Annotated in this window: 33 protein-coding genes; 10 read left to right on the top strand and 23 right to left on the bottom strand. The window is 37.6% G+C overall.

Going from position 1 to position 41,328, the window contains the following annotated elements; all coding sequences use genetic code 11:
- Positions 1-100: 100 nt before the first annotated feature.
- The 3 genes from ACVRWY_RS05505 to ACVRWY_RS05495 form a co-directional block, all read right to left on the bottom strand.
- Positions 101-2,803: a YSIRK-type signal peptide-containing protein gene (locus ACVRWY_RS05505; RefSeq protein ID WP_354368815.1), complete on the bottom strand. Its 2,703-nt coding sequence runs from the start codon at positions 2,801-2,803 to the stop codon at positions 101-103.
- Positions 2,804-3,311: 508 nt separating this feature from the next.
- The gene (locus ACVRWY_RS05500; RefSeq protein WP_435533036.1) at positions 3,312-5,648 is read right to left on the bottom strand and encodes a glycoside hydrolase family 68 protein; all 2,337 of its coding nucleotides are present in this window, start codon (positions 5,646-5,648) and stop codon (positions 3,312-3,314) included.
- Positions 5,649-5,727: 79 nt separating this feature from the next.
- Positions 5,728-7,392 carry a glycoside hydrolase family protein gene (locus tag ACVRWY_RS05495; RefSeq protein ID WP_354368811.1) on the bottom strand — a complete coding sequence of 555 codons (1,665 nt, stop codon included), beginning with the start codon at positions 7,390-7,392 and terminating at the stop codon, positions 5,728-5,730.
- 128 nt (positions 7,393-7,520) lie between these two features.
- Between ACVRWY_RS05495 and ACVRWY_RS05490 the strand changes: the two genes are divergently transcribed.
- Complete coding sequence (locus tag ACVRWY_RS05490) at positions 7,521-8,144, top strand: DUF3862 domain-containing protein (RefSeq protein ID WP_354368809.1); 624 nt, start codon at positions 7,521-7,523, stop codon at positions 8,142-8,144.
- 246 nt (positions 8,145-8,390) lie between these two features.
- Here the strand turns inward: ACVRWY_RS05490 and lepA are convergent, their stop codons facing one another.
- The 9 genes from lepA to ACVRWY_RS05445 form a co-directional block, all read right to left on the bottom strand.
- Positions 8,391-10,220 (bottom strand): translation elongation factor 4, encoded by a 1,830-nt coding sequence (gene lepA, locus ACVRWY_RS05485; RefSeq protein WP_354368807.1) that lies wholly within the window; start codon positions 10,218-10,220, stop codon positions 8,391-8,393.
- Positions 10,221-10,304: 84 nt separating this feature from the next.
- Positions 10,305-10,718: a nucleoside-diphosphate kinase gene (ndk, locus tag ACVRWY_RS05480; protein ID WP_354368805.1), complete on the bottom strand. Its 414-nt coding sequence runs from the start codon at positions 10,716-10,718 to the stop codon at positions 10,305-10,307.
- Between the two features lie 263 nt (positions 10,719-10,981).
- Positions 10,982-11,146, bottom strand: coding sequence for a hypothetical protein (locus tag ACVRWY_RS05475; protein WP_354368803.1), 165 nt, complete (start codon positions 11,144-11,146; stop codon positions 10,982-10,984).
- 85 nt (positions 11,147-11,231) lie between these two features.
- Entirely contained in the window at positions 11,232-11,867 is a 636-nt protein-coding gene (locus ACVRWY_RS05470) for a TIGR01906 family membrane protein (protein WP_354368801.1), read from the bottom strand.
- Entirely contained in the window at positions 11,857-12,630 is a 774-nt protein-coding gene (locus tag ACVRWY_RS05465) for a TIGR01457 family HAD-type hydrolase (RefSeq protein WP_354368799.1), read from the bottom strand. The genes ACVRWY_RS05470 and ACVRWY_RS05465 overlap by 11 nt, the downstream gene beginning before the upstream one ends.
- A 155-nt stretch (positions 12,631-12,785) precedes the next feature.
- The gene (locus tag ACVRWY_RS05460; protein WP_354368797.1) at positions 12,786-13,517 is read right to left on the bottom strand and encodes an acyl-ACP thioesterase domain-containing protein; all 732 of its coding nucleotides are present in this window, start codon (positions 13,515-13,517) and stop codon (positions 12,786-12,788) included.
- 4 nt (positions 13,518-13,521) lie between these two features.
- Complete coding sequence (gene hemW / locus ACVRWY_RS05455; RefSeq protein ID WP_354368795.1) at positions 13,522-14,652, bottom strand: radical SAM family heme chaperone HemW; 1,131 nt, start codon at positions 14,650-14,652, stop codon at positions 13,522-13,524.
- A 93-nt stretch (positions 14,653-14,745) separates the two neighbouring features.
- On the bottom strand, positions 14,746-15,549 hold the full coding sequence (locus ACVRWY_RS05450) for a transporter substrate-binding domain-containing protein (RefSeq protein ID WP_354368793.1): 804 nt from the start codon (positions 15,547-15,549) through the stop codon (positions 14,746-14,748).
- 163 nt (positions 15,550-15,712) lie between these two features.
- Entirely contained in the window at positions 15,713-16,522 is an 810-nt protein-coding gene (locus tag ACVRWY_RS05445) for a transporter substrate-binding domain-containing protein (RefSeq protein WP_354368791.1), read from the bottom strand.
- A gap of 212 nt (positions 16,523-16,734) precedes the next feature.
- Between ACVRWY_RS05445 and ACVRWY_RS05440 the strand changes: the two genes are divergently transcribed.
- Both ACVRWY_RS05440 and ACVRWY_RS05435 read left to right on the top strand, forming a co-directional pair.
- Entirely contained in the window at positions 16,735-17,568 is an 834-nt protein-coding gene (locus tag ACVRWY_RS05440; protein WP_354368789.1) for a hypothetical protein, read from the top strand.
- The gene (locus ACVRWY_RS05435) at positions 17,568-18,833 is read left to right on the top strand and encodes a toxic anion resistance protein (protein ID WP_354368787.1); all 1,266 of its coding nucleotides are present in this window, start codon (positions 17,568-17,570) and stop codon (positions 18,831-18,833) included. The genes ACVRWY_RS05440 and ACVRWY_RS05435 overlap by 1 nt, the downstream gene beginning before the upstream one ends.
- A gap of 50 nt (positions 18,834-18,883) precedes the next feature.
- Here ACVRWY_RS05435 and uvrB read toward each other — a convergent pair whose 3' ends face one another.
- Complete coding sequence (uvrB, locus tag ACVRWY_RS05430) at positions 18,884-20,872, bottom strand: excinuclease ABC subunit UvrB (protein ID WP_354368785.1); 1,989 nt, start codon at positions 20,870-20,872, stop codon at positions 18,884-18,886.
- 508 nt (positions 20,873-21,380) lie between these two features.
- Here uvrB and ACVRWY_RS05425 point away from each other — a divergent pair.
- The 4 genes from ACVRWY_RS05425 to ACVRWY_RS05410 all read left to right on the top strand — a co-directional run bounded on the left by ACVRWY_RS05425 (position 21,381) and on the right by ACVRWY_RS05410 (position 25,787).
- Positions 21,381-22,229 carry a helix-turn-helix domain-containing protein gene (locus tag ACVRWY_RS05425; protein ID WP_354368783.1) on the top strand — a complete coding sequence of 283 codons (849 nt, stop codon included), beginning with the start codon at positions 21,381-21,383 and terminating at the stop codon, positions 22,227-22,229.
- A 112-nt stretch (positions 22,230-22,341) separates the two neighbouring features.
- Positions 22,342-22,752, top strand: a complete 411-nt coding sequence (locus ACVRWY_RS05420; RefSeq protein ID WP_354368781.1) for a hypothetical protein — start codon at positions 22,342-22,344, stop codon at positions 22,750-22,752.
- A gap of 120 nt (positions 22,753-22,872) precedes the next feature.
- The gene (locus tag ACVRWY_RS05415) at positions 22,873-25,047 is read left to right on the top strand and encodes an ABC transporter substrate-binding protein/permease (RefSeq protein ID WP_354368779.1); all 2,175 of its coding nucleotides are present in this window, start codon (positions 22,873-22,875) and stop codon (positions 25,045-25,047) included.
- Positions 25,047-25,787 carry an amino acid ABC transporter ATP-binding protein gene (locus ACVRWY_RS05410; protein ID WP_354368777.1) on the top strand — a complete coding sequence of 247 codons (741 nt, stop codon included), beginning with the start codon at positions 25,047-25,049 and terminating at the stop codon, positions 25,785-25,787. Before ACVRWY_RS05415 ends, ACVRWY_RS05410 begins: the two co-directional genes overlap by 1 nt.
- A gap of 74 nt (positions 25,788-25,861) precedes the next feature.
- On the opposite strand, the gene ACVRWY_RS05405 is transcribed toward ACVRWY_RS05410, so the two are convergent.
- The 6 genes from ACVRWY_RS05405 to cdaA form a co-directional block, all read right to left on the bottom strand.
- Positions 25,862-26,020, bottom strand: a complete 159-nt coding sequence (locus ACVRWY_RS05405) for a hypothetical protein (protein ID WP_354368775.1) — start codon at positions 26,018-26,020, stop codon at positions 25,862-25,864.
- A gap of 20 nt (positions 26,021-26,040) precedes the next feature.
- The gene (gene obgE / locus ACVRWY_RS05400; protein ID WP_354368773.1) at positions 26,041-27,351 is read right to left on the bottom strand and encodes a GTPase ObgE; all 1,311 of its coding nucleotides are present in this window, start codon (positions 27,349-27,351) and stop codon (positions 26,041-26,043) included.
- A 56-nt stretch (positions 27,352-27,407) separates the two neighbouring features.
- The gene (locus ACVRWY_RS05395) at positions 27,408-27,533 is read right to left on the bottom strand and encodes a DUF4044 domain-containing protein (RefSeq protein WP_354368771.1); all 126 of its coding nucleotides are present in this window, start codon (positions 27,531-27,533) and stop codon (positions 27,408-27,410) included.
- Positions 27,534-27,644: 111 nt separating this feature from the next.
- Positions 27,645-28,994 (bottom strand): phosphoglucosamine mutase, encoded by a 1,350-nt coding sequence (gene glmM / locus ACVRWY_RS05390; protein WP_354368769.1) that lies wholly within the window; start codon positions 28,992-28,994, stop codon positions 27,645-27,647.
- 46 nt (positions 28,995-29,040) lie between these two features.
- Positions 29,041-30,000, bottom strand: coding sequence for a CdaR family protein (locus ACVRWY_RS05385; RefSeq protein WP_354368767.1), 960 nt, complete (start codon positions 29,998-30,000; stop codon positions 29,041-29,043).
- Positions 29,990-30,787, bottom strand: coding sequence for a diadenylate cyclase CdaA (gene cdaA / locus ACVRWY_RS05380; protein ID WP_354368818.1), 798 nt, complete (start codon positions 30,785-30,787; stop codon positions 29,990-29,992). Before cdaA ends, ACVRWY_RS05385 begins: the two co-directional genes overlap by 11 nt.
- 167 nt (positions 30,788-30,954) lie before the next feature.
- Here cdaA and murT point away from each other — a divergent pair, with 167 nt between their 5' ends.
- Entirely contained in the window at positions 30,955-32,298 is a 1,344-nt protein-coding gene (murT, locus tag ACVRWY_RS05375) for a lipid II isoglutaminyl synthase subunit MurT (protein WP_354368765.1), read from the top strand.
- The gene (gene gatD / locus ACVRWY_RS05370; protein ID WP_354368763.1) at positions 32,298-33,086 is read left to right on the top strand and encodes a lipid II isoglutaminyl synthase subunit GatD; all 789 of its coding nucleotides are present in this window, start codon (positions 32,298-32,300) and stop codon (positions 33,084-33,086) included. The genes murT and gatD overlap by 1 nt, the downstream gene beginning before the upstream one ends.
- A gap of 400 nt (positions 33,087-33,486) precedes the next feature.
- Here the strand turns inward: gatD and ACVRWY_RS05365 are convergent, their stop codons facing one another.
- From ACVRWY_RS05365 to malQ, 4 genes are read right to left on the bottom strand one after another with little or no spacing between them, the layout of a single operon-like run.
- Positions 33,487-35,655, bottom strand: coding sequence for a PTS transporter subunit IIBC (locus ACVRWY_RS05365; RefSeq protein ID WP_354368761.1), 2,169 nt, complete (start codon positions 35,653-35,655; stop codon positions 33,487-33,489).
- 60 nt (positions 35,656-35,715) lie between these two features.
- Positions 35,716-36,507, bottom strand: a complete 792-nt coding sequence (locus tag ACVRWY_RS05360; RefSeq protein ID WP_354368759.1) for an endonuclease/exonuclease/phosphatase family protein — start codon at positions 36,505-36,507, stop codon at positions 35,716-35,718.
- 26 nt (positions 36,508-36,533) lie between these two features.
- Positions 36,534-38,798 (bottom strand): glycogen/starch/alpha-glucan family phosphorylase, encoded by a 2,265-nt coding sequence (gene glgP, locus ACVRWY_RS05355; RefSeq protein ID WP_354368757.1) that lies wholly within the window; start codon positions 38,796-38,798, stop codon positions 36,534-36,536.
- Position 38,799: 1 nt separating this feature from the next.
- Positions 38,800-40,299 carry a 4-alpha-glucanotransferase gene (gene malQ, locus ACVRWY_RS05350; protein ID WP_354368755.1) on the bottom strand — a complete coding sequence of 500 codons (1,500 nt, stop codon included), beginning with the start codon at positions 40,297-40,299 and terminating at the stop codon, positions 38,800-38,802.
- Between the two features lie 190 nt (positions 40,300-40,489).
- Here malQ and ACVRWY_RS05345 point away from each other — a divergent pair, with 190 nt between their 5' ends.
- Complete coding sequence (locus ACVRWY_RS05345; protein WP_354368816.1) at positions 40,490-41,200, top strand: UTRA domain-containing protein; 711 nt, start codon at positions 40,490-40,492, stop codon at positions 41,198-41,200.
- Positions 41,201-41,328 lie beyond the last annotated feature (128 nt).

Below are 41,328 nucleotides of genomic sequence, written 5' to 3'. Positions count from 1 at the left end.
GTTTCAGGAACTTTGAAAACTTTAAAAAACGGATTTTGATTGCCTTGAACATAAAGAAAGAGAGAACGAATTTCGTCCTCTCTAGGTGTTAGCTTTTCATCTACCCACTACAGTTGACAAAGAGCCTAACTTCCAAGGCTGATTGAAGGGCTACATACACATAAGCATTTTCGTTCACAGGGATATCTGATTTCATCCCTGTTTCTTGTAACATACGTCCATAAAAGGTTGCCTTATCTGCAACATAAAGACTATTTCTATCTTTACCATAATAGTACAGTCTAGGTTTTAAGGAGATGACCTCTTGAACATAGCCTGCATAAGACGATTTCCATGTGATTTTAGCATCTTCAGTTGCAGTCTCTCTACCAATCAAGTGAGCAAGATAGCGATAGTCATTAGGTTGAGCTGAGTCAATCTTCTTATCCGTAATATCATGAGTGGTCACAAAATCTTGAGGATTATAGGCTGTGTTATCCGAAAGCTGGACAATAATGATTTCTACATTTTGATAGAAAGAACCTGATGTCGTTAAAAAATCAATTCCAACGGTCTCTACTTGGTCTTCAATCAATATTGGATTTACCGTAGCACCACTCTTTGAACCGAGCAAGCCTAAAGTTCCTAAATCTTTTCGAACACCATCTTTAGTAACATAATAAATCACAGCCTCTTGATTATCTGCATAGGTCATGGCATCGATGTCTTGAACCGTTACTTTGTATTTTGTAAAGTAATCCGCCTGATCTTCATCTACTTGTTTAGCAACATCTACCGTCAACTGATCAACAATATTAATGATTCCCAAATCTTTTGATGGACGATTGAAATTGGTGTCCTGATAGGTAGCGAGGGCTTTTTCAGGTATATTAGGCATGGATTCAGCTAGGTAGCCATTCCCCCAATTTGTTGAGTTTAATCTTGTATTATAATAAATTTCAGAGGTATTGATACCAGTAAATGTTCCTGTTGTATAGTCTGTAGTGTAGCCTGTATCAATCCCTGTCTGAACACTTAGCACACCTGTTGGTATCAAACTCTTATCATAACTCCAAGAATTGGTATGAGTAGAAGTTGTTGTAGAGTAAACTTGTCCAGTGCGAGTGTTTAGCACCTTAGTCTCTAAGACAGTATCTGGAACAACGTCATCCTTACCAGTATAAAATAGATAGAAACCTTTTGTCCCAGCCTCAATTTCATGAAGAACACCTGCATTAGAGATGGGGTATTCAATATAACCTTCTTCCATGTTGATGATACGACCAGACTGATTTGTCCCTTCGGTTAATCGACTATTACCATAGGTTGAGGCTTCGAAATTATCCTTATCAAAGTAAACTCTGACTACAGTTCCTGTTGGAAGCGAACCTGATGAACTGATACTACTACTTGTCTGACTAGTAATGGCTGAGATCGCATCTTTTGTCGTTTGATCAAGCCCCATAACATAAGAACGTGCTGAACGTATTAAAACCTGACCAGTATCGACATCTTTAACCCCTACGATAGCTGAATTATCTGTCGCTATTCCTAATGTGTTTTGGGCTAAGGTCGATTCTACGGTTGCTGTACTTAGGGCATTCCAGACAACCGTTTTTTCTCCTGAACCTAGAACCTGACCGTCGCTGCCTAGAACTGTCATTTTTACAGTAGCTGTTGTTTGGTCTGTCGTTCCATTAGTTGCATTAAACGAAATCGGTAAGACAACTTTTGATCCTGAGATTAATTGACCAATTGGAAGCGAGTACGTTTTTGTCGTTGTATTATAAGTTGGTTGCGTATTATTGTAACCAGACAGCTTAATCAACTTGGCTTGACCCTGAACGCCATTTTCATAAACTTCAAACTGAACCGTTAAGTTTGAATAAGTCGCATCAATCCCCAATACAGATAGTCTTAACTCATCTTCGCTAACTTGTCCAGTATAAAGAGTCTCATCACCCTTGACAAAGACACCACTAATAGCATCTGATGCACCAGCGTTACGAAGGGCAGTGACTTGGTTTTGCGCTCTGACCTCCGTCTGCTTTTTATTATCTTTTACAATACTAAAGGATAGAATGTTTTTTTGATTTTCCACGATGGTAGCTGTTAGGGTACTACTTTGTCCATCAGCTAAGCGATAGCCTGTTCGGATACGATCTGCTACCACTGTGATCTCTTTTTGAGCAACTACTGAATCCGTTTGGACAGTTTCATAAGCCACTTGCGTTGGTCGAAAGACTTGCCCTGTCTCAACATCAGTATACACAACACGATAAGGAATGTTTGCTGTTCGCTCTGATGTCTTAGCTACTGTTGTAGTCGCCTCAGTTACGGTTACTTCCTTCGTCGCTGCCTCTGATGTTGATGCGCTTGTTTGCTCTGTTTGAGAAGCAGCTTCTGATGCTGTAAAGTTTGAAAGCGATGTATTAGAGCTACTCTCTGTCTCAGACGTAAAATTAGCTCCCTCTGATTTGTAACTTGAGGATTCATTCTCGCTTATTTGAGAAATAGCGTCACTCTCAGATGTTGCTAATGTTGTACTAAGACTACTTATTTCACTTGCTGCTACTGTACTTTGACTCTCTATCTCCGATATTTCAGAACTATTTTCTGGTGACTGTATAATATCTGAACTATTAGTAGTCTCTAAGATAAGGTCAATTTGTTGACTTGTATCAGTCTTAACTTCCTCCGCCTTTGCCTGATGACCACCAATAATCAAGCTAGCTCCTAGTAGAACACTAGCTGCTCCAAAATGATATTTACGAATTGAAAAATGTTGTCTTAAACCATACCAATCAAATTTTTTTGATTTCAAAATGATAACCTCGCTTAATATCTATTGAAAATTATCAAATATTATATCATTTTTTAACTTTTATTTCAATAATGCTAACCCATAAGATATTTATATGTAAATCATATTGATTTACATTCAGTTTAACAACATTTTATCTATACCTATCACACTATTAAAAAATACAAACTTTTATTGTCTCAATATAATTTTTTATAATAAACAAAGCACTCGACTAGCCTAATCATTGTTTTAGACAAAGCAATTCATCCAACAATCATCAGAACTATTTTCGCCTCAAAATATCAATAGAATTATCTCCTTCCTTTCAAAATAGAGAACGAATAAGAGATCATACACCTTTCTTAACACTTATTATGGAATCAACTGAATTTCAATCTTTAATCCCACATTATTCACAATATACACATAAATTAGGTAGCTCAAAAGAGTAAACAATCCTAAAAAAAGATTTAGTTCTATGCTGAACTAAATCTTTTTCTATTTTTTTAGTTGATTGTCCCTAAAATTAGTGTTTTTTACGGTAAGTTGATACACCAAAAGCCCCAACGATAGACATCATCACTAAACCTAAAGCTTGAAGTGGGTTAGTTGCTTCACCTGTATTTGGTAAAACTGATGCTGATTGTGTACGAGTTGCACGCGGTGGGAAACCATCGTTGTGACCCGATCCTTTAGGACTAGATGGTTGAGATGGTACGCTAGGTGTCACTGGTTGTTCTGGAGTAACAGGCTGCTCTGGTGTCACTGGCTGTTCTGGGGTAACAGGTTGTTCTGGTGTTGTTGGATAGTAAGGTGTGTGTGATTTTAGACCATAACCACCGATCAAATCCCAATTAATATAACCGTCATCTTCACCTGGAAGGAAGGATGTTTCTAATGTTCCTACAGTATTTTGTGTTTCACTTGATTCATCCCAAATCCAGTCACCTTGTTCTGTCATCTTAGCTAGAACACGTGTTGTATTATCAGGTAACACTTGAATAAGGAAGCTTGGTGCCCAAGTTGAGTTGTTTCCTTTACCTGCGACCTCATTACGGTTAGTCATGTAGGCAGTAACTAGCAACGTATCTGATGACCCTTCTACTGGCACAGCATAATAAGAATAAGTTGCTGTACGCCAGTCAGCAGGTACTGAAGCTGTCAAAACAATACCAGAATTGTTAAGTGGTGTATAACCTGAAGTTAGTGAATCTGAAACATAACCCAGCATCACAACATTATCACCAACAACTGAGTTAGCAAGATTCCAAGCAATGTTGTTGCTTCCGTGGTTTAATCTTGAAGCTGCAAATAAATAATATTTGTCTCCTAGCTTCACAACATTTGGACGTTCAATTTCATCACTAACCATCGGTGAGCTAACAAGTGGAGTATAATATTCTTGAATGGTTGGATTTTTTTCAGTTCCTGATAACTTCAAAATACCAATTGCTGCATTAGAAAACTTCGCACGTTCGTACATATCAGAATCTTCTAAAATAGTAAACAGACTCTTAACGTTATAAGCTGCATCTCCACCATAGTTAGCCCAATTATAAATTTGGTCCTCACCCTGATAATTTTGAGTTCCTGTACTTGCTTCAAAAATAAGGTAACGGTTTCCGTCCTCATCTTCAATCACATGTGGATCACGCATAGCGATGTTATCTGCACCAGTGAATGTCTCGCGCCATTGCTTGTAACTTTGATAATAGTAACCATCTCCACCTTCTGGAGTAAGTACGGTATCATTTTCAACTGAAACCAAATAAACATCCGTATCATCGTATGATAGATTCAATGTAGCCGTTGCAAGTTGCTGATTGTTACTATTATTATCACTTGTGTCAACATGTGTGTAGTAAAGTTGGATACTTCCATCACTATTTACCACAGCTGAACCTGACCATTGTTGAAGTAATGCAGTAGAGTTGTAGCCAAAAATAGCCCCTGCATTTTTCCAGTTATCAAAGTTATTATCTCCATATTTATTATAAAGAAGATAAAGGTGATTATCATTTGTATTTGGAATCCCCATCATTGCTACAACAAGTTGGTAGCCATTCCAATTGACCACTTCACCTGTTTTAATATCTTGAACTGGCCAAGAATCCCAAACATCTAAGTCAGCAACTTCACCTGTTTGAGCATCTTTGGTTGTCGCTGCTACCATATTTTTAATAGCCGCAGCATTAAAGTAAGGGATTGCATAACGTTCGTCTTGCGCAATTAAAGTATTAGCGATATCTTCAAACTGCTTGTACGTCATCTGAGAACCTGTTTCCGCTGTCAGATTACGTTTAATTTTATTCAAAGCAACTTTTTGAGCATCTGTTAGAGTGTTTAAATCCAAACCTGCTTCTTTTGCAATGGCATAAGCTTCATCTGTTAAGCCGTATGATGCCGCTACTGACTCTGAAGTTGTAGCAGTTGTTGAGCTTGCTTCGCTTGTTGCTGTTGTTGAAGTTGCCGCTTCACTAGTAGCTGTTTCTGATGTCGCTGCAGTGCTTGTTGTTACTGCTGTTTCACTAGCGGTACTTGTTGCTTCACTAACAGCACTGGCTACTTCGCTAGTAGCTGCTTCTGATGTCGCTGTTGTTGAAGTTGCTGATTCTGCAACAACTGTTGATTCTGCAACAGCTGTCGCTCCTGCTTCAGAAGTAGCTACCTCTGAAACTGTTGTTGAGCTAGTATCAGTGGTAGTTGATTCTGTTGTGGTTGCATCTGTGGTAGCCGTTGTAGCTGGAGCTGTTGATTCTACTGTATCAGCTGCTGCTGTTGCCGTTCCCGCTACAAATAAACTTGCAGCTGCCGCACTGACAACAATCCAGTTTTTCTTTGACTTACGCATTTTTTTACGCATATTCATCTCCAATACTTTCTTAAAAATTTTTCTAATTTCTATTATATATATATATATATATATATATATTTGTCAAGTATTAGTTTAACACCAATAATGACAGTATAAGACTCTCATTTGTTGTATAAAGTTTGACATCTTGATGATTTCGATTAGAAAAACGTGATAAAGTATAGGACTGACCATCTGGAAAGAAAAATTCTACAACGCGATCATCTGTAAAGATATCTACTTTAAAGGTCTTCCACTGAGCTTTATCAAATGATACTTGATAACCCTCTCCATCACCTAAAAGACCATCATAATAATAGCTCGACGACACTTGTCCTTCTAAGCCATTATCCAACTCACCAGCTCGTGTACTAACTTGTAGGATTTCTTTGTCCATATCGATCTGCATCCTCATATAATCTCCTCCTTGCCAAATATCAAGATAAACTTTACCTGATGGCAGAGTTTCAGCGATCAACTGGTACCTTTGACGAGAGAGCTGATGAGCTAAGTCCACTAAACCATATGCCCTTGTACCATCTTTTCGAGTATTTTCAAAAGCTTTGCGATCTTGGGAGATTGGATTTTTTACTGTAATATTTTTATACACTTTTTGAAGGGTAGTCTTATTGGTAATCACAGTCTGTGTTAGGGTAAGATCAGGATTTAATGTTAGCTGTCTTGCTAAACTATAAGTACCCAAATGGTCAATATAATCGCTCTTAGCTTCTTGATCGCTGTGAATCCCTTTGGCAGAGTAATTCCAGTTGCCTATCCATCCCATTGTAACCAGCTCGTCACTGACTTCATCTAACGTTTCACTACCAGAAAAATTAGCCCCATAATAATCTGAGCCTAAGTCTAAGCGTTTAGTATTGGTTTCTGCCACAAAAAGTCCATTCTCATCAAGACGCCCTACCGTATAGTAGGTCCCTGTAGTTTCACCTTTTGAGGCATCTTTGGCACCAAAAAAGAGGATCTGCTTTTCTTTTCCATCAGAGGTTTGCATGGTTTTGATAACTGGACACTCAACAGGTGCATTTCCATCCCATGTTCTTCCTTTAAAAAAAGTAGAAGCTAAAATCTTGCTTTGGCCTTTTGGATCAGCTTTTGACCAGTTAAGACCATCTTTTGAGCGATAGACCCCGATAACATCACCTTCTGCCACATACATCAATAACTCATCTTTATAATAGATGACATAGGGGTCTCGAAAATCTGAATGATTAGCTGACAGTGAGGTGGTTAAAATAGGCTTACCACCATTTAAGACATGCGAGTAGCGTTTGCCATCTTCCGACCAAAGTCCCCATATATTCTGACTACCATCGTCCTTCTTCAAGCCTGAGATATAAGCTATTTTCCCGCTAGGTGCAATATCTTTAAATAGACCTTTACTGTTAGTGATGACAGATCCTGTCCAAGCCGATCGAAATCCTTGAGTCTTGTGACCGCCTTGTGACGAAATCGCACTTGTTTGAGGGGAATAGGTGATAAAGTCACTTGTTGTTGTATGATACCAGTCCTGCCCATTTTCACCAAAAGGATTTGAGGCACCATCTTTTGAATGTAGGAAATAAATATCATAATATTTTTTCTCGTCATTCCAAGAAATTGTCTGCAAATCGTTTGACCAGTTATCTTTTACAGTCAAATGATAGGGTTGTTTTGGTTCTGATAATTGTTTTTGACAAGCCGATAAAATTGCTAGCATAAAAAACAATAACACTGAGATAAGAAATTCTTTTTTCATAGGCAACATTATATCTTGTATAAATATGATTTGCAACTTGCCCACCTTTAAAATTGTTACTCTTATGACACAATATTGACATAAATCCATGCTATAATAATCTAGTATTGAACGAAAAAGGAGTTATCATGAAAAAAATTTATAGTCTATTAGCACTAGGTTTATTAGCCACTTACCCTGCAGTTGAAGCTGTTTTATTGCCACAGGCAAACGTGGTCTATGCTGACGATGCGAAAACTGTTGAAGAAAACAATAAAAGTACCAAAGCAGAAACTAAGTGGCGTGCACTATTTGATCAAATCGCTGTTGGCGATATGATGGCAGAAAACCCTGAGGGTAGCTCTCTTGAAGATGTTAAAAAATTACTTGGAGAACCAAAAGAGTCTGAAAAAGATGATTCTTATGGGATCGAAACTGAAATTATGACATGGGAAAAGAAATCCACTACGATTACCCTTACTTTTTCTAAAAACAAAGTCGTTCACAAAGAAATTCAAGGCTATCTTTACAATCGTACCTCAAAAATCGGTTTAAAAGAATTTAATGCTTTAGCTGATAATCTGTCTTATGCAGATGCTGTTAAAACTCTTGGCAATCCAGATGGCTATAGCGAAATGATCATAGATGGTGAGAACACAAAGACAGCTTACTGGCAAACTGGTATTAAGCGTAAAAATGGTGATGCCACAATCGTCCTTACTTTTGATAAAGATATCCTAACAAGCAAAACACAACAAGAACTAAAAGATTAAGATAAATAAAGAGGTTGGACTTTGAGTCCAACCTCTTTATTTAGAATTCGTGTCAACATCTCAGCCTAGTGGTTGATGGGGGAACCATCCAGTGGGTTGTTAAAACTCGGAGATAGAATTTTGCGAAGCAACTCTCTTCGGGTCGTGTTCTACAGTCCAACCCTCAAAGGTTACCCGAACCTATAGATTTGGAAGTAAGAGGAACTCCTTTTCAATTTGTCAGGTTCTTTTCCACTTCCTTTTTGACTATTTTTGCTCTTCATCCATTGAAAGAACAGATAAGAAGGCTTCTTGTGGCACCTCAACGGAACCAATCGCTTTCATGCGTTTTTTACCAGCTTTTTGTTTTTCAAGGAGTTTACGTTTACGTGAAACGTCACCCCCATAACATTTGGCAAGGACATTTTTACGAAGCGCTTTGATATCTGTACGCGCCACAATTTTTTGACCAATTGCAGCTTGAATTGGCACTTCAAACTGCTGACGTGGAATGATTTTTTTGAGCTTATCAACGATGAGTTTTCCACGTTCGTAAGCAAACTCTTTATGGACGATAAAGCTAAGAGCATCGACCTTGTCTCCATTAAGAAGGATATCCATTTTAACTAATTGTGAGCGACGATACTCTGAAATCTCATAGTCAAAGCTTGCGTAACCACGTGTTGATGATTTCAATTTGTCAAAGAAATCAAAGACAATCTCAGCCAGTGGAATTTGATAAATGACATTAACACGGTTATCATCAATGTATTCCATGGTTTCAAAATCGCCACGTTTACGTTGAGCAAGCTCCATCACCGCACCAACATATTCTTGCGGTACCATGATTTGTGCTTTAACATATGGCTCTTCAATGAAATTGATACGTGTTGGGTCAGGAAACTCAGACGGGTTTGAAACTTCTAGCATCTCACCATCAGTAGTATTGACATGGTAAACTACAGATGGTGCGGTCATGATCAAATCAATATTAAACTCACGTTCCAAGCGCTCTTGAATAACATCCATGTGCAATAATCCCAAGAAACCACACCTAAAACCAAATCCTAAAGCTTGAGAAGTTTCTGGCTCAAATTGAAGACTGGCATCGTTCAGTTGGAGTTTTTCTAAAGCCTCCCTTAGATCATTATACTTGTTAGACTCAATTGGATAAAGCCCTGCAAAAACCATAGGATTCATTTGCTTATAGCCTGATAGAGCCTCTGTCGCAGGGTTATCTGCTAAAGTGACGGTATCTCCGACACGGGTATCTGCAACTGTCTTGATAGATGCTGCGATGTAGCCAACATCCCCCGTTGCCAAATACTCACGCCCCACTGCTTTAGGGGTAAAAATACCAACTTCTGTCACATCAAATGTTTTGCCATTTGACATCATCTGAATCTTGTCTCCTGGCTTAACCATACCATTGACGACACGTACTTGTAAAATAACGCCACGATAAGCATCATAAACCGAGTCAAAGATAAGCGCTTGAAGAGGTGCTTCGACATCTCCTTGAGGAGCTGGTACCTTCTCCACAATCTGCTCAAGAATCTCCTCAATCCCAATACCTGCTTTGGCTGATGCAAGAACAGCTTCAGATGCATCGAGTCCGATGACATCTTCCACCTCTGTACGCACGCGCTCAGGATCTGCAGCTGGAAGGTCAATTTTATTGATAACAGGTAGAATTTCTAAATCATTATCAAGTGCTAAATAAACATTAGCAAGAGTCTGTGCTTCAATTCCTTGAGCAGCATCGACTACTAAAATCGCTCCCTCACAAGCCGCTAGAGAACGAGAGACTTCATAGGTAAAATCCACGTGACCAGGGGTGTCAATCAAGTGAAAAATATAGGTTTCTCCATCTTTAGCAGTGTAATTTAACTCAATAGCATTTAGTTTGATCGTGATGCCACGCTCACGTTCCAAATCCATACTATCCAAGAGTTGAGCTTGCATTTCACGACTTGAAACAGTCTCTGTCTTCTCAAGAATACGGTCTGCTAAGGTTGATTTTCCGTGGTCAATATGGGCAATAATAGAGAAGTTACGAATCTTCTCTTGACGTTGTTTAAGTTCTTTGATGTCCATTTTTCTTCCTTGTCACATTTTTATCAATAGTATTATTATAACATAAAAAGGGCAGGAAAAAAGCTCCCCCCTCATCATGCTACTTTATTTTTCAAACCAAATCGCTATTTCACGCTCTGCAGATGCTAGAGAATCTGACCCATGTGCGATATTTTGAATGGAACCTCCATTTGGTGCAGTCGCAAAATCACCACGAATAGTTCCAGGATGTGCCTCTAGAGGATTGGTTGCCCCTAGCATCTCACGCCAAGACTTCACAACTTCTGGACCAGAGATAATTCCCGCAACCACTGGACCACTCATCATAAACTCGGCAATACTAGGGAAAAAAGGCTTATCCACCAATTCTGAGTAGTGTTCTTCCAACAAGTCTTGTGTGATCATCCGCATATCTAATTCTTCAATGACAAATCCTCTACGTTCAATACGATGCAATACCTCTCCGATCAAGCCACGTTTGACACCATCTGGTTTGATCATAAAAAATGTTTTTTCCATCTTGTCACCTCTTTGTTTCTTTTTTCTATTTTATCATAATTTTCTAAAAGAAACATCTATTTTCTGAAAACAAAGGGAGTGAAAAAACTTGACTAGTCAAAAAGAGTTTCCCTCACTTCCGCACCTTCAGCTTAAACTATCCAGAAGACAGTTTAATGGTAGAAACGAAGCAAACTCTATTCACATCAGTTGTAATAATCAGATTTTGGGTGTAAAAATACGGACCCTAAAAAGTGAGGCTGGACTTAATTCCCAGCCTCTTCTTAATGAAGATGACCAAATCCCAGCCAATCCACTAGCTGATGAGAAATAGGTTCACCTGTCACATCTTTGAAGCGCTTCATAGTGTCGAAAACTCCCCTAAAATAAGTCAACCCAAGCCCTTCAAGAATTAGTAAAATAGCAACTGCTATCATAATTTTTAGCATGGTAGGCCTCCTTTCTGGTTAAGAAGCATCCCTACTTTTATCTATCATTATTATAGCACGTTTCACCTTTCTTGAGCAAGCGTTTTCAATTTTTTATTCTTTTTTCAAAAGATTTAGATTTTAGATAAAGTATGAGAAAAATCCCTTCGTAAATGAAGAAAAAAAGAAGAAAAGCATGTAAAAAAAGAGCTTGTGGTAAAATCCAAATCACAGGATCTTGGCTAGGTTGAAATAACCAAGTATCATCATTAGGAAACAGGAGTAAGTGAAAGAGGGTAAAAAATTGATCAAAACCAACAATAACCCCCAATAGGCCAAAGACAATAGGAAGACATAGCATGATGAAAAAGATTTTCTGATATTGCCATAAATCTTGTTCGTTTCGACGATGTTTGAAAAAAAGCAAAGCTGGGAGCACTAAAAGAAGCACTAAAGCTTGTACCAGATGAAATAAACTCTTCACATCTGCAAAATGGCTTAAACCGGCTGATGAACTTCTAAAATCAGGCATGGCAAGTGTTTGATGAAAGGGACTAGTCAGGTAAGTCATTAGGTGATTAAAATTATACAAGATTGTTTTCTTACTTAAGTACACCACGTCAACTAACTGAAGCCAATCTACCTCTAAAGGATAGATGAGCCAAATACCATATATTGTTAAAAAAATCGAGCAAGCTAAGAGCCAAAGCAAGCTGGAAATAAGCTGCAGTTTAGTCTTCATCAAACTGCCACTCCGCTAAACTTGATAACACATGATTCGGTTGAATCGGTAAGTCTGCCACTTCCTCTGCCTTAGTAAATCCAGTTGTTACCAAAAGTGTTGCAATGTCATTTTTAATCCCTGCAGTAATATCTGTCAAATAGTTATCGCCAACTACAATAGCCTCTTCTCGTTTCACACCTAAACGGTCTAAAGATTTATTCATGATAATGGCTTCAGGCTTTCCAATGATAACAGGAGTTACTCTGGTAGCTTTTTCAATTAAATGAATAATAGTTCCTGCACCCGGTAATAACCCACGCTCGGTTGGGATATTCAGATCAGGATTTGTTCCAATAAAAACTGCTCCTTTTTGAATAGCTAAAGTCGCGGTTACCAACTTTTCATAGGTCAAATCAGTATCTAGCCCAACCACCACATAAGCAGGATTCTCGGTATCTTCTTGATATCCTGCCTCCTGTACTGCTGTCTTAAGTCCAGTCTCCCCAATAACATAGGCAGTTTTTCCACGATTCATATCGTTCATATAATCAATGGTCGCAAGTGTTGCGGTGTAGATGGTTTCAATTGGGGTATCAATATTAAATTGCTCAGATAAAAGCGTTTGTACCATCTGAGGTGTTCTTGTGGTATTATTGGTCACAAAAACATAAGGAATCTGACGCTTTTGCAATTCATGAACAAAAGCCTCTCCCTCTGGAATTCTGTCTTTTCCTTTATAAATTGTTCCATCTAGATCAATTAAATACCCTTTATATGTCATTATTTCTCCTTCATCAAATTGCGTTTTCAAATGTTCAAATCAAAAAGCTTCTAAACAAAGATTGAGTGCTCTGATGTGTGCGTTCAATCAGTTGTAACAGCAAGTTTTCTCCAGTCTCTGTTTGAACTCTTCGCTTAATAGCCCAGTCTAACTTCTTAGTCAGGTTCTTTCCATTCGATCTGTGCTTGTGCATGAACTTGTCCATCAACTCTAATCTCATGTTGACTCAAGTTATTGTCCAAAACTAAGCAACTTTCAACAGTCTGACCATAATAGACTTCCTTATTAAAATGTAAATGGAGCTTTTTAGGATAGTGCTGTCTCAGAAAGTCTAAATCAAAGTTAGCATATAGCCACTCAAGATACCTACTATTATTCACATGTCCATTCAAATCCAAGTCAAAATAAGATACCTGATAAGGTTGACACATAGGTGTTTCTATAGGGTGGTACTTAGGGCCTCGTAATAATTTTTTACTTTTTGTCGCCTCATAAACCTTAATCAAATCTTCTGGTACTGTTTGTAACTTGCGCTCATCAAAATCAATCAAGGCAAAAGTTGCTATCAATTGAACAATTTCTTGATGATCCTCATCAAAAATACTGAAACGACGGTAACAAAACAACCTATTATAGGATAAAGCTTCTGTTTCCAGTCGAAGATGCTCTGATAGAGCTGGCAAACGTGTTATGGTCATGTCATAATCGGTCACAATCCAAATCAAATTATACCGTTTAAAAAGCTCCTCATCACCTAGACCTAGATTTTTAGACTGCTGAGCTGAGACTTCCAACAAAAGCGAAACTAACTGTGGCAACTTAAACTGCCCTGTCACATCACAATCATTAAAGGTCACTTGATAATCTTGACAAAATCGTTTTCCCATCTCACTACTCCACTATAAATTTTTCTGCTACAGTATCCCCTAGAAAAAGCCCTTTTTTCGTCATGCGTACCCTGTCTCCTTCAATTTGCAAGAGACCATTTTGACAAAGTTCCTCTACAACAACACCGTAACGCTGACTAAAATTGTGTCCAAATTTTTCTTCAAAACTTTGAATAGAGAACCCTGACTTTTTACGCAAACCAAGAAAAATTTCTTCTTCCATCTGCTCTACTTGGCTCAGATGTTCTTCTGTCACACGCGCATCACCCGCCTCAACCGCATTTAGATAATGGCGAATAGGACCATGATTTTTATAACGAACACCTTCAAGATAACCAGAAGCGCCTGCCCCACAACCAAAATATTCTGCATTATTCCAATACATTAAGTTGTGACGGCTCTCAAATCCTGGCTTTGTAAAATTAGAAATTTCATAATGTTCAAAACCATTTTTTTCTAGTTCGGATATGATATATTCAAACATCTCCGCCTCACTATCTTCACTTGGTAAATTTAACCTGCCACGTCGCATTTTATTCATAAAAATGGTATGGTTTTCTAAAATCAAGCTATACAAGCTTAAATGTGGAATATCAAGAGCTAAAGCTTTTTGAACATTTTCTTTGACATCATCCATTGTTTGTCCTGGGAGAGCATAGATTAAATCAATCGAAATATTATGAAACCCTGCTTCTTTTAAACTTGAAATGGTGGTATAGATCTGTTCTTCATTATGGCTGCGTCCAATACGCTTGAGGTGTTTGTTATTAAACGTCTGAACCCCAAGTGAAATCCGATTAACAGCTGATTTTTTCAAAACAGCAATTTTATCGTCTGTCAAATCTCCTGGATTTGCCTCAATCGTAAACTCTTCCAAATGAGACAAATCCAAATGCTTTGTTAAGCCCTTCAAAAGATAGTCTAATTGCTGAGCAGATATGGCTGTTGGTGTTCCTCCACCTATATAGAGAGTTTTTAAATGCTTAATATCATAAGAAGCAAACTCCTTTAACAAGGCATCCAAATAGGCATCAACAGGTTGATTTTTGATAAATACTTTTGAAAAATCACAATAAAAACAAATTTGCGTACAAAAAGGAATATGTACATAAACAGATGTTGGTTTTTTAAACATGTGTCTATTATATCACTTTTCAAAACTCTTGCATAAAATCGTATGACATCAAAATAAATAAAAACAGTTGAACATCGTCCAACTGTTTCATCACTACTCAGCTTCAGTTAGCTTAGCAGCTTCTTCAATATAAGTTTTATACTTGTCTTCTGATTTGACCTTTTCAATAACCTTATTGATGGTTTTTTTCAACTCATCGCTACCTTTTGGCATAGCAATAGCTTTAGCATCTCCATCTTCAACTTTAAGGGCTACTTTTGCAAGAGCAATATCATCATTTTTAGCAATGTAACCTGCAGCAACTGGTGCTTCAAGGGTAACAGCATCAACATGACCTGATTTCAACTCATTGATAGCTTCTCCCATCGCTGTCAAACCAACAATATTAGAGTCTGTCAATTGCTCTTTAGCTAAAGTTTCTTCGATCGCTCCCTTAAGAGCAGCAACTTTTTTACCAGCCAAATCATCTAAAGACGTGTACTTATCCAGTTCTGATTTTCTAACCAAAATGGCATTTTCTGTTTCATAATACACATCAGAAAAATCATAAACTTTTGCACGTTCTTTGGTATAAGAAAGCCCTGAAATAGCAATATCAGCCTTACCAGAAGTCAAACTTGTCAAGACGTTATTAAAACTCATTGATGACAACTCTAGTTCAACACCAAGTTCGTCTGCGATATCTTGTGCCAATTCAACGTCGGCACCAACAATCTTGTTTTTTCCATTAACTAAAGACTGAAACTCAAAGGGAGCATAGTCTGGACTAATCGCTACAACGAGCTTTCCTTTTTCTTTAATAGCAGCTTGACTATCCTTAGATGAAGAGCCACAAGCTACTAGAGTAAGCGTTGTAAGGGCAGCTAAACCTAATAAAGCAATTTTTTTCAATTTCATGGTTATCTCTTTTCTTCTTTATTAATCTTTATTCATTTTACTTATATTTATTCAAAAAGTCAAGTATATTGCCATCTTTTTGACTATTTTTTTCAAAATACAAAACTCCTGTATTTTGGAAATTTAAAAGGCTTGGAGAGTGAGGACTCCAAACCCTTTCATCTTATTTTGTTGATAAATCATAGGCTTCTTGGACAAGTTGATCCATTTTCCCAGAATCTACAAGCTCTGTTATGACCTCATCAATCTTAGCTTTTAGGGCTGTACTTCCTTTTGGCATAGCTACGGCATAAGCATCTGACTTCTCTGATGTTAAATCAATATCAGCAATAACTAAATCATCATTCTTAGCAACATAAGCTTTGGCAATCGGTTCTTCAAAAACAACAGCTTCAACCTGGGCAGATTTCAATTCATTGATCATTTCGCCATTTTGAACCAGAGAAACTACCTTAGCACCCTCTAGTTGCTCTTTAGCTATCGTCTCTTGAATAGTTCCTTTCTGAGTCGCTACAGACTGGTCTTTTAAAGAGCTTGCATCTGTATATTTTTCCAAATCAGATTTTTTTATGATTACTTTGTTAACGGAGTCATAGTAAGTTTTTGAAAAGTCATAAACTTTAGCACGTTCCGGTGTTGCCGAAATCCCTGAAATGGCAATATCTGCTTTTCCAGACTGAAGGCTAGCCAAAACATTATTAAAACTCATTGATGAAAACTTGACTTTAACACCTAATTTCTCTCCAATAGCATTAGCTAACTCTACATCTGCTCCCACAATAGTATCTTTTCCATTGACCAATGTTTTAAACTCAAAGGGAGCAAACTCTGGGTTCATAGCAACTGTAATCGTTCCTTTTTCCTCGATGTTTTTTAAAGAAAGATCTTCCGTTGAACTTTTACTACAAGCTGCCAAACTCGTCACCGCTAAAATTCCCAATCCTACTAAAAATGTCTTTATTTTCCACTTCATTTTGTTATCTCCTTTTTTTAATATATATTCATTATATTTTATATTTATTCATAAGTCAAGTGTTTTTTGAATAAATATAAACAATAAACTTTTATATTCAACAAATAGAGATAGGAAATGTAAAAACTCACCACCCCTTCTACTTTTTAATCCCTTAGTTCTTCCTTTATGATATAATATTTCCATACAAATGAGAACATAAGGGAGAAGTTATGGGAAAGAAGTATAAAAACTATAAGAAAAGTCGTCTCGATGGTTGGGGATGCTTACTGCTCTTTTTTGCGATTGGTATCTTGGTCACTTATTGGTACATCGTTATTCCTATCGGATTTGCCATTGCCTACTTCTTTTACCGTGACAAGATTCATGCTTTCTTATTACGAGATGAAATCAAACGCTTGCGTGAACTCATTTATACGATTCATTCAGGATATGAAAAACGGCAACACCTCTTAGAAGGAAAAGGGGATTCAAAGGCTAGCCGTAACCTTACCGCTAAACTGACTAATGATCTTCGTGAGTTAGAAGGATTAACAAATAAAACGAAGAAATACCTTGACGATTATACCTATCAAGAAGCAGTAGATACCCTACACTTGAAATACCAACTCCAAGATCAAGCTACTAGCTTTGAGCAAAATAGCGACTCCTCCCCCAACAATCCCGTGACAGATCCATACGAGAGTCAAATTTTTTCTCTAGCTCCTGAAATTTTTGCGACCTATCAAAATGTTCAAAGTGATCATGTAGCAATCCAAAATAAAATTTCCAAAATGGATCTTCACAATCAAGAAGAATTAACAGCCATTCACGAAGCCAATATGAATCGTTTTAATGATATTTTGGAAGGTTATTTAAAAATTAAGCAATCTCCAAAAGACTATTTTAATGCAGAAGAGCGTTTGAACTTAGCCAAGCAAGCTTTAGAAAACTTTGATCAAGAGCTTGACGACACACTCAAACAATTTAATGAAGCTGATATGCAAGATTTTGAAGTGAGTCTTCGTATGATGATGAAAAAACAAGAGAAAGGATATGATGCCTAATGACTGATTTTAACTTTGACATTGACCAAATTGCCAACAATAGCCTTAATACAAGTGATAAGACAACTGAAATTATTCAACATACCTCTGCAACAGAAAGTGACAAGGTTTCATTTTTAGCACAACTCTCCAACGAGCAACAAACAGCTATCCAGTCTAAGACCCCTCAACTCGTTGATCATTTTGTAACTAATCAAAATGCACTGCTGGACTTCGGTAAGGAAGCTGTTGAGGAAGTCAATGCGACAGTCAACCACATCTTATCAGAACAAAAAAAGATCCAAATCCCTCAAGTCGATGAGCTCTTGGCAAATACTAACCGAGAATTAAATGGATTCGTTGCAAAATATAAAGATATTTCCACAACAGCTGAATTAGAGAAAAAACCAAATTTCTTCCAAAAACTTTTTAAACAAAGCAAAAACAGTCTGCAAGAATTTTATTTTGATTCACAAAATATTGAACAAAAAATGGACTCTATGGCGGCAAGCGTCGTCAAACAAGAGGAAACTCTGTCTCGTAACATCGTCTCAGCTGAACTCTTAATCGAAAACAATACTAAGTCTATCGAAAACTTAGTTGGTGTTATTGCTTTTATCGAATCTTCCAGTCAAGAAACAGCAAAACGTGCCAAAGACTTACAAAGCCACCTTCAAACTCTACCAACCACTTCTGTTGACTACCAAGTCCAAACAGAAAAGCTAGCACGTCTCACCGAAGTGGCCAATACACTTGAACAACAGCATACTGAGTATATGAGCCGTCTTTATGTCGCATGGACCACCACCCCGCAGATGCGTAATCTCGTCAAAGTATCCTCTGACATGAAACAACGCCTCGGGATGTTACGTCGCAACACGATTCCAACTATGAAACTCTCCATCGCACAATTAGGCATCATGCAACAAAGTCTAAAATCTAGTATCACAGCAGATGCTATTGTTAATGCCAATAACGCAGCACTTCAAATGCTAGCAGATACATCTAAAGAAGCTATTCCAATGATGGAGCGTTCTGCTCAAAATCCAACTGTTTCAATTCAGTCAGTGACCAAGTTAGCTGAAAGTCTAGTAGAGCAAAACAATGGCATCATCGCAGCAATTGAACAAGGTCGTCAAAAACGTCATGAATTAGAAACTGCTATTGTTCAATCAGCTGAAACTATCAATGATTCTGTCAAACTGAGAGACAAAAAAATCATCAATGCCCTGCTTGATCAAGGCAAAGAAGCTCAAGCACAAGTTGAAACTAAAGAAACCGTCTAGAACAAAAGTTCTAAACGGTTTTTTCTATTATTAGTGTTTTTGAAAACTTGTCATCCCATCCCTTTTAACTCTAGCATCATGTCACGAATCTGTGCTGCCAACTCAAAATCAAGAAGTTCGGCTGCTTCTTGCATCTGACCTTCTAATTTCTTAATCATAGCTTTACGCTCTTCTTTATTAAGAGCATCAAAGTCCACAGTTTCCTCATGGTCAGGAGTTACTGCTTTCGTCACGCTGATGAGGTCACGAATTTCTTTTTTAATGGTCTGTGGTACAATACCATGTTTTTCATTGTAAGCCATCTGAAGTTCTCGACGACGAGCTGTTTCATCCATAGCTTTTTGCATAGAGTCCGTTACTTTATCTGCATACATAATCACATGGCCTTGAGCGTTACGTGCTGCACGACCAATCGTCTGAATAAGACCACGTTCATTACGCAAAAAGCCTTCCTTGTCAGCATCTAAGATGGCAACCAAGCTAACCTCTGGCACATCAATTCCTTCACGTAAAAGGTTAATCCCGATAAGAACATCAAATATCCCAAGACGTAAATCACGGATAATTTCTGTTCGCTCCAAGGTTTTGATGTCCGAATGCATATATTTAACCTTGACTCCCATCTCTTTGAGATAATCTGTCAGGTCTTCCGCCATCTTTTTAGTCAAGGTAGTGATAAATGTACGCTCTCCTTTTGCGACACGCTCATTAATTTCACCTAACAAGTCATCCATTTGTCCCATAGTAGGACGAACCTCAACCTCTGGGTCCAACAAACCTGTTGGGCGAATAATCTGCTCAATAATGGTATCGGTTTGTTCCATCTCATAGTCACCAGGGGTTGCAGATACATAGACAATCTGATGAACATGACTTTCAAACTCTTCTCGACGTAGCGGTCTATTATCTAGCGCTGATGGCAAACGAAAACCATAGTTAACCAACATTTCCTTACGAGAGCGGTCCCCATTATACATTCCTTTGATTTGCCCCATAGTCATATGACTCTCGTCAATCATAATAAGAAAATCTTCTGGGAAAAAATCAAGTAGAGTATAGGGAGGCTCCCCCTCACTTCGCCCATCCATATGACGAGAATAATTTTCAACCCCATTAGTATAGCCCATCTCACGTAACATCTCGATGTCATAATCTGTTCGTTGTTTAAGGCGTTGAGCTTCCAGAAGCTTTCCTTCTTTTTCAAATAACTTCAACTGCTCCTCAAGTTCAGTTTGAATTTTAGCAATTGCAGTTTCCATATGCTCGTCATTGGTCACAAAGTGGGTCGCAGGGAAAATCGCAAGATGATCCACCTCTCCCAAAACTTGTCCTGTCAGTGATTCAATCTCACAAATACGATCAATTTCATCGCCAAAAAATTCAACGCGGAAAGCATGCTCATCTCGAGAAGCTGGAAAAATTTCAACCACATCTCCGCGCACACGAAAACGCCCACGCTGAAAGTCAATATCATTCCGCTCAAATTGAATATCAACCAAGTCATTTAATAACTGATCTCTAGAAATATCAAGCCCAGGACGGAGACTAACCACACTATCTGAATATTCTTTAGGTGACCCTAAACCATAAATACAAGAGACAGATGCCACAACAATAACATCATTGCGCTCTAAAAGAGCTGATGTGGCTGAGTGGCGCAATTTATCAATCTCATCATTCACAGAGCTATCCTTTTCAATATAGGTATCACTTGATGGTACATAGGCTTCTGGCTGATAATAGTCATAATAAGACACAAAATACTCTACAGCATTTTCTGGAAAAAACTCTTTAAATTCACTATAGAGCTGACCAGCAAGCGTTTTATTGTGAGCGATAACAAGCGTCGGTTTATTTACCTGTGCAATCACTTGACTCATGGTGTAGGTTTTACCTGTACCAGTTGCACCTAGTAAGATTTGAGCCTTTTCCCCCCCCTCAATATTTTCCACCAAGGTTTTTATCGCCTGAGGCTGATCACCTGATGGGGCATATTTTGATACTAATTTAAAAGTATTGTCATCTCTTCTATCTATCATTTTCTCTATCCTTCATACTTACTTTCTTCTATTTTACCACATCAGTAAAAAAAGGTTGAGCTCTGTCGCTCAACCTTTGCTGTTTTCAAGTTATGACTTTCCTTGAATACCTTCTAAGTACCTCGCAAAGATATCATGAACTATTTTTGCTTATTTCTTATTAGATTTCACAATACAAATAAAAATTGTTAACAGTGATAAAATTAATGCAAGACTCATATAAAACTCCTTATCATATCCTATTTTTTTTGAAATATTTTTCTCTATCAAGCCCATAGAAATTTACTTCTGTTGTAAAAATTGAATTTGTATAAGAATAAATATTTTCTCAAAATACTTTTAGGTGTCCACCTAAGCGTTTTATCTACCAGCAATCCTAATAATATCCATGATTATTATTAGGATTGGTATAAATTTTGATATCTTTTCATATTATTACTCACTTTCATTTTTATTTATTGTATAATAAATAAAAAATATTAAAATTTTTGTTGTGAAAGTGGGAATTATGAAATCTGAACTTGGTCAAACACTTAGAAAAGTACGTAAAAGTAAACAAATAAGCTTATGTTCCATTGCAGATGAACATCTCTCTAAATCGCAAATTTCCAGATTCGAACGAGGAGAATCTGAAATATCTTGTATTAGACTCATCAATATATTAGATAAATTACACGTCTCTTTGGAGGAGTTTCTTATTCTTCACGATACCGAATACGCTCAAACAATATCTTTTGGTAATCTAGTACAGTATATCCGGAAAGAATACTTACTGCAAAATGTTAATAACCTAAAAGATTTACTCTCTGATTCAACATTTTATCATCTCAATGCATTAGAACAAACCATGGTAAAATCAATAATCTATACATTAGATAATAATATTTCACCATCTGAGGCAGACTTAGAAGAATTGACTGACTATCTATTCAAAGTTGAAGATTGGGGGTATTATGAGATTATATTACTAGCTAATTGTATACGAACCATTCAATATAACTCTGCATTTTTATTAACAAAAGAAATGTTAAAACATTATATCTACTCAACATTAAACAAGACAAATAAACGACTTGTTACACAATTAGCAATTAATTGCCTTGTTGTTAGTATTGATAAAGGAGAATTTCAAAATTGTACTTTTCTAATCAAAAAGATTGAAAAGTTATTAAACAATGAATTGAACTATTATGAACAGACCGTCTTCTTATATACATGTGGATATTTTGAATTTAAAAAGAAGGATCAGAATGGCATAAAGAAGATGAAACAAGCATTGCAAGTATTTGAAGTTCTAGGAGAATATAATATGAAATCACAGTATCAAGAACACTACAATAAACAAATAAATCAATAACACAAAGATAATGAAATAGTTCTGCATACCTATCCTCGCCTAGGATTACATAGTAAATATTTCCAAAAAACTACTGAACTTAATTAAGCTTAATATTCTTTTGAGTTGTCACATGTCTTCTGTTGCTCACAAAAACAAGTCGAAATATTATGAAGTATCTATTTTAGGCTTGTTAAAATATGAAATAGGACAAATCTATTTGAAAGATTTTACCTACCACCGCCTCTTTCACGATACACTTCTTAGGTTGATTCACCACTTCCTTGATCAACGTGATTTTTTCCACTTAGAATACTTTATCTCAACCCTTCGACCACTCTTATCTTCAGATACCATGCATGAGAAAATTTGGATTGATTTCTTCAACCTTGAAAGCCTCTACCTTAGAGAAAAAATCAATATCAAAGAGATAGATTGCTACCTAAATCGGCTAAAAGAATTTGCCACATCTGATCTTATCTTTGATTTAGACCAACATTTTCGAGCTATCTCCTCCTCTTTTACTGCCGATAAAAATAAGTGAATAATACCTAAAACCTAACAAATCCATGTCAGGTTTTGTTACATGATAGAGTGTGAGATTTGAATTCCATACCTTTTTTTGATATAATGAAGAGTATTTTTTATATAGAAGGAGAATAACATGAAGAAAAAGCTTACAGCTTTTATGCTAACGATGTTATCAGTATTCTTTATGTTTGGCGGAAAAGCTAGCGCTGAAACCATTAAAATCGTTTCAGATACTGCTTATGCCCCATTCGAATTTAAAGATTCTGACCAAGTTTACAAAGGAATTGATGTAGACATTATCAAAAAAGTTGCCGAACTGCAAGGTTGGGACTACGATATGACTTTCCCAGGCTTTGATGCAGCCGTTAACGCTGTTCAATCAGGGCAAGCTGATGCACTTATGGCTGGTACGACTGTCACAGAGGCGCGTAAGAAAGTATTTACTTTCTCAGACACTTATTACGATACAGCTGTTGTCATCTACACCCGTAGTGATAATAAAATCTCAAGTTATGAAGAGTTAAAAGGAAAAGTTGTCGGCGTGAAAAACGGAACAGCTGCGCAATCTTTCCTTGAGGAAAACAAAGATAAATACGGCTATACACTCAAAACATTTGACACAAGTGATTTGATGAACAATAGCCTTGACTCTGGTTCGATTGATGCCGCTATGGATGATGAACCAGTGGTACAGTACGCTATTAAGCAAGGAAAAGCCTACGCTATTAATATGGATGGTGAAAAAGTAGGTAGCTTTGCCTTTGCCGTAAAAAAAGGAAGTAAATACGAGTACTTAGTTGATGAGTTCAACGAAGCCCTCTCTCAAATGAAGGAAGATGGCACATTAGAAGAGATCATTAGCCAATGGACAGGAGAAACAACTACTTCTGCTGTTCCTGAAACGAGTACTGCCAGCGGACAAAAAGCTACACCAGTTAAAGACGTTTATAAAATCGCCAGTGATTCTTCATTTGCACCATTTGTGTTCCAAGATGATAGTAATAAATACACTGGTATTGATATGAGCCTGATCAATGCTATTGCTAAAGATCAAGGATTTACTCTAGATATTAGTAATCCAGGCTTTGATGCTGCGGTCAACGCAGTGCAATCTGGTCAAGCTGATGGTATGATCGCTGGTATGTCCATCACAGACGAACGTAAAGAGACATTTGATTTCTCAGATCCTTACTATACTGCCAATGCGATTATTGGGGTTAAGAAAAATAGTTCCATCAAATCTTATGAAGATTTAAACGGAAAAACCGTTGGTGTAAAAAACGGAACAGCCTCTCAAACTTTCCTTGAGGAAAACAAGGACAAGTATGGTTATAAAATCAAGACTTTTGCAGATGCATCACCAATGTATGATAGCCTGAAGGCTGGTTCTGTTGATGCTGTCATGGATGACGAACCAATTATCAAATACGCTATCAAACAAGGACAAGACCTTGCAACACCTATTGAGGGAACTCCTGTAGGCGAATATGGTTTTGCCGTGAAAAAAGGATCAAATCCTGAATTGATTGAAATGTTCAATAATGGTCTTGCAAATCTTAAAGCTAGTGGCCAGTACGAAGAGATTCTCAACCAATATCTCGCAGATAGCTCAAGTTCAACAAGTACTAAAACTGCTGATGAAACAACAATTTGGGGACTCCTCTCAAATAACTATAAACAATTGCTTTCAGGTCTCGGGACTACAGTAGCCCTTGCGCTTGTATCATTTGCCCTTGCACTTATTGTCGGAATCATCTTTGGTATGATGAGTGTTAGCCCTGTTAAAGCACTCCGTATTATTTCAGCAATTTTTGTCGATGTGGTTCGTGGTATCCCACTCATGATTGTAGCAGCTTTCATCTTCTGGGGAATTCCAAACTTACTTGAATCGATTACTGGACAACAAAGCCCAATTAATGACTTTGTTGCAGGGACAATCGCCCTCACTCTAAATGGTGGTGCCTATATTGCAGAGATTGTCCGCGGAGGAATTGAGGCTGTCCCATCTGGACAAATGGAAGCTAGCCGAAGCTTAGGTATTCCTTACAATACAACAATGCGTAAGGTCATCCTTCCTCAAGCCTTTAAATTAATGCTTCCAAACTTTATCAACCAGTTTGTAATCTCACTAAAAGATACGACTATTATCTCAGCGATTGGTCTTGTAGAGTTATTCCAGACAGGTAAGATTATCATTGCACGTAACTACCAATCATTCCGTATGTATGCGATCTTGGCAGTTCTCTACCTTGTAATCATTACCCTTCTCACACGACTAGCAAAACGCTTAGAAAAGAGAGTGAAATAATGGCAGAATTGAAAATTGATGTACAAGATTTACATAAATCCTATGGAGAAAATGAAGTCTTAAAGGGTATCGATGCTAAATTTTACGAAGGAGATGTGGTTTGTATTATTGGACCTTCAGGTTCTGGTAAATCTACCTTCCTTCGTACCCTTAACCTTCTTGAAACCATTACCAGTGGTAAAGTTGTTGTTGATGGCTATGAGTTATCTGATCCTTCAACCAATGTCGATAAAGCGCGTGAAAACATCGGGATGGTGTTCCAACACTTTAATCTTTTCCCACATATGACGGTACTAGATAATATTACATTTGCTCCTATCGAACTTGGTAAACAATCTAAAGCTGAGGCTGAAAAACTCGGGATGGAATTACTTGAAAAAGTAGGCCTTGCTGATAAAGCAGAAGCTTATCCAGATAGCCTATCTGGTGGTCAAAAACAACGTGTAGCGATTGCGCGAAGTTTAGCTATGAACCCAGACATCATGCTATTTGACGAACCTACTTCAGCACTAGACCCTGAGATGGTTGGAGATGTTCTTAATGTTATGAAAGATCTTGCTGAACAAGGCATGACCATGTTGATTGTAACTCACGAAATGGGATTTGCCCGTCGTGTAGCCAATCGCGTTATCTTTACAGATGGTGGACAATTTATTGAAGATGGCACACCTGAACAAATCTTTGATAACCCACAACATCCACGTTTACAAGATTTCTTAAATAAAGTTTTAAATGCATAATTAAAATAGAGTGGTTAAACCACTCTATTTTTTATATAAAAATACTGGGAGGCCTAGATAGGCATCTCAGTAACTTAATCACCTGTTTCTTTTTGCTTATCTCTTTCTAGACGCAAACGTCGGTTGGGATTAAGGGTATTAAAGAGTTCCTCTAGTTTTTCAGCATTCCAAACATCTGCTGCTGAAACAAAATTGCCATCTTTATCTTTAAACGATATCGGCTTATCTCCCATAAAAAACTCCTTTTATGATTTTAATCTACAAATTCAAACTCAAAGTTACCAATACGGACAATGTCACCGTCTTTGGCACCACGCTCACGAAGAGCTTCATCAACTCCCATACCACGCAGTTGGCGGGCAAATTTCATAATAGACTCATCACGTTCCATATTTGTCATGATAAAGAGTTTCTCAAGTTTTTCACCTGATAACACCCATGAGGCATCATCATCACGCGAAATTTCAAATGGTTTCGTTTCTTCATTAAAGCCATAATACACTTCTTCTTCCATGTCTGTTTCATCATAAAGAAGAAATTCGTCTGTTTGATCCAACAATTCTGCTGTGGCATCTAAAAGATTATCTAATCCACGTTTAGAGATACCTGAAATAGGGAAAATTAGTGGTAATTCTTCAAACTCATCATAATTGGCTGCAAGTTTTTCTTTAAACTTCGCTAAATTTTCTTCCGCCTCTGGCATATCCATCTTATTGGCAACAATAATTTGAGGACGCTCCATCAAGCGTAAATTATAGGTCTCAAGCTCATTATTGATGGCCAGATAGTCCTCATAAGGATCTCGCCCTTCACTTGCAGACATGTCAATAACATGTAAAATGACTCTTGTTCGCTCAATATGACGAAGAAATTGTGTCCCTAAACCAACTCCTTGACTGGCCCCTTCAATCAAACCTGGTAGGTCAGCCATAGCAAAACTCTCACCTGATTTGGTACGAACCATCCCTAAATTAGGAACAATGGTTGTGAAGTGATAAGCCCCAATCTTTGGTTTAGCAGCTGAAACAACACTGAGGAGGGTTGATTTACCAACAGAAGGGAAACCAACGAGCCCTACATCCGCTAAAATTTTCAGCTCCAACTGTAATTCGCGCTCCTCACCTGGTTCACCATTTTCAGCAATTTCAGGTGCTGGATTTTTAGGAGTTGCAAAACGGATATTACCACGACCTCCGCGACCTCCACGGGCAATCACAAACTCTTGTCCATGTTCAACGAGGTCTGTAATCACTTTTCCTGTCACATGATCACGAACAGTTGTTCCTTGCGGCACGCGTACAATCAGATTTTCAGCTCCTTTACCATGCATGCCTTTGGTCATCCCCTTTTCACCAGACTGGGCTTTAAAGTGGCGATTGTAGCGGAAATCCATAAGGGTGCGTAATCCTTCATCTACTACAAAAATCACATCACCTCCGCGACCTCCATCTCCTCCCCATGGGCCTCCATTGGGAACATACTTTTCACGGCGAAAAGCCACCATGCCATCGCCACCACGACCAGCCTTAACTGAAATTTTGGCTGTATCTAAAAACATACTCATTATTTTACCTTTTCTTTCTTACAGATAAAAAACGCTCGTAAGCGTTTTTTTCATTGTTACAATGCACTAAGCGCCCCAAGGACAAGTCCACCGACAGTAATGATTACCATCAAAACAACAACCACTAGGGTTAGTTTTTCAAATGCTGTCTTTTTGCGTGGACCATTATCACCAAATGCCATAGTTATACCTCTTCTATATAATGAACTTCTTCCTACTATATTATCATGATTTCTGATGCTTTTCAAACCAAAAGGCACAAAAAAACTTGAGAAATTCTCAAGTCTTCAATGTTAAATGCCGATTTCGTTTCGCACAACATCAGCAATAGTATCAACATAATAGTTAACAGCTTCATCAGTTGGAGCTTCTGCCATCACACGTAAAAGAGGTTCTGTACCACTTGGTCTCACTAAGATACGACCGTTTCCTGCCATCTCCTCTTCCATTTTAGCAATAATTTCAGCAATCGCAGGGACAGCCATTGCTTTGTCTTTCATACTATTTTCAACACGGATATTAACTAATTTTTGAGGATAAATAGTAACTTCTGATGCTAATTGAGAAAGTGATTTTCCTGTCTCTTTCATCACCTTAGTTAATTGAATAGCAGTTAATTGACCATCACCAGTTGTGTTGTAATCCATAATAATAACGTGTCCAGATTGCTCGCCACCAAGATTGTAGCCTTTTTGACGCATTTCTTCGACAACGTAGCGATCACCAACAGCTGTTACAGCTTTATCAATTCCTTCACGATCCAAAGCTTTGTGGAAGCCAAGATTTGACATAACTGTTGTCACAATTGTATTTTTGGCCAAAACACCTTGTTTTGCCATATATTTCCCAATAATGAACATAATGCGATCACCGTCTACAATTTGGCCGTTTTCATCAACAGCAATGAGACGATCACTATCACCATCAAAAGCTAATCCGATGGAAGCTCCTGATTCTAAGACTTTTTCCTGTAATTTTTCGGGATGTGTTGATCCTATACCATCATTGATATTCAAACCATTTGGTTTCTCTCCAATAACTGAAATATCAGCATTTAAATCCAAAAAAATATCACGAGCAGTTGTACTTGCAGCACCATTGGCGGTATCAAGCGCTACTTTCATACCATCTAAATCAACTCCTGTAGAAGCTAAGAAAGCGGTATATTTACGAAGCCCTTCTGGATATTCAACGACTGTTCCTAAACCTTCTGCACTAGGACGAGGAAGAGAATCACCTTCTGCATCCAGCAACTCTTCAATCTCTGCTTCCAAGGCATCATCTAATTTAAAGCCGTCTCCTGCAAAAAATTTAATGCCATTATCTAAGGCAGGGTTATGACTGGCTGAAATCATCACACCAGCACTAGCCCCTTCAGTACGTACAAGATACGAAACTCCAGGAGTTGCTAAAACACCAAGCTTATACACCTCAATACCAACTGAAAGCAAACCTGCAATCAAGGCAGATTCTAACATTTCACCAGAGATGCGAGTATCTCTAGCAACAAAAACACGTGGACGCTCTGTTTCATGTTGGCTTAAAACATAGCCTCCAAAACGACCTAATTTAAATGCTAATTCTGGTGTCAGCTCAACATTTGCCTCACCACGTACACCATCTGTTCCAAAATATTTTCCCATAATTGATAGCGCTAAATGCGCCTCCTTCCGTAAATTCTTATTAAGACTATTTCTTCTTAGTGATTAACTTAACATCAATTTCACTAGGTGAAATGGTAACATTTTCCATTTCTAGCTTTACTTTTTTCACAGTATCCTTCGTGACATCTGAAATATCTAAAGTGGCTGGAATACTTGTAATCTGGTCAAGAATATCTTGATTTGCTGAAATCGTCACCGTTGGAGTTGATAATTCATAATAAATATCCGACAAACTATTGTCCATTTGCCCCGTTAAATCTAAGCTGACAGGAACTTCTTTTGTCAATTTTTCCACAACAACACTTAACTTAGCTTTAGCAGGATCAATAATCGACGGTAGAATCGTTCCATTAGCTGCAACTGCTTGAAGTGTCACTTTTTTTGAATAATTCTCACTTAAAGGTGATTGGTTATCGATACGAGCAACCACATGATCAATTTGATCAATCGTTGCTTCATCACTGGTAACCGTCACTTCTTTAATATCAGTTGATATTGACTTTAAAGCGTATCCTTCCGCTATCTGATCATCTGAAACTTCTCCAACAACAGAAAATGTTTTAGATTTCTTTTTACCAACTGTTACTGTTATTTTAGAAGGTGTTGCTGTAGCAGTCATTTCATCAGGCAAATCCTTAATCTGCAGTGGTACCTTAACAGTACCTGTTTCAATATCTTTTAAATCAGCGACAACTTTAAACTTTCTCGTGTCACTATTAATCTCTGAATCCAACTTTACACGATTAGTCGATGTTAAATAAACCTTGGTTTCATAGGAATACCCACTAATAAAATAGCGGTCACTGTCATACTTAATGTCAATTGGGACCTCTGTCAAAGTATGGGTATAAGTTTCTGTTACCCGACTAATCTGGGTACCTGCTTGATTATACTGATTATAAGAAGCTGTAAAAAATAAAATCAAAGAAAAGAAGATCGAAACAATCGCATAAAGTAGTCTTGGGCTTCTTAGTTTATTTAACACGTCTTGATCCTCCCAAAACTCTAGATAGTAAAGGTGGTCTTTTTCTATCTTTTATAAGGATTTCACTCAAAGCGGCTTGAAATTCCTCTTTAGACAAGTCATGTCTAAAATAGCCTTTATAAGTCAAAGAAATGGCCCCTGTCTCCTCTGACACAATGAAGGTTAAAGCATCAGAGTTCTCAGACAAGCCAATAGCTGCCCGGTGACGTGTACCAAACTCCTTAGAAATCGTTGAAGACTCCGACAAGGGCAAATAAGAGCAAGCCGAAGCAATTTTATTTCCCTTAATAATCACTGCACCATCATGCAAAGGTGTATTAGGAATAAAAATGTTGATTAATAGTTCACTGCTAACATTTGCATCTAGTTTAATACCTGTTGAGATATACTCTTGTAAGGTTTGAGTGCGTTCGATAGAAACTAAAGCACCTATTTTTCTTGGACTCATGTAACTAACAGCTTTCATAAAGTGTTCAATTAAACGCTCTTCATCTGATAAATTATTTCTAGGGTTGAAGATATGAGTCGTACGACCAAATTTTTCAAGTAAGGTACGAATCTCAGGAGCAAAAATCACAACTCCTGCTATAACACCGTAGGTGATGACCTGATTCATTAACCATGAAATCGTTACAAAACCTACAAAATCTGCTACAAACTTTAAAAGAACAAACAAAACAACTCCTTGAACCAGAGCCATAATTTTAGTTCCAACCAAAGCTTTTATAAAACGATATAAGAGCCAAGCTACTAATAAGATATCAATAACATTGATTACAATACCCATAGGGGTATCAAACAGGGATTGCCAAAATCTTGCATCAATTTGAAATAATGGCACAACTCGCTCCTTTCTATATAAGATTATGATTCCAAAATCTACACGTTTCATTATAACACACTAAAAGGAATTTTTCCTTTTATTATCCTGAAACTTTATGATAAAATGGTGCTATGACAATAAAAACATTTTTAGGAATAGCAGCTGGAAAATCAGCACATTTTATTTTAAGTAAACTTGGAAGAGGATCAACTTTACCTGGTAAAATTGCTCTTCAGTTTGACAATCATATTTTAAATCATATTGCCAAGGACTATGAGATCGTGGTGGTAACAGGAACAAATGGTAAAACCTTAACGACCGCTCTTACAGTGGGAATTCTAAAAGAGGCATTTGGTGAGGTGGTGACAAATCCTAGTGGAGCTAATATGATCACAGGAATCACGTCAACCTTTTTGACAGCAAAAAAAGCTAAGTCTGGTAAAAAAATCGCTGTCCTTGAAATTGACGAGGCAAGTCTCCCAAAAATCACACAATACATTACACCTAGTCTCTTTGTTTTTACCAATATTTTTAGAGATCAGATGGATCGTTATGGAGAAATCTATACCACATACGATATGATTTTAAAAGGTGCTCAAAATGCCCCTGAAGCTACGATTTTAGCTAATGGAGATAGCCCACTTTTTAACTCCAAAGAAGTCATTAACCCAGTCCAGTACTATGGTTTTGATACTGAAAAAGGGCAGCCTCAACTTGCTCACTATAACACAGAAGGAATCTTATGTCCACGCTGCCAACATATCCTCACCTATCGTCTTAATACCTATGCCAATCTAGGTGATTATATTTGTGAGCATTGTGGTTTTGAGCGTCCTCAACTGGACTACGCTTTGACACATTTAACCAAGATTACCAATACCAGTTCTGAGTTTGTGATTGATGGACAAGACTATAAAATCAATGTTGGCGGACTTTACAACATCTATAATGCTCTTGCAGCTGTTTCCGTCGCAGAATTCTTCGGTGTCTCACCTGATCAAATTAAAGCTGGATTTGACAAGAGTCGTGCTGTCTTTGGTCGCCAAGAAACCTTTAAAATTGGGGATAAAGATTGTACCTTAGTGTTGATTAAAAATCCAGTTGGAGCTAGTCAAGCCCTAGATATGATTAAATTAGCACCTCATCCATTTAGTTTGTCGGTCTTGCTGAATGCCAACTATGCTGATGGTATTGATACGAGCTGGATTTGGGATGCCAACTTTGAAACGATTTTAGATATGGATATTCCTCATATTTTTGCTGGTGGGGTACGCCATTCAGAAATTGCACGTCGCTTACGAGTAACAGGCTATCCCGAACAGGCCATCACTCAAGCAGAAAAGCTAGAAGATATTATGAATTTTATTGAGCAACAAGATACTCAACATGCTTATATCCTAGCAACCTACACAGCCATGCTTGAATTTAGAGAGCTATTGGCTAACAAGCATGCTGTTGGAAAGGAGATGAACTAATGGTTTATACTTCTCTACAATCCCCTCACTCAAAAGACTATCAATTTGATCTCTCAATTGCTCACCTTTATGGAAACTTAATGAACACTTATGGAGATAATGGTAACATCCTCATGCTCAAATATGTTGCAGAAAAACTAGGAGCACGAGTTACGGTAGATATTGTCTCTCTTGAGGATCCTTTCAAGGCTGATGACTATGATCTTGTCTTTTTTGGTGGTGGACAAGATTATGAACAAGCCATCGTTGCTAAAGATTTACCCTCTAAAAAAGAAGCCATTGCAGAATTCATTGATAAAGACAAAGTTATTCTTGCTATTTGTGGTGGTTTTCAATTATTGGGGCAATATTACATTCAGGCTAATGGTGAAAAAATTGATGGTATCGGTGTCATGGGACACTATACACTTAATCAAAACAACAATCGCTACATTGGGGATATCAAAATCTACAATGAAGAATTCGATGAAACCTACTACGGCTTTGAAAACCATCAAGGACGTACCTTCTTATCCGATGATGAGAAACCCCTTGGAAAAGTTGTTTATGGCAACGGTAATAATAAAGAAGATGGTTCTGAAGGTGTTCACTATAAAAATGTCTTTGGAAGCTATTTCCACGGTCCTATCCTATCTCGCAATGCTAACCTTGCTTATCACTTAGTGACAACTGCCCTAAAAAATAAATATGGTCATGATTTGACTCTACCAACTTATCAGGATATTCTCAGTTTAGAAGTTGCTGAAGAGTACCTTGATGTTAAAAGCAAGGCTGAATTTGAAAAATAAAAGATAAAAAATACCATTTGGATATCACGCCAGATGGTATTTTTAACGCTCTCGAAATGGGAATCTTTCTCAGTAATCTCATAAATAAGGTCCTACTTGAAGGAAAATTGATATTTTTTATGAAAGTTTAATATTTCTTGTATCATCGAACTCTTATAGTACTGATTAAAGGATGACTGCTCTAGTCACAACAAGTTTTCTGGGTTCTTTAATAAAATCAGCATAAAGGCAGTTTTACTTTTATTAAACAAATTATTTCTGTGATAAGAATTTCGTTATCCAAACCAGATTTACCGTGACTTTTCCAAACAATACTAAAAGGTCATCATACCAAGAATAAGCATGATACTTAATACAACAAAAAATTCTGGAATCAATGATTCCAGAATTTTTTTGGAGATTATAATTCAACTTTGGCAACAACTGTCTTAGCTGTTTGTTTGCCTAAGTTTTGAAGAGTAACTGATTTAATTTCAGCTGTATTGGTAAAGGCAACAACTGTTGTTGTTTCACGCTCTGCTGATTTAATGGCTTCTAAATCAGCAACTAGAAGAAGATCTCCAGCCTGAACACGTTGTCCATCTGTCACCTTAGCTGAGAACGGAGCTCCATTTAGCGCTACCGTATCAAGTCCAACGTGTACCAAAACTTCCAAGCCTTCATCAGTTAAAAGACCGACAGCATGTTTTGTTGGAAAGACACTCGTAATAAGACCTGAAACTGGAGCATAGATATTTCCATTTTCTGGTTCAACTGCGTAGCCATCTCCCATCATTTTTTGTGAGAAAACAGGATCTTTAACGTCTGTAATAGCAATCACATCGCCATCAGCAACCGACGCCACATCTACTGTGATTCCTTTGAATTGTGTATCGACCGCTTCTTCTTTAACGGCTTTCACTTCTGTCTTAGGAATCACTGCACCTGAATCTAGTAAATCCTGAATATCTGATTTCAAGATATCTGCTTTTGGTCCATAAACGGCTTGAACACCATTATCCTTGATGATTAAGCCCATTGCACCAGCCTGTTTCCAAGAAGCTTCATCACCTACTTCTGCTACATTATTAACAGAAACACGGAGACGCGTCATGCAGGCATCAACATCAGAAATATTTTCACGTCCACCAAGAAGATTAATAATTTGAACAACCTGTGAATTAGCATCTGCTGTTCCTACTTCACCTTCTGGCTTATCATCAGCCATATCAGCATCATAGTTACCATTACGGCCTGCAGTTGCAAGATTGAATTTCTTAATCATGAAGTCTGCAATAAAGTACATGATAACTGCAAATAGTGCTGTTACCCAGATAAAGTTGATCACATCCATACCAATACCAGCTTTAAGTGCCATTGGTGTACGTGTCAAGAACTCGATGTTACCAAATGAGTGTACACGAAGGTCCACAACATCAGCCATAGCAAAGGCTGCACCTTGTACAAGAGCATAAACCACATAAAGAGGAACAGCTGCAAACATGAACATAAACTCGATTGGCTCAGTAACCCCTGTCAAGAATACTGCAAGTGCTGTTGAGATAAACATCCCTTTGTATTTATGCTTTTTATCTTCATCAACATTACGATACATAGCGTAAGTCAGTCCCATGAGGATACCACTTGACCCAATCATTTGACCAACTTTGAAGCGTGCTGGGGTAACAGTAGAAAGAAGCTCTTTATATTGGCTCATATCTCCAGCGTCTTTAAGGCTGATAAGGTCTGTAATCCATGCCAACCAAAGTGGATCTTGTCCAAACACTTCTGTTCCTTTTTGAGCTCCTGTAAGGATTTCATACGTACCACCAAGTGACGTATAGTTCATCGGGATGGTAAGCATATGGTGTAGACCAAATGGAAGAAGGAGACGCTCTAATGTACCATAGACAAATGGCGCCAAAATTGGTGCTGTATCTTGTGAGTTAGCAATCCATTTACCAAAACTGTTGATACCTGTTTGAACAACTGGCCAAAAGACAGCCAAGATAAGCGCTACAATAACTGAGCGATAGATGACAACAAATGGTACAAAACGTTTTCCGTTAAAGAATGATAAGACATCTGGTAATTTACGGAAATTGTAGTATTTATTATAAGTAGTCGCTCCAAGGAATCCTGCGATAATCCCTACAAACACTCCCATGTTAAGAGCTGGTTGACCAAGGATATTCACAAAGTAGCCTGACACAGGGATAGAAGTCCCAAAAATAGTTTTGACATGGGCATCTGCATCAGCTAACATATCTACTGTAACACCAAAGAAGTTCCCTGTGATAAGGTTAATTAAGATAAAGGCCAAACCTGCTGCAAAAGCACCGCCTGCACGCTCTTTTGCCCAACTACCACCAATAGCTAGTGCAAATAGCAAATGCAAGTTCCCAATAATTCCCCAACCGATTTGAGCAATAATATTCCCCACACGAGCAAGCAATTCTGAATCTGCATTGATAAGAGGAAGCGAGTTCCCGATACTAACCATCAAACCTGCTGCAGGCATAACCGCGATAACAACCATTAAGGCTTTACCGAATTTTTGCCAAAATTCAAAGCTTAATAACTTTTTCATTCATCTTCTCCTTTTAAGGATATATTTTATTATATTATTATATCATTAGAATAAATAATATTAAAGTTCTAATTGAATCTCCACTCCAAAATGGTCTGAAATAATGGCTTTATTCTTTCCATTAAAGATAACACGACTTGATAAAACCGTTTTAGTCTGATTTAAAAAGATATAATCTAGGCGTTTTTCTTCTGCATGATCACTCCAGCCGTCAATCGCTTTTTCAACTGTAATACCCGAATCTTTTTCTTCTGCCAAATCATAGGTATCAATCAATCCTAGATTGATGATAGCTTCATAAGCAGAATGATTAGATATACTATCTGTATTAAAATCTCCCATAAAGACTTTTAAATTGTCTGTTTGAGTGCGATTGATGATGGTTTGAATATTTTCCAACTGATCTTCACCTTCTCCATCGGGAAGATTAATGTGACAAGAATAACATTCTACAAGTTGTCCTTTATAAGCAACTGTTAGGCCTAATATCTTTCTTGAAAGAATAGAATCTAAACTCTGATGCTGACTGCAATAAAAAGGATCAACCTCATAAACTGGCAACTTCGTTAAAAATGCAATCCCTTCATCATATTTATCATAGCCGATATGAGAATTACTCCAATAATAAGAGTATTTCTCACCGACTAAATGGCGTAATTTTTCTAATAAGATGAGACCATAATTATCGTCTCTCAACTCATGAGTCACTAGTTTCGCGCTCATGAGTTGATTGACTTCTTGGAGGGCAATGACGTCATAATCATTTTCAGCAATTGCCTGTGCCAGTGTATTTAATTTTTCTTCTTGATTATCCTCTAGCCAAGCATGAACATTGACTGTTAATAATTTCATGACGACCCCTTTCTGTTCAATTTAAATTATTTACTGTGCCAGATATCTTCGTTATACTGCTCGATTGTACGGTCAGATGAGAAGAATCCTGCTTTAGCAATATTGTGAACAACTTTCTTATTCCATGAATCTTGATCTTCGTAGTCTGCAAAGACTTGCTCTTTGACTTCAATGTACTCCGCCAAGTCAATCAAGGTCATGAACCAGTCTTTAGAAATCAATTCATGGTGCAAGCGACCAAGACGTTCTTCATTACCAAGTGCTTTCACTTCGTCGCTGACGATAAAGTCAACCGCACGTTTGATGTTGGCATCACCATTGTAGTAGTCTGCAGAAACATAGCCAGCCTTGTCGTACAAGTCGATAATGGTATCAGAATCTTTACCAAATGTGTAGATGTTATCCATGCCTGCTAATTCTGCAATCTCAACGTTAGCACCGTCCATAGTACCTAGTGTCAAAGCACCGTTCAACATAAATTTCATGTTACCAGTACCTGATGCTTCTTTAGAAGCTAGTGAGATTTGCTCAGAGATATCTGTCGCAGGGATAAGTTTTTCTGCAACCGTTACGTTGTAGTTTTCTACCAAATGAACGTTGAGGTACTTGCTGACTTCTGGATCGTTATTGATCAATTCAGACAAGCAGAGAATCAAGTGAATAATGTCTTGGGCAATCACATAAGCTGGGGCCGCCTTACCACCGAAGATAACAGTGATTTTACGTTTTGGAAGGTTGCCGTTTTTGATTTCAAGATATTTGTGAATCACATACAAGGCATTCATTTGTTGGCGTTTGTACTCGTGGAAACGTTTGATTTGTGTATCAATGATAGAGTTTTCGTCCAACTCAATTCCCTTGTTGTCTTTCAGGTAACGTTTAAGAGCCAATTTGTTGTTGTGTTTGATTTCAGCCAATTTAGCATGAACTTCCTTGTCATCTGCAAAGGCAAGTAATTTCTCAAGTTTAGTTGCATCTGTCAAGTACTCATCGCCAATCAATTCCTTAATATAGTCTGCAAGGTCTTGGTTGGCAAATTCCAACCAACGACGGAAGGTGATACCGTTTGTTTTGTTGTTGAATTTTTCTGGGTAAAGTTCGTAGAAGCCTTTCAACTCAGAGTTTTTCAAAATTTCTGTGTGAAGAGCCGCAACGCCGTTGACTGAGTTTGAGAAGTGGATATCCATGTGAGCCATGTGAACACGACCAGACTCATCGATAATATGAAGGGCAACATCTGGAACTTCTTGTGCGACAAGGGCATCCAACTCTTTAATAATACCAACTAGGTGTGGGACTACTTCTTCTAAGAATTCAAGTGGCCATTTCTCAAGTGCTTCTGCCAAGATGGTGTGGTTAGTGTAGCCTGTCATGTTTTTAACAATCGCTACTGCTTCTGCGAAATCAATACCATGTTTTTCAGTCAAGAGACGGATCAACTCAGGAATAACCATTGATGGGTGCGTATCGTTAATTTGAACATAAGCATAGTCTGCTAAGTCATGTAAGTTTGACCCACGCTCAATCGCTTCATCAATCAAGAGTTGTGCGGCGTTTGATACCATGAAATATTGTTGGTAGATACGAAGCAATTCACCATTTTTATCTGAATCATCTGGGTACAAGAAGAGAGTCAAGTTTTCTTTGATGTCTGTCTTGTCAAATGAGATGCCATCTGTAATCAAGTCATAGTTGACAGACTCGATGTCAAACAAGTTAAGGTAGTTCTTAGTTTCTTTTTTATAACCAAGAATATCAAGACGATCTAACTTAGATTTCAACGTGAAGTTTTTAAATGGCACGTCATAGCTGATATCTGTAGGAATCAACCAAGAATCATTTTCAATCCAGAAGTTTGGTTCTGCATCTTGTTGGTTGTCTTTAAAGACTTGACGGAAAAGACCACAGTGGTAGTTAAGACCAACACCTTCACCGTTAATACCAAGTGTTGACATAGAGTCCACAAAACATGATGCCAAACGTCCAAGACCACCATTACCAAGAGATGGTTCTGGTTCAACATCTTCAACTTGTGCTAAAGATTTTCCAGCAGCTGCTAATTCCGCTTGAATATCTTTGTAAACACCCAAGTTAATCAAGTTGTTTGACAAGAGTTTACCAATAAGAAACTCAGCTGAGATATAGTAAACTTTACGTTTCCCAGTGTTTTTTGGTTTTGTCGCTGCTTCAGCTTTGACATAGTTCAATAATTGAAGATAGATTTCTTCATTTGTGAGTTCTGCAAGTTTTTTGTTCGTGTTTGTTTCTGCAAAAGTTGTAAAATTAGCCATGTTAATTATTCCCTCGTTGATATAGTTCTGTAATTGTTTTTAAGTAAGCTTTTTTCTCTGCGGTTAAATCTTCTTTTTTCATGCGCCACTTCCAGTTTTGCCCAACTGTATTTGGCACATTCATACGACTTTCGGCAGAAAGGTCTAAAATATCTTGCATGCAAGCAATCGCGGTATCTGCCACTGAAGCATAAAGTGTACGAAGCATTGCCTGTGTGATGGGTTCATCACTATCACGATGCATGTAAGCATCAGCGTAAGCTTGCTGCTCCGGTGTTAAATTGTCATACCAACCATTAACGACCTCATTGTCATGCGTTCCTGTGTAAGCAACAGCATCTGATGTATAGTTGTGTGGAAGGTCTAGACTTTCACCAGTGACATCAAAGAAACCAAATTCTAAGATTTTCATACCTGGAAAAGCTGTGTCTTCAAGAAGTTTCTCTGCTTTCTCATCAATATAACCTAGGTTTTCTGCAATAATTGGAAGTTCACCAAGTTCTTTTTTAATAGCTTCAAAAAGATCGTAACCTGGACCTGGTTGCCAACTGCCGTTTTTAGCAGTATCTTCTTTGGCATCTACTTGCCAAAAATCAGAAAATCCTTTGAAGTGGTCAATACGCAAAACATCATAAATCTTAAAGCTCTCTGTAATGCGGTAAATCCACCAAGCATATCCTGTTTCTTTGTGTTTTTTCCAGTCATAGATTGGATTTCCCCAGTATTGCCCGACATCAGAAAATTCATCTGCTGGAACACCTGCAACATATTTAGGGTGACCTTTTTCATCAACCTTAAATAATTCAGGTTTGGTCCACATCTCAACACTATCTGCTGAAACATAAATTGGCATATCTCCGATGATTTGGATAGCATTTTTATTAGCATAGTCTTTTAACTCTGCCCATTGCTTAAAGAAGAAATATTGTGTGACTTTATGATAATCAATCACTTCAGCTAGTTTCTCACGGTAATCGGCTAAAGCTTTTTCCTCACGTCTTGCAATAGCTTTTTCTGGCCACTCTTGAAGCGACTGATTGTTGAAAGACTCTTTAATCGCCATAAACTCAGCATAATCTCCCAACCATGAAACATTTTCTTTTTCAAATGTGGTCAGAATAGCTTTTTGATCAGCATCTGCTAGAAAAGCTTTAACAGCTTTTTCTAAGATAGGACGGCGGGTCTCAAACAATAAAGCGTAATCAATAGTTTCTTCATCATCTGTAAACTTAATCGTTTCATAATCTGCTTTGGTTAAGAACCCTTCTTTTTCAAGAAGATCAAAATCAATCAGATTTGTATTTCCAGCAACAGCTGAGAATGACTGATAAGGTGAGTCACCATAGCTTGTTGTGGTTAGGGGCAACAACTGCCAATAAGTTTGATTTGTTTCTTTAAGGAAATCTACAAATTCGTAAGCTTCTTTACCAAAAGTCCCTATTCCAAAGTTACCAGGTAATGAAGTAATGTGCATCAAGACACCACTTGAACGCTTTGCCATATGATTCCTTCCTTTCATCTCATTTACAAGTATTATTTTAACGCAAGCGATTGCATTTGTCAAGAACTTTTACGTAAAACTTTTTATTTTTACGGTTTTCTTTTATTTTTTAGAAAAGTTAGATGATTTTTTTGTTTCATTTCTCAAAAATATGGTAAACTAGTAAGGAAACTTTAGAGAAAGCACCTATATTATGAGTAAATACAAAGAGGTCTATCAAAATATCAAAAATAAAATTGATTCAGGCGAGTTAAAAGCTAATCAAGAATTACCGAGTGAAAATGAGTTGATGACACAGTATGGCTTTTCAAAAGATACCATACGAAAAGCTCTCTCTCTTTTAGAACTCGATGGCTATATCCAAAAAATGAGAGGGCGTAACTCCATTGTCCTCGAGCATGGTCGAACTAAAAATAATTATCTAGCTGAGATCAAAACCTCAGGTGAACTCAACCGTGATGCCAATCACACAATTGAGACACAACTTACCAGCCTTTATATTGTACAAGGTGAGCAAGTATTGATGGATACCTTTAAAGTTGATGACAGCGTTGACTTTTATCGTGTTTCCAGAAGTCGAAAAATTGACGGCGAGCGCCTAGAATATGAACTCTCCTACTTCGACCGTCGTGTTGTCCCTTATCTTAATAAAGAGATTGCAGAGACTTCCATCTACCAATATTTAGAAGAAGAATTACATCTTAAAATCACCCATTCAAGACGTGAAATCTCATTTCGATATGCAACAAATGAAGAAAAAGAACATATGGATTTGGGAGATTATGACATGGTGGCTGTGGTCACTAGTCTAACCTATCTTTCAAATGGTCAAGTTTTCCAATATGGAACCATCACTTACCGACCAGACAAGTTTACTTTTGTCACTATGGCTAAACGTTAAAAAAAAGGCTCTTTGTCAACTGTAGTGGGTAGATGAAAAGCTAACACCTAGAGAGGACGAAATTCGTTCTCTCTTTCTTTATGTTCAAGGCAATCAAAATCCGTTTTTTAAAGTTTTCAAAGTTCCTG

The organism is Streptococcus porcorum (assembly GCF_053203725.1).
Note: the sequence above shows the minus strand (reverse complement) of the source record. Positions and strands in the feature narration are given on the sequence as shown.

What these genes read in the sequence shown, in the direction of transcription:
- ACVRWY_RS05500 (WP_435533036.1), bottom strand. Translation starts at nt 5,648, where the DNA reads ATGCGTAAAAAAATGCGTAAGTCAAAGAAAAACTGGATTGTTGTCAGT.
- ACVRWY_RS05435 (WP_354368787.1), top strand. Translation starts at nt 17,568, where the DNA reads ATGACTGATTTTAACTTTGACATTGACCAAATTGCCAACAATAGCCTT.
- ACVRWY_RS05405 (WP_354368775.1), bottom strand. Translation starts at nt 26,020, where the DNA reads ATGGGAGATAAGCCGATATCGTTTAAAGATAAAGATGGCAATTTTGTT.
- malQ (WP_354368755.1), bottom strand. Translation starts at nt 40,299, where the DNA reads ATGGCAAAGCGTTCAAGTGGTGTCTTGATGCACATTACTTCATTACCT.
- ACVRWY_RS05410 (WP_354368777.1), top strand. Translation starts at nt 25,047, where the DNA reads ATGGCAGAATTGAAAATTGATGTACAAGATTTACATAAATCCTATGGA.
- lepA (WP_354368807.1), bottom strand. Translation starts at nt 10,220, where the DNA reads ATGGACATCAAAGAACTTAAACAACGTCAAGAGAAGATTCGTAACTTC.
- ACVRWY_RS05425 (WP_354368783.1), top strand. Translation starts at nt 21,381, where the DNA reads ATGAAATCTGAACTTGGTCAAACACTTAGAAAAGTACGTAAAAGTAAA.
- cdaA (WP_354368818.1), bottom strand. Translation starts at nt 30,787, where the DNA reads ATGGGTATTGTAATCAATGTTATTGATATCTTATTAGTAGCTTGGCTC.
- ACVRWY_RS05470 (WP_354368801.1), bottom strand. Translation starts at nt 11,867, where the DNA reads ATGAAGACTAAACTGCAGCTTATTTCCAGCTTGCTTTGGCTCTTAGCT.
- ACVRWY_RS05360 (WP_354368759.1), bottom strand. Translation starts at nt 36,507, where the DNA reads ATGAAATTATTAACAGTCAATGTTCATGCTTGGCTAGAGGATAATCAA.
- glgP (WP_354368757.1), bottom strand. Translation starts at nt 38,798, where the DNA reads ATGGCTAATTTTACAACTTTTGCAGAAACAAACACGAACAAAAAACTT.
- ACVRWY_RS05450 (WP_354368793.1), bottom strand. Translation starts at nt 15,549, where the DNA reads ATGAAATTGAAAAAAATTGCTTTATTAGGTTTAGCTGCCCTTACAACG.
- ACVRWY_RS05445 (WP_354368791.1), bottom strand. Translation starts at nt 16,522, where the DNA reads ATGAAGTGGAAAATAAAGACATTTTTAGTAGGATTGGGAATTTTAGCG.
- ACVRWY_RS05440 (WP_354368789.1), top strand. Translation starts at nt 16,735, where the DNA reads ATGGGAAAGAAGTATAAAAACTATAAGAAAAGTCGTCTCGATGGTTGG.
- ACVRWY_RS05495 (WP_354368811.1), bottom strand. Translation starts at nt 7,392, where the DNA reads ATGAAAAAAGAATTTCTTATCTCAGTGTTATTGTTTTTTATGCTAGCA.
- glmM (WP_354368769.1), bottom strand. Translation starts at nt 28,994, where the DNA reads ATGGGAAAATATTTTGGAACAGATGGTGTACGTGGTGAGGCAAATGTT.
- ndk (WP_354368805.1), bottom strand. Translation starts at nt 10,718, where the DNA reads ATGGAAAAAACATTTTTTATGATCAAACCAGATGGTGTCAAACGTGGC.
- ACVRWY_RS05490 (WP_354368809.1), top strand. Translation starts at nt 7,521, where the DNA reads ATGAAAAAAATTTATAGTCTATTAGCACTAGGTTTATTAGCCACTTAC.
- ACVRWY_RS05460 (WP_354368797.1), bottom strand. Translation starts at nt 13,517, where the DNA reads ATGGGAAAACGATTTTGTCAAGATTATCAAGTGACCTTTAATGATTGT.
- ACVRWY_RS05420 (WP_354368781.1), top strand. Translation starts at nt 22,342, where the DNA reads ATGTCTTCTGTTGCTCACAAAAACAAGTCGAAATATTATGAAGTATCT.
- obgE (WP_354368773.1), bottom strand. Translation starts at nt 27,351, where the DNA reads ATGAGTATGTTTTTAGATACAGCCAAAATTTCAGTTAAGGCTGGTCGT.
- ACVRWY_RS05395 (WP_354368771.1), bottom strand. Translation starts at nt 27,533, where the DNA reads ATGGCATTTGGTGATAATGGTCCACGCAAAAAGACAGCATTTGAAAAA.
- hemW (WP_354368795.1), bottom strand. Translation starts at nt 14,652, where the DNA reads ATGTTTAAAAAACCAACATCTGTTTATGTACATATTCCTTTTTGTACG.
- ACVRWY_RS05365 (WP_354368761.1), bottom strand. Translation starts at nt 35,655, where the DNA reads ATGAAAAAGTTATTAAGCTTTGAATTTTGGCAAAAATTCGGTAAAGCC.
- murT (WP_354368765.1), top strand. Translation starts at nt 30,955, where the DNA reads ATGACAATAAAAACATTTTTAGGAATAGCAGCTGGAAAATCAGCACAT.
- ACVRWY_RS05475 (WP_354368803.1), bottom strand. Translation starts at nt 11,146, where the DNA reads ATGCTAAAAATTATGATAGCAGTTGCTATTTTACTAATTCTTGAAGGG.
- ACVRWY_RS05465 (WP_354368799.1), bottom strand. Translation starts at nt 12,630, where the DNA reads ATGACATATAAAGGGTATTTAATTGATCTAGATGGAACAATTTATAAA.
- uvrB (WP_354368785.1), bottom strand. Translation starts at nt 20,872, where the DNA reads ATGATAGATAGAAGAGATGACAATACTTTTAAATTAGTATCAAAATAT.
- ACVRWY_RS05415 (WP_354368779.1), top strand. Translation starts at nt 22,873, where the DNA reads ATGAAGAAAAAGCTTACAGCTTTTATGCTAACGATGTTATCAGTATTC.
- gatD (WP_354368763.1), top strand. Translation starts at nt 32,298, where the DNA reads ATGGTTTATACTTCTCTACAATCCCCTCACTCAAAAGACTATCAATTT.